At 46.7% G+C, this 57,504-nt stretch carries 61 protein-coding genes (2 of these 61 only partly in view); 46 read left to right on the top strand and 15 right to left on the bottom strand.

Going from position 1 to position 57,504, the window contains the following annotated elements:
• Positions 1-1,046, top strand: partial view of an MFS transporter gene (locus ACH3Y6_RS02090; RefSeq protein WP_490833911.1) — the 3' portion only. It extends 253 nt beyond the left edge of the window; 1,046 of the gene's 1,299 nt are visible here — the last part of the coding sequence; its start codon lies off the left edge, out of view; its stop codon occupies positions 1,044-1,046.
• 3 nt (positions 1,047-1,049) lie between these two features.
• Here ACH3Y6_RS02090 and feoB read toward each other — a convergent pair whose 3' ends face one another.
• A complete protein-coding gene (gene feoB / locus ACH3Y6_RS02085) occupies positions 1,050-3,164 on the bottom strand; it encodes a ferrous iron transport protein B (RefSeq protein ID WP_490833910.1) in 2,115 nt (704 codons plus the stop codon).
• Between the two features lie 139 nt (positions 3,165-3,303).
• On the opposite strand from feoB, the gene ACH3Y6_RS02080 reads away from it, so the two are divergent.
• The 3 genes from ACH3Y6_RS02080 (at position 3,304) to ACH3Y6_RS02070 (ending at position 5,755) form a co-directional block, all read left to right on the top strand.
• Positions 3,304-4,947, top strand: a complete 1,644-nt coding sequence (locus ACH3Y6_RS02080; protein ID WP_490833909.1) for a M28 family peptidase — start codon at positions 3,304-3,306, stop codon at positions 4,945-4,947.
• A gap of 106 nt (positions 4,948-5,053) precedes the next feature.
• On the top strand, positions 5,054-5,488 hold the full coding sequence (locus ACH3Y6_RS02075) for an IPExxxVDY family protein (protein ID WP_490833908.1): 435 nt from the start codon (positions 5,054-5,056) through the stop codon (positions 5,486-5,488).
• A 24-nt stretch (positions 5,489-5,512) separates the two neighbouring features.
• Positions 5,513-5,755, top strand: a complete 243-nt coding sequence (locus tag ACH3Y6_RS02070; RefSeq protein ID WP_490833907.1) for a 4a-hydroxytetrahydrobiopterin dehydratase — start codon at positions 5,513-5,515, stop codon at positions 5,753-5,755.
• 7 nt (positions 5,756-5,762) lie between these two features.
• Here the strand turns inward: ACH3Y6_RS02070 and selD are convergent, their stop codons facing one another.
• Positions 5,763-6,812, bottom strand: coding sequence for a selenide, water dikinase SelD (gene selD / locus ACH3Y6_RS02065; protein ID WP_490833906.1), 1,050 nt, complete (start codon positions 6,810-6,812; stop codon positions 5,763-5,765).
• 326 nt (positions 6,813-7,138) lie between these two features.
• On the opposite strand from selD, the gene ACH3Y6_RS02060 reads away from it, so the two are divergent.
• The 3 genes from ACH3Y6_RS02060 (at position 7,139) to ACH3Y6_RS02050 (ending at position 10,921) form a co-directional block, all read left to right on the top strand.
• Positions 7,139-8,737 carry a two-component regulator propeller domain-containing protein gene (locus ACH3Y6_RS02060; protein ID WP_490833905.1) on the top strand — a complete coding sequence of 533 codons (1,599 nt, stop codon included), beginning with the start codon at positions 7,139-7,141 and terminating at the stop codon, positions 8,735-8,737.
• 93 nt (positions 8,738-8,830) lie between these two features.
• Positions 8,831-10,081: a sensor histidine kinase gene (locus tag ACH3Y6_RS02055; RefSeq protein ID WP_490833904.1), complete on the top strand. Its 1,251-nt coding sequence runs from the start codon at positions 8,831-8,833 to the stop codon at positions 10,079-10,081.
• Positions 10,082-10,168: 87 nt separating this feature from the next.
• Positions 10,169-10,921, top strand: a complete 753-nt coding sequence (locus tag ACH3Y6_RS02050) for a LytR/AlgR family response regulator transcription factor (RefSeq protein WP_490833903.1) — start codon at positions 10,169-10,171, stop codon at positions 10,919-10,921.
• Here the strand turns inward: ACH3Y6_RS02050 and ACH3Y6_RS02045 are convergent.
• Complete coding sequence (locus tag ACH3Y6_RS02045) at positions 10,911-11,672, bottom strand: biotin--[acetyl-CoA-carboxylase] ligase (protein WP_490833902.1); 762 nt, start codon at positions 11,670-11,672, stop codon at positions 10,911-10,913. The genes ACH3Y6_RS02050 and ACH3Y6_RS02045 overlap by 11 nt on opposite strands.
• A 109-nt stretch (positions 11,673-11,781) precedes the next feature.
• Here ACH3Y6_RS02045 and rsfS point away from each other — a divergent pair, with 109 nt between their 5' ends.
• The 6 genes from rsfS (at position 11,782) to ACH3Y6_RS02015 (ending at position 17,265) form a co-directional block, all read left to right on the top strand.
• On the top strand, positions 11,782-12,186 hold the full coding sequence (rsfS, locus tag ACH3Y6_RS02040) for a ribosome silencing factor (RefSeq protein ID WP_490833901.1): 405 nt from the start codon (positions 11,782-11,784) through the stop codon (positions 12,184-12,186).
• Positions 12,187-12,254: 68 nt separating this feature from the next.
• Positions 12,255-14,312 (top strand): ATP-dependent zinc metalloprotease FtsH, encoded by a 2,058-nt coding sequence (ftsH, locus tag ACH3Y6_RS02035; RefSeq protein ID WP_490833900.1) that lies wholly within the window; start codon positions 12,255-12,257, stop codon positions 14,310-14,312.
• Complete coding sequence (locus ACH3Y6_RS02030; protein WP_490833899.1) at positions 14,312-14,944, top strand: LutC/YkgG family protein; 633 nt, start codon at positions 14,312-14,314, stop codon at positions 14,942-14,944. The genes ftsH and ACH3Y6_RS02030 overlap by 1 nt, the downstream gene beginning before the upstream one ends.
• Positions 14,945-14,953: 9 nt before the next feature.
• The gene (locus tag ACH3Y6_RS02025) at positions 14,954-15,394 is read left to right on the top strand and encodes a gamma-glutamylcyclotransferase family protein (protein WP_490833898.1); all 441 of its coding nucleotides are present in this window, start codon (positions 14,954-14,956) and stop codon (positions 15,392-15,394) included.
• Positions 15,391-16,149, top strand: coding sequence for a UDP-2,3-diacylglucosamine diphosphatase (locus ACH3Y6_RS02020; protein WP_490833897.1), 759 nt, complete (start codon positions 15,391-15,393; stop codon positions 16,147-16,149). The genes ACH3Y6_RS02025 and ACH3Y6_RS02020 overlap by 4 nt, the downstream gene beginning before the upstream one ends.
• Positions 16,150-16,176: 27 nt before the next feature.
• A complete protein-coding gene (locus tag ACH3Y6_RS02015) occupies positions 16,177-17,265 on the top strand; it encodes a mechanosensitive ion channel family protein (RefSeq protein ID WP_490833896.1) in 1,089 nt (362 codons plus the stop codon).
• Between the two features lie 14 nt (positions 17,266-17,279).
• On the opposite strand, the gene ACH3Y6_RS02010 is transcribed toward ACH3Y6_RS02015, so the two are convergent.
• A complete protein-coding gene (locus ACH3Y6_RS02010; RefSeq protein WP_490833895.1) occupies positions 17,280-17,924 on the bottom strand; it encodes a MerR family transcriptional regulator in 645 nt (214 codons plus the stop codon).
• Between the two features lie 128 nt (positions 17,925-18,052).
• Here ACH3Y6_RS02010 and ACH3Y6_RS02005 point away from each other — a divergent pair, with 128 nt between their 5' ends.
• From ACH3Y6_RS02005 to yidD, 18 genes are all read left to right on the top strand, one after another.
• Positions 18,053-18,943, top strand: a complete 891-nt coding sequence (locus ACH3Y6_RS02005; RefSeq protein WP_490833894.1) for a 3-hydroxyacyl-CoA dehydrogenase family protein — start codon at positions 18,053-18,055, stop codon at positions 18,941-18,943.
• A gap of 137 nt (positions 18,944-19,080) precedes the next feature.
• Entirely contained in the window at positions 19,081-20,211 is a 1,131-nt protein-coding gene (locus tag ACH3Y6_RS02000) for a glycosyltransferase family 4 protein (protein WP_490833893.1), read from the top strand.
• A gap of 67 nt (positions 20,212-20,278) precedes the next feature.
• Positions 20,279-20,623: a gliding motility protein GldC gene (gene gldC / locus ACH3Y6_RS01995; RefSeq protein ID WP_490833892.1), complete on the top strand. Its 345-nt coding sequence runs from the start codon at positions 20,279-20,281 to the stop codon at positions 20,621-20,623.
• Positions 20,624-20,633: 10 nt separating this feature from the next.
• Positions 20,634-21,086, top strand: a complete 453-nt coding sequence (locus ACH3Y6_RS01990) for a GatB/YqeY domain-containing protein (protein ID WP_490833891.1) — start codon at positions 20,634-20,636, stop codon at positions 21,084-21,086.
• A gap of 43 nt (positions 21,087-21,129) precedes the next feature.
• Positions 21,130-21,666 carry a CvpA family protein gene (locus ACH3Y6_RS01985; protein ID WP_490833890.1) on the top strand — a complete coding sequence of 179 codons (537 nt, stop codon included), beginning with the start codon at positions 21,130-21,132 and terminating at the stop codon, positions 21,664-21,666.
• A gap of 166 nt (positions 21,667-21,832) precedes the next feature.
• Entirely contained in the window at positions 21,833-22,594 is a 762-nt protein-coding gene (locus ACH3Y6_RS01980; RefSeq protein WP_490833889.1) for an alpha/beta fold hydrolase, read from the top strand.
• A gap of 46 nt (positions 22,595-22,640) precedes the next feature.
• Positions 22,641-23,300 (top strand): CBS domain-containing protein, encoded by a 660-nt coding sequence (locus tag ACH3Y6_RS01975; RefSeq protein WP_490833888.1) that lies wholly within the window; start codon positions 22,641-22,643, stop codon positions 23,298-23,300.
• 117 nt (positions 23,301-23,417) lie between these two features.
• Positions 23,418-24,854, top strand: coding sequence for a BamA/TamA family outer membrane protein (locus ACH3Y6_RS01970; protein ID WP_490833887.1), 1,437 nt, complete (start codon positions 23,418-23,420; stop codon positions 24,852-24,854).
• A 77-nt stretch (positions 24,855-24,931) separates the two neighbouring features.
• Positions 24,932-25,810: an NAD kinase gene (locus tag ACH3Y6_RS01965; RefSeq protein WP_490833886.1), complete on the top strand. Its 879-nt coding sequence runs from the start codon at positions 24,932-24,934 to the stop codon at positions 25,808-25,810.
• A gap of 60 nt (positions 25,811-25,870) precedes the next feature.
• Positions 25,871-26,725 (top strand): type IX secretion system protein PorG, encoded by an 855-nt coding sequence (porG, locus tag ACH3Y6_RS01960; protein ID WP_490833885.1) that lies wholly within the window; start codon positions 25,871-25,873, stop codon positions 26,723-26,725.
• A gap of 95 nt (positions 26,726-26,820) precedes the next feature.
• Complete coding sequence (gene uppS / locus ACH3Y6_RS01955) at positions 26,821-27,585, top strand: undecaprenyl pyrophosphate synthase (RefSeq protein WP_490833884.1); 765 nt, start codon at positions 26,821-26,823, stop codon at positions 27,583-27,585.
• Positions 27,586-27,758: 173 nt separating this feature from the next.
• Positions 27,759-30,467 carry a BamA/OMP85 family outer membrane protein gene (locus tag ACH3Y6_RS01950; RefSeq protein ID WP_490834585.1) on the top strand — a complete coding sequence of 903 codons (2,709 nt, stop codon included), beginning with the start codon at positions 27,759-27,761 and terminating at the stop codon, positions 30,465-30,467.
• 25 nt (positions 30,468-30,492) lie between these two features.
• Entirely contained in the window at positions 30,493-31,008 is a 516-nt protein-coding gene (locus ACH3Y6_RS01945) for an OmpH/Skp family outer membrane protein (RefSeq protein WP_490833883.1), read from the top strand.
• A gap of 31 nt (positions 31,009-31,039) precedes the next feature.
• A complete protein-coding gene (locus ACH3Y6_RS01940; protein WP_490833882.1) occupies positions 31,040-31,624 on the top strand; it encodes an OmpH/Skp family outer membrane protein in 585 nt (194 codons plus the stop codon).
• Positions 31,625-31,691: 67 nt separating this feature from the next.
• Positions 31,692-32,525, top strand: coding sequence for a glutamate racemase (murI, locus tag ACH3Y6_RS01935; protein WP_490833881.1), 834 nt, complete (start codon positions 31,692-31,694; stop codon positions 32,523-32,525).
• Positions 32,526-32,686: 161 nt separating this feature from the next.
• Complete coding sequence (gene rpmH, locus ACH3Y6_RS01930) at positions 32,687-32,842, top strand: 50S ribosomal protein L34 (protein ID WP_071790296.1); 156 nt, start codon at positions 32,687-32,689, stop codon at positions 32,840-32,842.
• A gap of 79 nt (positions 32,843-32,921) precedes the next feature.
• The gene (locus tag ACH3Y6_RS01925) at positions 32,922-33,314 is read left to right on the top strand and encodes a ribonuclease P protein component (RefSeq protein ID WP_490833880.1); all 393 of its coding nucleotides are present in this window, start codon (positions 32,922-32,924) and stop codon (positions 33,312-33,314) included.
• The gene (gene yidD / locus ACH3Y6_RS01920; RefSeq protein WP_490833879.1) at positions 33,304-33,579 is read left to right on the top strand and encodes a membrane protein insertion efficiency factor YidD; all 276 of its coding nucleotides are present in this window, start codon (positions 33,304-33,306) and stop codon (positions 33,577-33,579) included. The genes ACH3Y6_RS01925 and yidD overlap by 11 nt, the downstream gene beginning before the upstream one ends.
• 161 nt (positions 33,580-33,740) lie before the next feature.
• On the opposite strand, the gene ACH3Y6_RS01915 is transcribed toward yidD, so the two are convergent.
• From ACH3Y6_RS01915 to ACH3Y6_RS01885, 7 genes are all read right to left on the bottom strand, one after another.
• Entirely contained in the window at positions 33,741-34,334 is a 594-nt protein-coding gene (locus tag ACH3Y6_RS01915) for a hypothetical protein (protein ID WP_490833878.1), read from the bottom strand.
• Between the two features lie 73 nt (positions 34,335-34,407).
• Positions 34,408-35,025 (bottom strand): superoxide dismutase, encoded by a 618-nt coding sequence (locus ACH3Y6_RS01910; RefSeq protein WP_490833877.1) that lies wholly within the window; start codon positions 35,023-35,025, stop codon positions 34,408-34,410.
• Between the two features lie 134 nt (positions 35,026-35,159).
• Positions 35,160-35,609, bottom strand: coding sequence for a nucleoside deaminase (locus ACH3Y6_RS01905; protein WP_490833876.1), 450 nt, complete (start codon positions 35,607-35,609; stop codon positions 35,160-35,162).
• Positions 35,610-35,687: 78 nt separating this feature from the next.
• Entirely contained in the window at positions 35,688-36,416 is a 729-nt protein-coding gene (locus ACH3Y6_RS01900; RefSeq protein ID WP_490833875.1) for a 3-keto-disaccharide hydrolase, read from the bottom strand.
• A gap of 5 nt (positions 36,417-36,421) precedes the next feature.
• A complete protein-coding gene (locus ACH3Y6_RS01895) occupies positions 36,422-36,829 on the bottom strand; it encodes a c-type cytochrome (RefSeq protein WP_490833874.1) in 408 nt (135 codons plus the stop codon).
• Between the two features lie 85 nt (positions 36,830-36,914).
• A complete protein-coding gene (locus ACH3Y6_RS01890) occupies positions 36,915-37,970 on the bottom strand; it encodes a sugar phosphate isomerase/epimerase family protein (protein ID WP_490833873.1) in 1,056 nt (351 codons plus the stop codon).
• A 103-nt stretch (positions 37,971-38,073) separates the two neighbouring features.
• Positions 38,074-39,240: a Gfo/Idh/MocA family protein gene (locus tag ACH3Y6_RS01885; protein WP_490833872.1), complete on the bottom strand. Its 1,167-nt coding sequence runs from the start codon at positions 39,238-39,240 to the stop codon at positions 38,074-38,076.
• Positions 39,241-39,415: 175 nt separating this feature from the next.
• Between ACH3Y6_RS01885 and ACH3Y6_RS01880 the strand changes: the two genes are divergently transcribed.
• From ACH3Y6_RS01880 to ACH3Y6_RS01860, 5 genes are all read left to right on the top strand, one after another.
• Complete coding sequence (locus ACH3Y6_RS01880) at positions 39,416-40,657, top strand: MFS transporter (protein ID WP_490833871.1); 1,242 nt, start codon at positions 39,416-39,418, stop codon at positions 40,655-40,657.
• Between the two features lie 39 nt (positions 40,658-40,696).
• Positions 40,697-41,581, top strand: a complete 885-nt coding sequence (locus ACH3Y6_RS01875; RefSeq protein ID WP_490833870.1) for a hydroxypyruvate isomerase family protein — start codon at positions 40,697-40,699, stop codon at positions 41,579-41,581.
• 88 nt (positions 41,582-41,669) lie between these two features.
• Positions 41,670-43,349, top strand: coding sequence for a GMC oxidoreductase (locus ACH3Y6_RS01870; protein WP_490833869.1), 1,680 nt, complete (start codon positions 41,670-41,672; stop codon positions 43,347-43,349).
• An 81-nt stretch (positions 43,350-43,430) separates the two neighbouring features.
• Positions 43,431-43,994, top strand: a complete 564-nt coding sequence (locus ACH3Y6_RS01865) for a gluconate 2-dehydrogenase subunit 3 family protein (RefSeq protein ID WP_490833868.1) — start codon at positions 43,431-43,433, stop codon at positions 43,992-43,994.
• A 92-nt stretch (positions 43,995-44,086) separates the two neighbouring features.
• Positions 44,087-44,959: a sugar phosphate isomerase/epimerase family protein gene (locus ACH3Y6_RS01860; RefSeq protein WP_490833867.1), complete on the top strand. Its 873-nt coding sequence runs from the start codon at positions 44,087-44,089 to the stop codon at positions 44,957-44,959.
• Between the two features lie 235 nt (positions 44,960-45,194).
• On the opposite strand, the gene ACH3Y6_RS01855 is transcribed toward ACH3Y6_RS01860, so the two are convergent.
• Both ACH3Y6_RS01855 and ACH3Y6_RS01850 read right to left on the bottom strand, forming a co-directional pair.
• Positions 45,195-46,685 carry a Gfo/Idh/MocA family protein gene (locus ACH3Y6_RS01855; protein ID WP_490833866.1) on the bottom strand — a complete coding sequence of 497 codons (1,491 nt, stop codon included), beginning with the start codon at positions 46,683-46,685 and terminating at the stop codon, positions 45,195-45,197.
• Positions 46,686-46,978: 293 nt separating this feature from the next.
• A complete protein-coding gene (locus ACH3Y6_RS01850; RefSeq protein WP_490833865.1) occupies positions 46,979-47,353 on the bottom strand; it encodes a hypothetical protein in 375 nt (124 codons plus the stop codon).
• A gap of 430 nt (positions 47,354-47,783) precedes the next feature.
• Between ACH3Y6_RS01850 and ACH3Y6_RS01845 the strand changes: the two genes are divergently transcribed.
• Entirely contained in the window at positions 47,784-49,211 is a 1,428-nt protein-coding gene (locus ACH3Y6_RS01845) for an aldehyde dehydrogenase (RefSeq protein WP_490834584.1), read from the top strand.
• 57 nt (positions 49,212-49,268) lie between these two features.
• On the top strand, positions 49,269-49,922 hold the full coding sequence (locus ACH3Y6_RS01840; protein ID WP_490833864.1) for a glutathione peroxidase: 654 nt from the start codon (positions 49,269-49,271) through the stop codon (positions 49,920-49,922).
• Positions 49,923-50,007: 85 nt separating this feature from the next.
• On the opposite strand, the gene dusB is transcribed toward ACH3Y6_RS01840, so the two are convergent.
• On the bottom strand, positions 50,008-51,045 hold the full coding sequence (gene dusB / locus ACH3Y6_RS01835; RefSeq protein ID WP_490833863.1) for a tRNA dihydrouridine synthase DusB: 1,038 nt from the start codon (positions 51,043-51,045) through the stop codon (positions 50,008-50,010).
• Between the two features lie 102 nt (positions 51,046-51,147).
• Between dusB and ACH3Y6_RS01830 the strand changes: the two genes are divergently transcribed.
• The 5 genes from ACH3Y6_RS01830 (at position 51,148) to ACH3Y6_RS01810 (ending at position 54,275) form a co-directional block, all read left to right on the top strand.
• Entirely contained in the window at positions 51,148-52,086 is a 939-nt protein-coding gene (locus ACH3Y6_RS01830; protein WP_490833862.1) for a CPBP family intramembrane glutamic endopeptidase, read from the top strand.
• A complete protein-coding gene (locus ACH3Y6_RS01825; protein WP_490833861.1) occupies positions 52,086-52,292 on the top strand; it encodes a putative signal transducing protein in 207 nt (68 codons plus the stop codon). The genes ACH3Y6_RS01830 and ACH3Y6_RS01825 overlap by 1 nt, the downstream gene beginning before the upstream one ends.
• A gap of 99 nt (positions 52,293-52,391) precedes the next feature.
• Positions 52,392-53,255, top strand: coding sequence for a phosphatidate cytidylyltransferase (locus ACH3Y6_RS01820; protein ID WP_490833860.1), 864 nt, complete (start codon positions 52,392-52,394; stop codon positions 53,253-53,255).
• A gap of 66 nt (positions 53,256-53,321) precedes the next feature.
• Positions 53,322-53,978 carry a phosphatidylserine decarboxylase family protein gene (locus tag ACH3Y6_RS01815; RefSeq protein ID WP_490833859.1) on the top strand — a complete coding sequence of 219 codons (657 nt, stop codon included), beginning with the start codon at positions 53,322-53,324 and terminating at the stop codon, positions 53,976-53,978.
• 84 nt (positions 53,979-54,062) lie between these two features.
• Positions 54,063-54,275: a hypothetical protein gene (locus ACH3Y6_RS01810; protein WP_490833858.1), complete on the top strand. Its 213-nt coding sequence runs from the start codon at positions 54,063-54,065 to the stop codon at positions 54,273-54,275.
• Between the two features lie 98 nt (positions 54,276-54,373).
• Here ACH3Y6_RS01810 and ACH3Y6_RS01805 read toward each other — a convergent pair whose 3' ends face one another.
• Positions 54,374-55,069: a YjjG family noncanonical pyrimidine nucleotidase gene (locus ACH3Y6_RS01805; RefSeq protein WP_490833857.1), complete on the bottom strand. Its 696-nt coding sequence runs from the start codon at positions 55,067-55,069 to the stop codon at positions 54,374-54,376.
• 91 nt (positions 55,070-55,160) lie between these two features.
• Here ACH3Y6_RS01805 and ACH3Y6_RS01800 point away from each other — a divergent pair, with 91 nt between their 5' ends.
• The 3 genes from ACH3Y6_RS01800 to ACH3Y6_RS01790 form a co-directional block, all read left to right on the top strand.
• Positions 55,161-55,862, top strand: a complete 702-nt coding sequence (locus tag ACH3Y6_RS01800) for an SDR family oxidoreductase (RefSeq protein WP_490833856.1) — start codon at positions 55,161-55,163, stop codon at positions 55,860-55,862.
• 143 nt (positions 55,863-56,005) lie between these two features.
• Positions 56,006-56,863: a UDP-2,3-diacylglucosamine diphosphatase gene (locus ACH3Y6_RS01795; protein WP_490833855.1), complete on the top strand. Its 858-nt coding sequence runs from the start codon at positions 56,006-56,008 to the stop codon at positions 56,861-56,863.
• Positions 56,860-57,504, top strand: partial view of a glycosyltransferase family protein gene (locus ACH3Y6_RS01790; protein WP_490833854.1) — the 5' portion only. It continues 408 nt past the right edge of the window; only the first 645 of its 1,053 coding nucleotides appear in the window; it begins with the start codon at positions 56,860-56,862; its stop codon lies off the right edge, out of view. The genes ACH3Y6_RS01795 and ACH3Y6_RS01790 overlap by 4 nt, the downstream gene beginning before the upstream one ends.

Here is a 57,504-nt window from a genome sequence, read left to right as displayed (position 1 = left end):
AATGGGCGATGACTTTATCCGTGCTTATTATGTCGCTGGGTTCCCTGATGATTGCTTTAACGCCCTCTTACGAACAGATCGGTATCCTGGCGCCGGTATTGTTGTTGGTGGCCAGGTTGCTGCAAGGACTGAGCGTGGGTGGCGAATACGGTACTGCAGCCACTTACCTGAGTGAAATGGCTGGTAAAGGCAGACGGGGTTTTTATTCCAGCTTCCAATATGTGACACTGATCGGCGGGCAGCTGGTGGCTTTAGGAATACAATTGGTGCTGCAACATCTTTTTCTTACCAATGAACAGATGCATAGCTGGGGCTGGCGGATTCCCTTTTTTATCGGGGCTGCCCTTTCGCTGATCGCTTTTTACCTGCGGCGTACCATGGAAGAGACCGAGGCATTTGAAAAAAGTAAACATGCTTCCAACGAACAGAAGGGAACCCTGTGGGAATTGTTACACCATCCACATGCGGTAGCCACCGTTGTAGGATTGACCATGGGCGGTACGCTTGCCTTTTATACCTACACCACGTATATGCAGAAATTCCTGGTGAATACAGTACACCTGAGCAAAGCGGAATCTACGCAGTTAACGTTTTTGTCATTACTGATCTATGCAATGCTGCAACCGTTTTTTGGTGCCCTGTCTGATAAAATCGGCCGCAGGCCCCTGCTGATCGGTTTTGGTGTTCTGGGAACCGTGCTTACCGTACCCATACTTACCACGCTCAGTCATACCACCGATAAACTGGACATATTTCTGCTCATGCTATTACCATTGCTGATTGTGAGCGGGTATACATCTATTAATGCAGTGGTAAAAGCAGAGCTGTTCCCCGCAAAGATCCGTGCACTGGGAGTGGGTTTTCCGTATTCTGTTACGGTGGCCCTATTTGGGGGTACTGCAGAATACCTGGCGCTCTGGTTCAAGAATAATGGTAATGAAACGGGGTATTATTGGTATACTACGGCCTGCATCTTTGTTTCTTTGCTGGTATATATTTTTATGAAAGATACCCGGAATACCTCGTTGATAGAGAAAGGAGCGTAACGATTAACTGAACACCTGGTAAACGATCAGGCTTAATACATAAGCGAGTCCGGTCATATACACGAACTGGAACACTGGCCATTTCCAGGAGCGGGTCTCACGTTTTACCACGGCCAGCGTACTCATACACTGCATGGCAAATACATAGAAGATCATAAGCGAAAAAGCAGCGGGTAGCGTGTATACCTTGGTGCCGTCTGCATGACGGGCCGCATCCATTTTCTGACGCAGGGAGGTGTCGTCGGTCTCTTCCACACTGTATAAAGTGGCCATGGTTCCCACAAATACTTCCCTCGCAGCAAAAGAAGTGATCAGGGCGATGCCGATCTTCCAGTCGTAGCCCAACGGGGTGATCACAGGTTCGATGCTTTTACCCAGGATACCGGCATAGGAGTTCTGCAGTTTTTCAGAAGACAGATGTTTTTCAAGTGAGTCTTTCTGTGCAGGATACTGCTGTGCGAGTACGGCATATTTCTCCTCCACTTTCTGCATTCGGTCACCTGGTCCGTACGAACTCAGGAACCAGAGCAGCAGGCTGATGATCATGATGATTTTTCCTGCATCGAATACGAATATCCTGGCTTTCTCTACCATGGTAATGCCCACGTTTTTCCAGCGGGGTGCCCGGTAGATGGGCAGTTCCAGAATAAAAAAGCTTTTTTCCTTGATCTTGATGAACCATTTCATCACATAACTTACAATGAGAGCCATCACAGTTCCCATCAGGTATAAAGCCATCATCACAAGTCCCTGCACACTCAGGAAGCCGAAATAATACTTGTCGTCCACTACCAGGGATATCAAAATGGTATACACCGGCAAACGCGCGCTGCAGCTCATCAGCGGTGTGATTAATATGGTGAGCAGACGTTCTTTCTTATTTTCAATGTTACGGGCGCTCATGATGGCGGGTACGGCACAGGCAAAACCGCTGATCATGGGCATCACGCTTTTTCCGTTAAGTCCCACTTTGCGCATGAGCTTATCGCTGAGGAAACTGATACGGGCCATGTACCCTGTATCTTCCAGTATCGTGATCAGTCCGAACAGGATCATGATCTGGGGTATGAATACCACGATACCGCTTAACCCGGCTACCAGTCCATTAATGAACAGATCGCTCCACCAGGTTTGTGGTAAATGCTGGTTCAGCCAGCTGGAAGTTTGGGTAAACAGCCATTCAATCCCATCCATCGGGAACTGTGCCAGCCAGAAGATACTCTGGAACAGTAAAAACAATACAACGAGCAGGATCAGGTAACCCCAGGTCTGGTGCAGTAACAGGTTATCCAGTTTGTCGGAGAACATTTTTTTCTCCATAGGTCCCGGTTCCACCACATGTTTCTGCATGATCTGCCTGATCCGGGTATACCGCTGCATGATCTCTTCTGCCTGTGTTTTGGTGGGATTGAACCGGTTATCGATCTCTATTTGTTCCACAATTTCCTGCTCCTGGTCGGTCAAAGGAAAGTTCTCATGATTGATCAGGTAATGGATGCCGGCATAATCACTTAATTGGGGAAACAGTTGCTGTACACTTTCCACAGCGGCAGGGGCCAGCTTGCGAGTGTCCATGAAATCACGGTTCTGTGTACCCGGCGCCATTCGGGAAACCTGTACGAGCACTTTCTTTACTTCGTTGAGGCCTTTGTTCTTTCTTGGGTTTACAGCCACGATGGGAATGCCCAGTTCGGCCTGTAAGCCGTTGATGTCGATCACGATGTCCTTTTTGGCGGCGATATCGGTCATGGTCAGCACCATCACCACCGGTATCTTCAGGTCAATGATCTGTGAACAGAAGAGCAGGTTCCTTTTCAGATTACTGGCATCTGCCACCAGCAGCACGATGTCGGGCCTGATCTCGCTATCGGCGCCCATCAATACCTTGTAAGCAACCCACTCATCTCCCCGGCGGGGATACAGGCTATAGGTACCGGGCAGGTCGATCAGTTCGGCCTCCAGTCCTTCTTCCAGTGTAAGATGCCCGGTTTTTTTATCAACCGTAACCCCCGGAAAATTTCCTACTTTCTGGTTCAGACCAGTTAAAGCATTGAACAGCGAAGTTTTTCCGCTATTGGGGTTTCCTACGAGGGCAATATGTAAACCGGGTTTCGACAAATTCGCTAAATGCTTGCAAAAGTAGCCGCAAACGGCAGGGATAAGTTACGAGATTGGGAACAGAATCTTACTGATTTTATGATCTGCCGGCAGTAACACCATATCATCCACTTATTTTTGCGGCATAAATGAACTCTGTATGAAAAAATTACTGCTGGTACTGGTACTGCTACCTGTGTTTTCGTTGGCCCAAAGCAAAAGAAAAAAACGCCTTGCCGAGGAAAAAGCCAATGCAGAACTGGTGACCAACCTGTCGGCTCATGTACAATACCTGGCAGATGATAAACTGGAAGGCAGAAGGGCTGGATCTCCGGGAGAAGAACTGGCCATGCAATATATCATTGACCAGTATACCCGCCTGGGACTTGAACCCAAAGGAAACAAAGGATATATACAGGAGTTCCCGGTAGAAGAAGGCCGCCAGGTGGCAGCCGGTTCTTTCCTTACCGTGGAAGGTAAAACACTGGAACTGGCCAGAGAATACCAACCCCTCGCTTTCAGCGCATCCGCCAGCATCAAAGGGAGTCCTGCCATGGCGCTCAGCGAAGCCAAACAACCCTGGTTCAAAGACCTGAAAGACCTGCTGGAAGAAAATAAGAACAACCCGCATTTTGAGATCAACGAGGAGATCAAAAAATTGGCCGACAAAGTAGCGGCCAAGGGTGCTACGGCCCTGTTCCTGTATAACAGTTCAACGATCACTGATAATGTCCGTTATAATAAGAATGATAAAAGCCAGCCGGTTAAGATCCCGGTAATTTATATCACCAGGGAAGGGTATGAAAAACATTTCTCAGATCATTCGGCCACACTGGAAATGGAACTGGTGCTAAGTTTCACTGAAAAAACACGCACTGCCCGCAACCTCGTGGGTTTTATCAATAACCATGCGACCACTACGGTGATCCTGGGAGCCCATTATGATCACCTGGGTTATGGGGAAGATAAAACAGCACTTGACACAGGATATGTGATCCATAATGGCGCCGATGACAATGCCAGCGGCACTGCTGCCCTGATAGAACTGGCCAGTATGCTGAAGAAAAAAGCACCTGCAAATAACAATTATCTTATCCTCCATTTTTCAGGAGAAGAACTGGGCCTGCTTGGAAGTAAATACTGGCTGGAGAACCCGACCACCACGATCACACCTAATTATATGATCAACATGGATATGGTGGGACGGTACGACACCTCACACAAGCTGACAATTGGCGGATACGGCACTTCCCCGGTTTGGGGAGAGTTGCTGCCGACCATGCACCATAACCTGCTGGTAAAATTCGACAGTACCGGAAGCGGTCCCAGCGACCATGCTGCCTTTTACCGGAAAGACATGCCGGTGCTGTTCTTTTTCACCGGCAGTCACAGCGATTACCACAAAGCCACCGACGATTGGGACAAGATCAATTACACCACTCAGCGTGATATTGTGAAACTGGTATACCAGATCATCGAAACAGCCGACAGCAAAGGCAAACTGCCCTTTACCAAAACGCGTGATGCACAAACAGGCCGCAGCAGCGGCTTTAAAGTGAGCCTGGGGGTAATACCCGATTATGGTTTTACCGGAACCGGCATGCGGATTGATGGGGTTAGTCCGGGTAAACTGGCCGAGAAACTGGGCCTGCAGGCAGGAGATATACTTTTGCAGTTGGGAGAGTTTAGTTTTGTAGACGTGAACAGTTATATGCAATCTCTTGGTAAATTCAACAAGGGCGATAAAACCCGGCTGAAGATCAAAAGAGGCAACGAAGAAAAAACATTCGACATCGTATTTTAAATCACCTCTCTGCGTAACCTCTCCGCTCTCCCCGGCTCTGCGGTGAACAGTCTTCACGCATTGTTGGTGATAACGCTGAGCCACGCAAAGGACAATACAGTTTTATATGCGTCTTCGCCTGAATGTAGATGAACTGAATGATGACTTCTTTGAAGACACCCGTTTACTGGGCATAACCGCCCCGGTGAAGAACTACCAGTTCTGTCTGCAACTGAATAACCAGCTGGGATACGATTTCAGGCTGAATAACGATATCGAGATCCACCTGCGCAAAAAGGAGCGCAGTTATTATTTTTCCGTGTACCAGTCGATAGAACCCAACAGTTTCCTGGTACATTACCTGTACCACAACCAGTTCGACGGCGAGTACCTGTTACCCGAATTCAAACACATGGATTTTTTATGGCTGATGAAAGGAGATCTGGTGGATGATGAAAAATGCGACTGGATCAAACAATCCGTCAAGAACATCAACGGGGTACAATTGGTGGCCGAGCTTACCAACGAGCAGATCAGGAACAAGGGGAATATGGTATTTTAATGCGACACAGCTAAATCACTTCATATGTGGACAGAAGAGAACGATACGCTCTACAGAAAATTCGTGTTCAGCGATTTTTCTGAGGCATTTGCTTTCATGACCCGGGTGGCGATCGAAGCCGAAAAAGCCGATCATCATCCCCGCTGGACCAATGTATGGAACACGGTGGAGATCTGGCTCAACACCCATGATGCGGGCAATATCGTTACTGAAAAAGACCGCGCACTGGCCCGTAAAATAGATGGCCTGCTGCCACTCAATCATTAAAAGAGCCCTATTTTACGGTCACTGTTTTTTCGAATGCCTGGGTCATGATACCAATGGGCTCTGTGAAATCTGCCAGTCCTTGTTCTTTCAGCACTTCCTGCACTTCTGCCAGTGCTTCCGGGGCAACAGCGATCAGTAAACCGCCATTGGTTTGGGGATCGGGTAAAATGGTGAAAGCTTCCATTACATTCACACCAGGACCAAAACCCACTTTGCTGCTATAGCCGTTCCAGTTACGGTAAGTAGCATCCGGTACAATGCGTTGGGGCAGGTATTCTTTGGCTGCCGCCAGTATGGGGATCTGCTGGTATACCAGTTCGGCTCCCAGTTTGCTGCCTTCAGCCATTTCTATCAGGTGGCCCAGCAAACCAAAACCGGTCACATCGGTCATCGCGTGTACACCTTTTATTTTTCCGAGAGATTCGCCGGTTTTGTTCAATGTGCCCAGTTGTTTGATCATGAGGGGAAGATGTTCTTCTTTCAGTACATTCCTTTTCTGGGCGGTAGACAGGATGCCTACGCCCAGCGGTTTGGTAAGTAAAAGCAGGTCGCCTTCCCGGGCGGTGCTGTTTTGCTTCAGCTGGTCAATTCCTATGAGTCCGTTCACAGCCAGGCCAAAAATGGGTTCAGGACTGTCAATGCTGTGTCCGCCCGCCAGCGGGATACCGGCTTCTGCACAGATCTCACGGGCACCTTCCAGTACCTGTTGCGCCAGTTCAGCGGGTAATTTTTCTACGGGCCAGCCCAGGATGGCAATAGCCAGCAAAGGTTTGCCTCCCATGGCATATACATCACTGATGGCGTTGGCTCCGGCAATACGGCCAAAGGCAAAAGCATCATCAACGATCGGTGTAAAAAAGTCGGTAGTACTGATCAGTGCGGTACCGTTACCCAGGTCGTATACGGCAGCATCGTCTTTGCTGCTGTTACCTACCAACAGGTTCTTGTTATCGGAAAAAGACAGGCGGCTTTGCAGTATTGTATCCAGAACAGCGGGGGCAATTTTACAGCCACAGCCGGCACCATGAGAGAATTGCGTAAGTTTTATAGGGTCCATTGTCATTGTTGGTAAATGTAAAAGATAGTGCAAAGTACAATGGAAACCGAAAAAACCGCAGGATAGGCCAGAAATGAAGAAAGCTGCAGTTGATGCAGCTCTCTTACCCCCAATTATTACTGATTAAGTAACGGGTGTAAGTTGCAGCAATATATTTTTGATTTATGCTTTTTTTTGCCAATCACCACTTTTATCCCATGAAATAGGTAGGTTTATTTACCAAAGCAGTTTTTTGGTAAAAAACAGGGTAGAACCCTCAAAAAAGCCTGATTATCAATAACAGCAGTTAACTTTAAATCACTGTTTGTTTAGTAAAAACAGCCCAGATGCGGATTGTACCGGTCATTTTACTGCTTATGTTCTTTTCCCAGCTAAAGGGGCAGTTTCCGTATGCAAAAAAACTGAACTACCCCGAGCAGTTGCCCACCCAGGTGGTATATGATATGCTGACCGATAGCAAGGGGTATGTATGGCTGGGTACAGACAGGGGCTTATACCGGTTTAATGGCCGTACTTTCGTTGCCGTTCCATTCGATAATACCTCGTTTAAAGCGGTCAGTTACCTCCAGGAAGATGCGCAGGGCACTATCTGGTGTATGAACTTTTATAACCAGCTTTTCTTTTTTCAGAAAGATACGCTCCGCAGGTTTATAACCGATAAAGATGTCCATATCGGACCAGTTACCTTTCAGAATGTGGTGGTTGGTGCAAATGATATCAAATTCCAGTCGTTTAAAAATATTTACCGGGTTGATAAAAGCAATCACCGATTGCTTGATATAATTAATGCGCCATTATTGTTTGATCCCGTCATCAGTTCACTGCACTATAAAGGCCAATACTATGCTTTTTCTAACAGCGGATTCCTGTTTTCATCGTTGCAGAACAAATGGCTTAATCTGAAACAATCTTACCATGATTTCAGGCTGGTAGACGGGAAAAATAGATTACTGGGATTGGGAATTGGGTTTGAAAGAAAAGCGCCGATCGAGATCATAACAGGAGACAGTACAGTACAGTTGCCCAGGATAGATCTTCCCGCAGACGTGTATATTTTTCAGGCGATCTGTATCGATAGTAAAGATTTTTGGCTCTGTACACAAAGCGGAGCCTATAAATGGACACCGGAAACAGGAGAAGTAAAATGTTATTTTCCGAATGAAAGAGTTTCGGATGTGGTGAAGGATTACCAGGGCAATTACTGGTTCAGTACATTGGATAACGGTGTGTTTATGTGCGCCTCCCTGTATAACACCATGTTGAAGATCTATAATGACCCGCTGTTGGATAATTTTACCAAACTGGCAGGATTGCCCAATGGAGAAATTGTTACGGGGAACAGCCATGGACTGCTTACGAAAACAAATCTTGAAACAAAGGAGCACCTGCGCTACAACCTGATGCGGGAAAGGCAGACAGAATTTATCAGTTACGATTCACTGTCTAACATGATCATTTCTAACCGTGGCGTATTCAAGCGTGATTCGAAAGAGCCCGTAGAGATCATGGATTTTAATAAAGGAGTTACCCGTGACCGTTACGGAAACCTTGTGTATGCCGTATTTAACGGAGCCTATGTGATCAATGATAAATTCGGCTCAAAACACAGAAGACCCGAACCGAATTGCAAACTGTATCATAAATTCATCAAGGATACGATCCATTTCCAGGGCATTTTTGAATCGATCCTGCTGCGACCCAAAAGAGCCCTTTCTGTTCTGTCATCAAATAAAAAAGAATGCTTCTGGGTGGGATATGACGATGGGTTATATGAGTATCATTATGACCAGGATTCAATACGTATACTTAAAGATGAACGTGGAGATCCGGTTATTGCCAAATCGTTGTTACAGCTGCCCAATGGAGACCTGGTGGCGGGCACTTCCACCAGAGGGGTCATGTTTATTCGGAATGGTAAAGTTTAGAAAACCTATACAAGCCGGGACGGCCTCAGCAGCGACAATATCTGGAAACTGCTTCGGAAAGACCAATATATATGGGTACTGACGGATGGCGGATTGGATCGTATTGATACGGAAAAAGATATTGTCAGTAACTATCTGGAAGATTATGGTTTAACCAGTACCATCATTAACGATTTTATCATACAGAAAGGGAAGATTCTGTTCGCCACACCATCAGGTATACTGATCAGGTATAATTTACCTAAATATTTCAATTTCCAGATCAAATTCCCCCTGCTGAAGGCGAGCAGTAATGGCACAGCGTTAAACAACAATGATATTTTACCTGATAAAAACAGGGATATTGTATTCTATTTTGAGGCGCTGCACTATCTCTCATCCAATGCACTGACCTATCAATACCGCTTAAAAGGTATCGATACCATCTGGCGCTCAATAGGCAATTTCACCAACCAGTTAACGTTTAATCGTCTTTCACCGGGTAATTATGTTTTTGAGATCAAGGCCCTTGCAGGACACAATTATAAAAGTGAAACCAAAAGTTTTGCATTTACAGTATCTAAACCGTTCTGGCAGAAAGCCTGGTTTTTTCTGCTGCTTTTGGTGGTAATAAGTATATTGTCATGGTTGTTTTTACAGCAATGGAAAGTGAGTTTATTGAAACGGCAGGAAATAAAAGCGCAGTTATTGAAAAGCCAGCTGGTGGCCCTGCGGGCACAGATGAATCCGCACTTCCTCTATAATGTGTTGAATACGGTACAGGGACTGGTGTATGGCAACCGTAAAACCGAAGCCGGCGAACTGCTGGGTAATTTCAGCGACCTGATGCGGAAGACCCTGCAGGCCAGTGATAAACAATTATTGCCCTTGCAGGATGAAATAGACAACCTGCGCTTGTACCTGGAACTGGAGAAAGCCCGTTTTGACGGAGGGTTTGAATACCATATAAACCTGGTGAATCTGGACGATCTCTCTTTTGTATATGTGCCTTCGCTGATGTTGCAGCCATTTGCCGAGAACGCAGTAAAACATGGGCTCATGCATAAAAAGGGCTATAAGGAAGTGTTGATACAGTTCGAAAAAGAAGCCGGGGGGCTGAAAGTAATCATTGACGATAATGGTATCGGAAGAGCGAATTCTATGGAAATCAATAAACGAAGCAAGAACAAGCCCTTTAGCTTCGCTACGGTGGCGTTGAATGAAAGAATGGACCTGTTCAACAGTTTATACAAACAAAAGATCACTTGCAGGATCATCGATAAAGTAGATGAAATGCAACAGCCGTTGGGTACCCGCGTAGAGCTGTTGATACCCGATTACACCCACGATCCGGATGCTTTATGAAAAAAATATCGCCTGTCATATCATAACAGGGGCTGACAAAAAAATTGCGCCATGCCACATACTAAGCAAAGCTACCTTCGGAACTCAATGCAGAAGATTAGCGCTATTATTGTAGATGATGAACCCAACGCACGCCGGGCATTAAGGGGTTTACTGGAGGAGAATTTTAGCCAGGTGGAAATAGTGGGCGAATGTAAAAGTGTGCCGGAAGCAGTAAAAGCGATCAACCGGTTTAAGCCCGATGTGGTTTTTCTGGATATTGCCATGCCGGGGTATAGCGGTTTTGAACTGCTCGATTTTTTTGATGAACAACACCTCCGGTTCAGGATTATTTTCGTTACGGCATACAGCGAACACTCTTTACGGGCTTTTGAAACCTCTGCAGTAGACTATATCCTGAAGCCGGTACGGCTGGAACACCTGGCCCGTGCATTGAAAAAGATCAATATTGAAGAACCCTCTGTTGCCTCAGAGAGCCGGCAGTACCAGGTACTGAAAGAGAACTTTACCAACCAGCTGGATAAAAAAATTGTGCTGCAGACGGCAGAAACCATTTTCGTGGTGCGCATGGAAGATATTATTTACATGCAGGCAGAGGGAAGTTATACCCGGTTTTATACCACATCGCACGGGGTGCTGACCATTACCAAAAAACTGATTGACTTTGAATTCCTCGAAAGCAACGGTCCTTTTTTCAGAACACACAGAAGTTATATTGTTAACCTGAACCACATCAAAAAAGTAGATAAAAAAGAGTTTATCCTGATGATGAGTAATGATGCAGAAGTATACCTGGCGCAGGATAAAAAGAACCTGCTGTTGGAAAAGATCATTCAATGACCCACTCCAGCTCCCCAAAGCGGAACCGGTCTTTCCATCCGCCGCTTACCCGTAAATCGCCATCGGCTGTAACTTCCTGTATACGGCCATAAAAACCGACAGAGCCATATCTGAGTCTCACTTCCTCCTCCCGTTTGTAGAGGACCCGGTTGTATGCCTCCAGTAAACCCGCTTCATCCCCGTTTTTTAGCTGTACAAAACGTTTTTCCAGGCAACCGCAAAGTTCCCTGGCCATGGTTACAGGATCGGACTGTTTACCCGTGATCTGTTTCAGTGAAACGGGGTTACGCGCCAGTGGCGGGAAAACGGTCTGGTTAAGATTGATACCGATACCTACCACCGACCCCTGCCATTTATTGCCCCTGACCAGGTTTTCGATCAAAATACCCCCTGCCTTTCTGTCACGCCAGTAAAGGTCATTTGGCCATTTGATGCGTGTTTCATCACCTGCATAATTGCTAAAGAAATCATAAGATGCTACTGCTGCCATCGAACTTAAAGGGAACTGGTGGGTTATGGTAAGGAAAGAGGCATCTATGATCACGGATAAAGCGATGTTCTGGCCGGGCTCGGCTGTCCAACTGCGGCCCCGCTGGCCTTTTCCGGCAGTTTGGTGGTGGGCAAAGAACGCAGCGCCATGACCGGCCAAATTAGCCTGTAACAGCTCCATGGCATAGATGTTGGTACTTTCTACCGAAGCCAATTCCATGAAAGGTTGCCCGATGGTAGTTTTGGTATCTGAGGGTAACAAAGAATTAGTATTTTTGACGAAGTTAGTCCAGCCGGTCATACAGCCACAGAAAAAGCAGTAGAAGCCGTCCGGGCAGGAACCTAATTAACAACTTAAATCCGATCGATTATTGGAACCTCTTTCTGTTTTACAAAGCCGTGAAAAAAGCCAGATCACCCGGCTTACGCGCAATTCAAAGATCTTCAAAACGATTATCAAAGCCATCCAGGATAAAAAGGGAGAGCATATCATCAGTCTCGACCTCCGGAAAATACCGGAAGCTTCTGCAGATTTCTTTATCGTATGCGAAGCCTCCAGTACCACACAGGTAAAAGCTATCTGTGATTTTGTTGAGCATGAAGTGAAAGAAAAGTGCGGTGAAGCACCCTATAAACATGAGGGACGCCAGGCATTACAATGGGTTTTGATCGATTATGTGAACATAGTGGTTCATGTAATGCACCCCGAAGCAAGAAAATTCTACAAACTGGAAGAAATGTGGAGCGATGCGGCATCGCAGCTGCACGACCTGTAGGATTTAAAATATACCAAACAGTTATTCGTTTACCATAGAAACCGTAGTTATTACAGAGGGATTTTGATATGTCACAGGAAAACAAAAATGCAAGAATAGGTGGGCCTGATAAAGGCGATGGTTCACGAAAGGGACCCAAGTTTAATATATACTGGATCTATGCGATCATAGCAGTGGTGCTGTTATTTGCCCAGTTCATGAAATTTGCGCCTGAAACCACCCAGACCTGGGAACAGGAATTCAAACAAAAAATGCTGCTGCAGGGCGACGTAGAGAAGCTTGACCTGATTAAAAATAAGGACAGGGTACGCGTTTACATCAAACCGGACAGTATCTACAAAAAATTCTATTCCGAAAAACTGCCCAAAGCCATCCTCTCAAAAGAGAAGGTGAAAGGCGTTCCTTTGTTCGAATTCGAAGTGAACGATATCAAGAGTTTTCAGGAGAGGCTTACCGAGATCTATAAAAACAATCCCACACTGGAAGAAATTCCGGCAAGGGTAACTTCGGAAGGCGAATGGTTTGGTCCCGTAGCCAATACCGTCATTTCATTGTTGCTGATCATTGCCGTTTGGGTTCTGCTCATGCGTAAGATGGGCGGCCAGGGTGGTGCCGGAGGTCCGGGCGGTATTTTCAGTATTGGTAAATCCAAAGCCACTTTGTTCGATAAAGGCGCCAAAGTAAATATCACATTTGCCGATGTGGCCGGTCTGGATGAAGCCAAAGTGGAAGTGATGGAGATCGTGGATTTCCTGAAGAACCCTAAAAAATATACGGCACTGGGTGGTAAGATCCCCAAAGGTGCATTGCTGGTAGGTCCTCCCGGAACGGGTAAAACCCTGCTGGCAAAAGCCATGGCGGGTGAAGCGCAAGTGCCTTTCTTCAGTTTGAGCGGCAGTGATTTTGTGGAGATGTTCGTAGGTGTGGGCGCCAGCCGTGTGCGCGACCTCTTTAAACAGGCCCGCGAAAAAGCCCCCTGTATCATATTCATCGATGAGATCGATGCCATCGGTCGCGCCCGTGGCCGTAATGCCATCATGAGCAACGACGAGCGAGAGAACACCCTGAACCAGCTGCTGGTAGAGATGGACGGTTTTGGAGGCGATACCGGTATCATCATCCTGGCTGCTACCAACCGCCCCGACGTGTTGGATACGGCCCTGCTGCGTCCCGGACGTTTCGACCGCCAGATCTCTATCGACAAACCCGATGTGAAGGGAAGGGAGACCATCTTCAAAGTGCACCTGCTCCCCATCAAGATATCTGAATCGCTCGACCTGCATAAACTGGCTGAACAGACACCGGGTTTTGCCGGAGCCGATATCGCCAACGTATGTAACGAAGCGGCACTGATCGCGGCAAGAAAAGGGAAAGAATCTGTAGAAATGATTGATTTCCAGGATGCCATCGACCGTGTGATCGGGGGACTGGAGAAAAAGAACAAGATCATCGCTCCGCACGAGAAATCCATCATTGCTTATCACGAAGCAGGGCACGCAGTGTGCGGCTGGTTCCTGGAACATGCGTATCCACTGTTAAAAGTGACCATCGTACCAAGGGGAACCGCAGCACTGGGTTACGCACAGTATACGCCAACAGAACAGTACTTATATAATACAGATCAGCTGATGGACCAGATCTGTATGACCCTCGGCGGCCGTGCTGCCGAAGAGATCTTCTTTGGCAAGATATCTACCGGTGCGGCCAATGACCTGCAGCAGATCACCCGGATCGCATATAGTATGGTTACCGCTTACGGTATGAATAAGAAAATAGGAAATGTAAGTTTCTACGATCCTTCGCAGGAGAATACCTTTACCAAACCGTTCAGCGAAGAAACAGGTAAACTGATCGATGAGGAAGTAAGAGGTATTATCGATAATGCATACCAGCGTACACTGAAACTGCTGACCGAGCGTAAACAGGAAGTGGAAACACTGGCAAAGGAACTGCTTGACAAGGAAGTACTGCACAAAAGTGATGTGGAGACCCTGATCGGCAAGCGGCCCTTTGAAGAGAAAAAGCTGATAGAGATCGAAGAGGAACTCGATAACGGGCAACCTGTTGGTGAAAAGAAATTCGACGGAGAGCGGATTGATCATTCAGAAAACACGACGATCGGATAATGACAAACAATGCCAGAGAAAATATTCTGCGTAAAATAAAACAGGCACTGGGCAAACCAGTGCCTGTTCCTTTTCCCTCGGCAGGAGCGGACGGTTCTGTTTTTCTGCCCCAGCAACAGGAACTGGAAATAGAATTTGCAGAGAACTTCAGTAAACTGGAAGGCCGTTTTTCTTTCTGTGCCGATGAGCAGGAACTGGTGAACCAGTTGCGGGCACTGGCAGCTTCCCGGAAGTGGACAAAGATCTATTCCCGCGAAACCGCAATACAAGATCTGCTGGCCAAAGGCGGATGGGATCTTCCCTATACAGATGACCTCAATCATTGCGAAGCATCTATCACCGGCTGTGAATCGCTGGTGGCCCGTACGGGCAGTATTGTGATGAGCAGTGCACAGCAAAGCGGACGTACAGTAAGTGTATATGCCCCGGTGCATATCTGCATCGCGTACACCCGGCAACTGGTATACGATATCAACGACAGCCTGCAACAGCTTCGCGAAGGCTATGGTCAGCAGTTCCCTTCACTGGTAACACTGGCTACAGGACCCAGCCGCACCGCCGATATTGAAAAAACACTGGTGGTGGGAGTACATGGCCCGAAAGAAGTGTTTTGTTTTTTAGTAGACAATTAATACGATTGTATGACGGATCCCAATAATGGCCAGCTGTTTGTATATGGATCACTGCGAAGCGGGTTCCATCATCCTGCGTATGCGTATATCAGTCGCTATTTTACTTTTATCAGCGATGCCAAAGTGAAAGGGGCTCTGTTCGATATGGGTGATTATCCCGCAGCTATTCCCGTGGATGCCGAGCTGTTCATTATCGGCGAGTTATACCATATCACCAATCCTGATGAATTTTCCTGGGCCATGGGCCAGCTGGATGATTACGAAGGCTTGCATACAGAGAACAATGAGCCTGCCCTCTACAGGAGAGAACTTACGACCATCTATGTGGCCGACAAACAAACACAGGCCTGGGTATACTGGTTTAACGGAGATGTGACCGGCAAACCGCTGCTAGAAAGTGGGGATGTATTGCAGTACCTGCATGACAAGCAAAAAAGTGGAACCGTATGACGGCATCACCCGATAAAAAGATCTATTTCCTTTCCGATTTTCATTTAGGGGCACCAGATCATGACAGCAGTTTGGTACGGGAGAAAAAAGTGGTGGCTTTCCTGGAAAATATCCGGCACAGCGCTGCTGCCATTTTTATTGTGGGCGATATTTTTGATTTCTGGTACGAGTATAAAAAAGTAGTGCCCAGGGGGTACACACGCCTGCTGGGCAAACTGGCCGAGATCACCGACAGCGGTATCCCGGTGTATGTGTTTGTGGGTAACCACGATATGTGGATGAGCGGATATTTTGAACAGGAACTGAATATCCCGGTGTTTCATCATCCACAGGTATTTGAATGGAACGGTAAAAAATTCCTCATCGGTCATGGCGATGGATTGGGACCGGGAGATCATGGGTATAAGTTCATCAAAAAAATATTCCGCAACCCATTATGCCAGTGGCTGTTTGGTCAGCTGCATCCAACCTGGGGTATCGGGCTTGCCAATTATTTCAGCCGGAAAAGCCGTGAGAAGACGGGAAGCTCGGACGAAGTGTTCCTGGGCGAAGAGAACGAATGGCTGGTGATCTACTGTAAGGAAGTGCTGCAACAGGTACAGTATGACTATTTTATTTTTGGACACAGGCACTTGCCCCTGAACATTGCATTGCCGCAAAACAGCAGGTATATCAACCTGGGCGACTGGATCCGTAACTTTACGTATGCCAGTTTTGATGGCACAGAAGTGCAGCTGCACAAATGGGAAGGTTAATTTCCCGGGGCATTGTAACTTGCAGTTATGGAAAACCTATTACAGCACAAGGTTCTGGATAATACCATCGAGAGTTATCTCTATGTGTTGGGAACCATACTGCTGATACTGCTGGTCAAACGGCTTATCTCCAAATACCTGGCCAAGCTGTTGTATAAGATCGTGGCCAAAGCGGCAAAGAACATTGCGCGCCAGTCATTCCTTGATCTGGTAGTGCAGCCCCTGGATGTTTTTCTGGTCCTGATCATTTCCATCATTACACTGGATAAACTCAGGTTCCCCTCTGCCCTTGATTTTACCATCTACCACATCACTTTCAAGCAACTCATCGATTCGCTGGCCACTACTACGCTGATCATAGTTTTTATCTGGCTTTGTCTGCGTGTGATCGAATTCATTGCCATGATCCTGGAAGAAAAAGCCAATCTCACCAAGGACCAGACCGATAACCAGCTGATTGTATTTTTTAAGGACTTCTTCAAAGTGATCATGGTGATCATTGGCATTCTGCTGATCCTGCGGTTCTCTTTCAATAAGAACATCGGCAACCTGCTTACCGGTTTAAGTATCGTGGGTGCTGCCGTTGCACTGGCAACAAGGGAAAGTATGGAGAATCTCATTGCATCGTTCATCATCTTTTTCGATAAGCCCTTTATTACGGGCGACCTGGTGAAAGTGAACAACTTTACGGGTAATATTGAAAAGATCGGATTGCGCAGTACACGTATCCGTACAACAGACAAAACTTTTATCTCGGTGCCCAATAAACAGATGGTGGATACGATCGTGGACAATATCACCCTCCGTACCCAGCGGAAAGTGGAGTTGCGCCTGGAGATCAGTTTGTCTGCCACAGCACAGCAGCTGCGAACGTTGCTGCCTGTTGTTCGTACCGTACTGCAGAAACCGGATGTAGAGCATACCATCGTATATCTGATGGATACCGGTAAAACAGCACATATCATTGCAGTGGATTATTTCACTTCCATGCAGCAGTCCATAGAAGAGTTCAACAGCCTGCGCGAAGCAGTGAACCTGGAGCTGATTGAATTGTTGGAAAAATCAGGCATAGAACTGGCCGCTGCCAATACGGATGTGATCGTAAGGTCAAAATAAAGATTGCCGTGCTATTAAGCCTGCAGGTTGGTCTTTAATTCTAACAGGAAAGATTTGAACCTCGTCAGCGATTCCATCAGCCGTATCTGTGTATCCGCTTCCTTTTTATTGTTCTTGAGGTAGTTCTTAGCACCATCGATCGAAAACTTGCGCTGGCGCAGCAGGAAATAGATCAGCTGCAGGTTCTTGATGTCCTCAACACGGAACAAACGGTCTCCCTTACGGGTTTTACGGGGTTGCAGGATATCGAATTCGTTTTCCCAGTAGCGGAGCAGGGAAGTGTTTACCTTGAACCAGCTGGCCACTTCACTGATACTGTAATATAATTTCTGACGCAGCACATCTTCTTCGGGTACTTCTATCAGGTCGGCCTCATTGTCCATCTCTTTGAAAGATTTCCTGCCGCGTTTACCGGCAGTTTTGGATACCGTTATCTTTTTAGGCGCAGCGGTTCTGGTAAGCCTGATGGGCTCGTCTACCACGATGGCTACTTGCTCGGTTGCTTCCTGCACTTGCAGGGGCACCACTTCTTTTTCAGCAAGCACAGGTGCTTCCACAGGAGCTGTCACCGCTTTTACGGTCTTCTCTTTTTTCTTTGGCTGCACCGTTGTTTCAATGGGGAAACCAAAAAGATCGAGTTGCTGCAGTGTTTTTTGCATGAAGTAAAAATACAACAACCCATCTGCTCACTCAGCCCTGCTTGCTGGTAGGTGGAAAAGATGTAAGTATCTTATGAAAATAGCACTGTTTCACCCGCATCAGGTATCCTAACAGCTTACAAAAGGCATTGAAAAAGACAATACTGTACTTTTACGGCAAACAAAGAAGGATGCATACCATCAAGACGATCTGTGTTTGCGGTGCCGGTACCATGGGTAGCGGTATTGCGCAGCTAACGGCCCAGGCGGGCTATATCACCATACAGTTTGACTTAAGTGCAGCTATGCTCGAAAAAAGCCGTGAGGCTATCGAAAAAAACCTGCAGTGGCTAAGCGGGAAAGGAAAGATCGATGCTGCCACTGTAGCGGAAACCATGAGCCGTCTTGTATTTACCACAGCAATAACAGATTGTGTGGCCGATCTGGTGATCGAAGCCATTGTTGAAAAGCAGGATGCCAAGGTTGACCTGTTTAATCAGCTGGCAAAAGTGAACAGGCCCGATACCATTTTTGCCACCAATACTTCTTCCATTGCCGTTTCTTCTATTGCAGCATCTGTGCCGAATGCTGCGCGGGTGGTCGGTATGCATTTTTTCAATCCCGCGCCCCTGATGAAACTGGTGGAAGTGATCCATACCGAAAAGACAGATCCTGGTGTGATAGATACCATTACAAGTTTAGCCGTGACATTGGGTAAAACTGCCGTTGTTTGTAAAGATGCCCCAGGGTTTATTGTTAACAGGGTTGCCCGTCATTATTACCTTGAAGCTATGAAACTGGTGGAAGAGGGGCTTGCTGATATGCAAACGGTGGATACTGTCATGGAAGCATCAGGTTTTAAAATGGGCCCGTTTAGGCTGATGGATCTCATTGGCATGGATATCAATTATGGTGTCAGCCAGATTGTCTGGGAAGCCCTCGGTAAACCCGAACGCCTAACCCCTTCGCCCTTACAGCAACAAAAAGTAGCCGCGGGAGAACTGGGAAGAAAAACGGGCAAGGGATTCTATGAATATTGAATGATGAGCAAGGAATGATGAATGTTGAATGGAGCTCACTTGATCATTCAGTGTTCCTTTGGTGGCAAAAAGTGCACAGATAATTTCGCTTATGTATTTTAACCGTTTTGCGGCAGTGTCACCTACTTTTGCAGAAGATGCGGATCGCTGTTAACACTATATTCCTGCAGAATGGCCAACTGGAAGGCTACGGTCATTATGCCAATGAAATCCTGAGCCGGATGGTCAAACAACATCCTGAACATGAGTTCATTTTCCTGTTTGACAGGACATATGATCAAAAGTTTGTTTATGCAGAAAATATTACGCCACTGGTTGTGTCGCCTCAGGCACGTCATCCGCTTGCTTTCAAATACTGGTACGATGTGGCAGCACCGATGGTACTGCGGAGAAAAAAAGTGGATGTGTGGTTACAACCTTTTGGCTTTGCCAGCCTGACAACCTCTATCCCTCAGGTATTACTGGTACACGATCTGGCTTTCCGTCATCACCCGCAGTTCCTTCCCTGGTATCACCGGCGGTATTACCAGCTTTTTACCGCTGCTTTCCTGAAAAAAGCCAGGACAGTAGTTACGGTTTCGGATTTTACCAGGTCAGATATCCAGGGAAAATACCAGATACCGGCAGAGAAGATCAAACTGGTGAAAGGAGCGGCACGCAACATTTTTACCCCCATCTCCTGGCAGGAGAAAGAACAGGTGAAAGAAACTTACTCAGATGGGAAGGAGTATTTTCTGTTTACCGGAGGTATCCATCCCCGTAAGAACCTGCTGAACCTGCTGAAAGCTTTCTCGCTTTTTAAGAAATGGCAGCACAGTAATATGAAACTGCTGGTAGTGGGCAGACTTGCCTGGAGTTATGCTGAAGTGCTGGATAAACTAAAAACGTATAAATACCGGAACGATGTGGTGCTGCTCGATTACCAGCCTGATGAACAGCTGGCCCGTTTAACTGCTGCGGCCTATGCGATGGTATACCCGTCGTATTTTGAAGGTTTTGGTCTGCCCCTGCTGGAAGCTATGCAGAGCGGTGTGCCGGTGATCACCAGCAATACCAGTAGTATGCCCGAAGTAGGTGGTGATGCAGCCCTCTATGCTGATCCGGCTGATCCGGATACCATTGCCAAACATATGCTGCACCTATACCGCGATGAATCGCTGCGGAGCCGTTTGGTGGAAGCAGGTAAAGAACAGGCTGCCCGTTTCAGCTGGCATGACTCGGCGGAACAGTTATGGCAGGAGATTTGTCTTGCTGCGGCCAAATCATGACCCGGATACCCCGCAACCGATGTTTTGTTACTTTTGCAGTTCCGATTAACCGAAAATTACAAGAACCATGCATAAATCGAATATCTCGATAGAGATCGAATTAGATGAGAATAAAGTGCCGCAACAGATTCAATGGAATGCCAGCGACAGTACTGCTGACATGATGCAGCAAGCCAAATCAATGATGGTGGCATTTTGGGACGGGGCTGATAAAAGTGCCCTGCGCATCGATCTCTGGACCAAGGAAATGATGGTGGATGAGATGGCCGATTTTTACTACCAGACCTTCATGGGTATGGCCGACACGTATATGCGCGCCACCCAGCAAAAGGAATTGGTAGAAGATATGAAGGCTTTTGCCAGGGATTTCTACAAAAAATTCAGGGAAAGCCAAGTAAAAGAGAACAAATAAAACATTCGATATGAGTTTAGAAGAAAAAGTAATGGCACAGATGAAAGATGCCATGAAAGCCAAAGACGAAGCGTTGCTTCGTGGTTTACGTGCTATTAAAGCAGAGATCATCAAGGCCAAAACAGAACCGGGAGCCAATGGGCAGGTTACAGAAGATGGCGAGTTAAAACTGTTACAGAAGCTGGTGAAATCGCGTAAGGATTCACTGGAGATCTATACACAGCAGAACCGTGCAGACCTTGCTGCCAAAGAATCAGAAGAGATTGCAGTTATTGAAAAATTTCTGCCTGCACAATTAAGTGAGGCCGAATTACAACAAGCCGTTGCCGCCATCATAGCCGAACTGGGTGCTGCAGGTCCGCAGGATATGGGCAAAGTAATGGGCGTAGCTTCCAAACAGCTGGCCGGTAAGGCAGATGGCAAAGCAGTGGCGGCAACCGTGAAAGAATTATTAAACAAATAAAAGCGTATGGGGTGCCACTACCCGCGGGGTACCCCTTTTTGCCATGCTGATCGATGTGATTTTCCTGATACTCATGATCCTTGCCATGATCAAGGGCTTCCGCAATGGCTTTGTGGTAGCTGTCTTTTCATTCCTGGGCATCCTTATCGGACTGGCGGCGGCTATGAAATTCTCGACACTGGTGGCAGAATGGCTGAGGGAGAGTACACATATATCCGCTGCCTGGCTGCCATTCCTGTCGTTCATATTTGTAATGATCGCGGTGGTATTGCTGGTAAGACTGGGCGCCATGTTCATCCAGTCGGCTATGGAAATGGTATTGCTGGGTTGGCTGAATAAACTCAGTGGCGTACTTCTGTACGCTGTGCTGTATACAACCCTGTTCAGTGTAGTGCTTTTTTATGCGGAAAAGATTCACTGGATCAAACCGGAGACCTTTCAGACTTCTTATACCTACGCGTTCATACAACCCTGGGGTCCTAAAGCCATCAACCTGTTTGGAGCAGTAATTCCTTTTTTCAAGGGAATGTTCGAAGAACTGTCGGTATTCTTCGACGCTGTTCAGGCGAAGATTATATAATCGTTAAACCTATACCGGCCGGTATCCCTGTTTTTGCCGTAAAATCAGTACTTTAGCAAAGGTTACAAATGCCAGGTACAGAAGTGGTTTTTCATTTATTCGTATTTGAGTGATTTTCCTTTTATTTGTACCGATCCCAATCACTGCTTGTATAAGAAATTGACTAATGAATTACGAGATAAAACAACAGGATAAGTTTAAGTTCATTGAAGTAGGAGAAGGTGAGCCGCTGATGTTATTACATGGTCTGTTTGGCGCATTAAGTAATTTCAAGGATCTGATCGAATATTTCAAAGGAAACTACAAAGTGGTGGTTCCGCTGTTGCCATTGTTCGACCTGGATATTTTTCACACATCCGTGGGAGGGCTTGAAAAACACGTACAGAAATTCATCGAAACAAGGGACTATCGCAATATTCATCTCCTGGGTAACTCCCTGGGCGGACATGTGGCCCTGGTGCATATCCTCAAACACCCGGAACGCATCAAATCGCTGATTCTTACCGGAAGCAGTGGTTTGTTCGAAAACGGTATGGGTGATAGTTATCCCAAGCGGGGCGACTACGAATACATCAAAAAGAAAACACAGGTCACTTTTTATGATCCCGCTACGGCAACCAAGGAACTGGTGGACGAAGTGTTCGAGATCACCAATAACCGTTTAAAAGTGATCAAGATCATTGCGCTGGCCAAAAGCGCTATCCGAAATAACCTGGGTGAAGAATTGAACCAGATCAAACAGCCCACCTGCCTGATCTGGGGCAACAATGATACCATCACCCCGCCCTTTGTAGGCAGGGAATTCAACCGGCTGATACCGAACAGTGAATTGCATTTTGTAGACAAATGCGGTCACGCCCCAATGATGGAAGTACCTGATGAATTCAACAGGATACTGGAAGGTTTTTTAAACAAGCTGAAGTCATAGCCGGAAACCCTGGCCTGGCTGGCAGCGTATATGCAGAAAAGAACAGATGCTGGCATCACAACTCATTAATTCCGGTTTTCCCGCTATCAACCTGTTTGATAAGATATCCTTTGCGCTGCAGCTGATGGATGAGTACGACGTATTACACCTGCCGGTACTGAGCGAAGAAAAATACGCCGGCCTGATCAGTAAGGACGATCTGCTCGATGCTGATGAGAGTAGTCTGGTAGCCACCCTGGAATCATCGCTGCAAAAAGTTTCTGTAAAAAGCGATGAATATTTCCTGTCGGCCCTCCGGATCATTGCTGATCATGAATTATCCCTACTGCCTGTGATCACGGCGCAATCGGAACTGTCGGGTGTGATCACAGCCCGCGACCTGCTCAGAAGACTCTCTTCTTTTGTGGGTAATGACGATAAAGGCGGCATCATTGTACTGGAAACCGAGAAGCGGAATTTTTCTTTCGGTGAGGTGAACCGGCTGGTGGAGACCAACGACGCCTATATCACACAACTCAATACATACACAGAACCTGATACCGGCCTGGTAGTAATTACGCTGAAAGTGAACAAGATCGAAATATCAGATATTGTGGCCACCTTCCAGCGTTACGATTATGCGGTACGTTATTATTTCGGTGAAGAAACCTACACCAACGAACTCAAAGAGAATTATAACCACCTGCTTTCTTACCTGAATATGTAAAGCAAATGCAGGACTGGTGCGTTGGTTTGCATCAGCTTAAACAGATATACGCATATTCCTGGCCCCATATTCCCCAATCCACCTATTTTTACCGCAATTATCAATTGAATTCCGCAGATGAGGTTATCGTGTGTTATTGTTTTACTGGTGGTGTGTGTAGGATCTGTGTTACCCCTTACTGCCCAATACTTACCTGATTCTGCTGCTGCTGTGCCACAGGCCGATACCATTGCCCCGCAGAACCGGCCGGTTATGGTGGGCGATATCATTATCACCGGAAACAAACGTACCAAGATCTTCATTGTAACCCGCGAACTGCCTTTTGTTAAAGGCAGCCGTTTTACAGAGGGGGGTATGGAGGAGCAACTGATACTGGCCAAACAACAACTCATGAATACCAGCCTGTTCGTGGATGTGGACGTATACGTGGCTTCGCGTAAGGGTAATGTATTGCAGGTACAGGTGGATCTTAAGGAACGCTGGTATTTTTTTCCGCTTCCTTATTTCAGATTGGTAGACCGTAATTTCAACCAGTGGTGGGTGGAACAGAAGCGTAGCCTGGAAAGGGTGAACTACGGGATCAAATTCACCCAGAACAATATCACCGGCCGTAACGATAACCTGGATATCTGGGTGATCAATGGGTACACCCAACAGCTTACCTTGCGGTATAACCTCCCTTTTTTCGACCGGAAACTCAAACAGGGCTTTAATGTAGGTATCATTTCGGCCACACAGAAAGAGATCAACTATGCCACGGGCGATAACAAACAGCTTTTTTACAAACAGGAAGGCATTGCCAAAAAAGCGCTTCGTTTCGACTTTACCTATTCATTCCGGCCGGATGTAAAACAAAGGCATTATTTCAGGGTATCGTATAATGATGAACGGGTTGCGGATACCGTTCTCAAGATCAATCCCAATTATTTCCCTGATAACCGTACTCGCCTGCGTTTTGTGGATTTCAGTTACCAGTATAAGTACTATAACGTAGACTATATCCCTTACCCCACCAAAGGATTCCTGTTCGAGGGTAACCTGTATCGCCGCGGACTGGATAATACCGTCGGTTTCTGGCAGCTGGGAACAAGGGCCGTTTATACGTTACCGTTCACCAAAACCAGTTTCCTTCATCTGGAAGGACTGGCTATAGCCAAAGCACCTTTCCGGAATTATTTTGTGAATGAGCGGCTGCTTGGCTATGGTTTTTACCAGATGCGCGGTCTGGAGTACAATGTAGTGGACGGCATGCTGGGTGCAGCCTTAAAGACCACGGTTCACAAACAGGTTCTTTCATTTATCCTGCGCAACCCCTTCCCCAGCAAAACCCATGACAAGATCCCTTTCCGCATTTTCCTGAAAGCCTATGGCGATTTGGGTTATGCATATAGCCCTAATCCGAATATTAGTAACACGTTGAATAACAAGCTGCTACGAACATGGGGTTTGGGTATGGATATCGTTTCCATCTATGATTTTGTGTTTAAAATCGAGTACAGCTTTAACCAGCTGGGTAAGGATGGCTTATATTTACAGACGAGAAACGATTTTTAAATCGATTTGAAAATCAGTTGATTTGACAATGCCTGGCATTTGTCCATTCACAGATTTTCAAATTTTCAAATTCTTCAATGAAAGTAGCTATCTACAGCCGTGGTCTTGATTTTGAACAGGAGAACCCCTTGCTGGTATTGCTGGAAGAACTGACCCGCTACGAAATAAACATTCTGATCTATCACCAGTTACTGAACCAGTTCACCCTGCCTGCCCACTTGCAGGAAAAACTGACACCTTTCGCCAGTTCAGACGAGCTGGAAGAGCCTATCGACTGCCTCATCAGTCTTGGTGGGGATGGCACATTGCTCGATACGGTTACACTGGTAAAAAATAAGAATATTCCGATCCTGGGCATCAATTTTGGCAGGCTGGGTTTTTTGGCCAGCATCAGTAAAGAAGAATTGGCCAGTGCCGTAGATGCATTGGTGAACAGGACCTACCTGATCGATAAAAGGTCGCTGATACACCTGGAGTCGAACCTGCCCCTGTTTGGTGAAACTCCCTTTGCCCTGAACGAATTTGCCATTCATAAAAGAGACATTTCGCCGATGGTGAAGATCCATACCTATCTGAACGGTGAATTCCTGAATACCTACTGGGCAGACGGGCTGATCGTATCCACGCCCACCGGGTCAACCGGGTACAGTATGAGTTGTAATGGTCCCATCATGTTTCCCGAAACAGCTTGTTTTGTGATCACCCCCGTAGCGCCGCATAACCTGAATGTGCGCCCCATCATTGTGCCGGATACCAATGTCATCTCGTTTGAGGTGGAGAGCCGGGCCGACCAGGTGATCTGTGCCCTGGACGCACGCCGGGAGATCGTGAACAAGAGTATCCAGCTGGCCATCCGTCGAGAAAAATTCGGGGTGAACCTGATCAGGCTGAATGAGAATAGTTTTTTATCTACACTGCGTAGTAAACTTACCTGGGGACTGGATAAAAGAAATTAACTTTTATCGTATTAAAATTTGGTGCTATTTTACAATGAAATCGTGAATACCCGGATGACTATGTTTAGAAAAACCATCGCCCTTTTTTGTTTGATTGCAGGATTGGGAACAGCCCGTGCACAGATGCTGGAGCCTTATGTGCACCAGGGCGAAGTGGGTGTTTCCGTTGGACTGGCGCATTATTTCGGCGACCTGAATCCCAACACGGGTCTGAACCGTCCTAAGATCGCTGCGGGTATCTTTTTCAGAAAACAGATCAGCAATTATATTGGCATCCGCATTGCGGGTGATTATGCCTTGTTGGGTTATTCTGATGTATACAGTTCTAACCCGGTGCAACAAGCGCGCAACCTCAGTTTTAATTCCAATGTATGGGAGCTCAGTCTTGCCGGCGATTTTAATTTTTTCGAGTTTCACCCGGGTTTCGAGGGTTATGCCTTTACCCCCTATGTTGGTTTGGGTGTGGGCGTTTTCTCCTACGATCCCTATGCCTACCTGAATGGTGAGAAATACCTGCTTCGTACTCTGGGTACTGAAGGTCAGGGAAGTTCACTCTACCCGAACCTAAAACCATACAATCCTATTGCTATCAGCATACCGTTCACGCTGGGTGTTAAATATGCCCTGAGTGCCCGTACCAATGTATTTGCCGAACTAACCTACCGGATGACGAATACCGATTACCTGGATGATGTCAGCGGTCTGTATGCGCCGGATGCTTTCCCTCCCCTGCCGGACGGCTCGCCATCGCCTGCCTTCCTGCTGCAGGACAGGAGTTATGAAACGGGTACATCCATCGGCATCAAAGGCAAACAACGGGGAAACAGCCTGCAGAAAGATGCGTTCGCCACGCTGAAAGTGGGTGTCTCTTTCAACCTCTCTTCTTACCGCTGCCCCACTCCTCCGGGCAGGTAGGCGCTGTTTGTAAGGCTACTACCCATATTTAGGCAATTATATCCCGCTATAAGCGTTGGTTTTGTTAGATTTGCAGCCTAATTATAGTTACTCCTATGCAGGAAGGCCTGATCGATAAGATTGACCGGGAACGCTTACCCCGCCATATTGCCATCATTATGGATGGGAATGGACGTTGGGCCGAAGAAAAAGGCCAGGATCGTCTGTATGGTCATTTTCATGGGGTAGAGAGCGTTCGTAACATCGTTGAGGGAAGTGCCGAACTGGGTATTGAGTACCTTACGCTGTATGCATTTAGTACCGAAAACTGGGACAGACCACAGCAGGAAGTGGAAGGTTTGATGTCGCTGCTGGTAGAAACGATCCGCAAGGAAGTACCCACGCTGAATAAGAACAATATCCGCCTGCATGTGATCGGCGACCTGAATATGCTGCCGGCATTTGCACAGGCCGAACTGAAAGAAGCGCTGGAACTGACCAGTCAAAATACCGGTCTTAACCTCATTATGGCCCTCAGTTACAGCAGTCGCTGGGAACTGGTGAATGCCGTAAAGAATATCGGGCGCGATGTAAAAGCCGGTAAAATAGACCCTGAAACCATTTGCCAGGAAACCCTGCAGCAATACCTTACTACCAGCAAGTTCCCCGATCCGGAGCTGATGATCCGCACCAGCGGAGAATACCGGATCAGTAATTTCCTGTTGTACCAGTTAGCGTATGCCGAATTATATTTCACCAACACCCGTTGGCCCGATTTCCGCAAAGAGAACCTGTACGAAGCCATTATCGACTTCCAGGGTCGCGAGAGGCGGTTTGGCAAAACCGGGCAACAAATACAGGAGGAAACCCAATTGGCATAGCTATTTAACACCACACCTAATCATGCAGGGGTGATTTAACAAACAATTTTTAATTATTCCAGTTAATTTGCCCCGCCTAAAAACCTGAACCTATCGCTGACAGAGCCTGGAATGTTCTTTCAGTCGGCAACATCACAAACCGAAACCGGATGCAGAAAGTGTACAAAATTTTAGTGTTGGCTTTAGTAACATCGCTCGTGAGTCTCCCGGCCCGTTCGCAGCAAACCGATACTACCATAACCTCTATTGATGTTGACCTGCTCAATATTTTCACTCAGAAAACACCCCGCAAATACAAAGTAGCCGCCATCAGGGCAGTAGGTAACCGTTTTTTTGATGAGAATCTTTTGTTTTCTATTGCCAATATCAGTGTGGGTGATGAGATCATGATACCCGGTGGCGACAATTTCTCCAAAGCCATCACCAAACTCTGGGGCCAGAATTATTTTTCCAATGTTGAGATCTACCTGACCAAACTGGAAGGAAAAAATATAGATATCGAGATCGCCGTTACCGAAAGACCCCGTTTGTCGAGGTTCTTCTTCAAAGGCGTACGTAAAGGAGAAAGTGATGATCTTTCCGGTAAAACAGGACTGGTACCCAACCGGGTGGTCACCGAGAACATGAAGATCTCTGCGGTGGAAGCCATCAAAAAATACTATGCCGAAAAAGGGTACCTCGATGCAAGGGTAACCATTGATCAGAAAAATGACACTACTTTCAACAATACCCTGGCGCTCGATTTCCTGATCGACAAAGGGCCGAAAGTGAAGATCAACAATATCAACTTTGGCGGAAACACGGTTGATGCAGGTAAACTGAAGAAGCAGTTGAAAGATACCAAAGAGCGTTCGCGTTTTACCCTGTATCCCAGTTTCGATAAGGGTTACCTGGTCACTCCGCAGCGGTATAAGTTCCAGCAATACCTGCAAGAGCACGGGTACCTTACTTACAGCAAAACCAAAAAGTTGCTGGATCCCTATATCCGTTTGAAACTGACAGGTGCCAAGTTTGATGAGAAGAAGTTTGTAGACGATAAAGAAAGCCTGCTCGAATATTATAACTCGCTCGGTTTCCGCGATGCGATCATTGAAAAAGATACCGTATACCATGTACGCCGGGGCGGTTTGAACATTGATATCAAACTGAACGAAGGGCACCGGTACTACTTCGGTAATATTGCCTGGAGAGGTAATACCAAGTTCCCGGATTCCGTACTTACGGCCATTCTTGGTATCCGCAAAGGAGACATTTACAACCTGGAAGTGCTGAATAAGAAGCTCGGAAAATCAGCTTCACCCGATGGTGGCGATATCAGCGGCCTGTACCAGGATGATGGTTATCTATTCTTCCGCACAGACCCTGTTGAGACGGCCGTGTACAACGATACCATCGATTATGAGATCCGGATCATTGAGGGCCCGCAGGCTACCATCAAGAATATCCGCATCAGCGGTAATGATCGTACCAAAGAGTATGTGATCCGCCGGGAACTGCGTACCATACCCGGTGAAAAATTCAGTCGTACCGACCTGATCCGCTCCCAGCGTGAGATCGCACAGCTGAACTATTTCAACCAGGAAAAGATCAAGATCGACCCGGTACCCAATCCTGATGACGGAACCGTAGACATCAACTATGGTGTGGAAGAGAAATCGAGCGACCAGCTGGAATTGAGTGCCGGTTGGGGTGGTTATATCGGTTTGACCGGTACATTGGGCGTATCGTTCAATAACTTCTCTATCCGGAATATCTTTAAAAAATCGGCTTGGGATCCTTTGCCCATGGGTGATGGACAGAAACTGAGCCTGCGTGTACAGAGTAATGGTAAAGCGTTCCGCTCTTACAACTTCTCTTTCACCGAACCCTGGCTGGGTGGTAAAAAAAGGAATGCCCTGACCGTGAGCCTGTACAATACCAAGTACGGACAGACCTACGATCCGCTCACAGGCTTGTATGATCCGAATGTGGCCAATTCAAGGTATATCTCTACCACCGGTGCTACGGTGAGTCTTGCCCGCCAGCTGAAATGGCCGGATGATTATTTCTCTCTGTCAATGGGTCTGAACTATACCCGTTACAAACTGAGCAACTATGCCATTGACCCTACCAACCTGCCTGGTTTCGACAATGGGGTGGTGAACAATATCAACTTCCGTATTGCCCTGCAAAGGTCTTCGGTGGATGCACCGCTGTTCCCGCGTTCGGGTTCTACCTTCCTGCTGAGCCTGCAGGTGACGCCGCCGTATTCGCTGATAGATAAGAATATCAATTCTTCCGCCAACCCATACAGCTTCATCGAATACCATAAATGGAGGTTCAATGGCGAATGGTATGTGCCTTTGGGCAAACCACATGGCGAAGACAGGAACAAACAGTTCGTATTGAAGGCTTCGGCCAAATTCGGTTTCCTGGGAAGGTTTAACCCAGAACTGAAGATCTCTCCTTTTGAGAGGTTCCAGGTGGGTGATGCGGGTCTTAGTAACCAGTTCGCCTTATTGGGTTACGATATCATTGCACACAGGGGTTATCCTGTATATGATAATTCAAATCCGAAGATCAATCCCGACAGGCAAACAGCCAGCCAGTATTTTACCATCTTTAATAAGTACACGCTGGAAATGCGTTACCCGCTTAGTCTGAACCCAAGCAGTACCATTTACGCACTGGGCTTCTTTGAGGCGGCTAACGGCTGGTATGAATTCAAGGACTATAATCCATTTAAACTGAGACGTTCGGTAGGTCTGGGCATGCGCTTCTTCCTGCCCATGTTCGGTTTGCTTGGGTTTGATTATGGCATAGGATTGGATAGGTTTACGCCGGGAGGCGCGATGAAAGACGCAGCAAGGTTTACCTTTATGCTGGGCTTTGAGCCGGAATAACCCAAAACCTAAACTAACTACCGTTATGAAAAAAAACGTATTGCTCCTCATTGCTTTTGTGGCACTGGCCATTGCCGGTAACGCACAGCGTTATGCCATCATCGACACCAAATACATCCTGGGTAAGATCCCTGAATATAGGGATGCCGATAAAAAACTGCAACTCATAGGCGAGCAGTGGCAGAAAGAGATCGACGACAAACAGGCGCAGCTGGACAAGATGTACAAGAATTATGAGGCCGAACAGTTCATGCTGACCGATGAACTGAAGAAAAAGCGGGAAGACGAGCTTTTCCAGCGCGAGAAGGAAGTACGTGACCTTCAGAAACGCCGTTTCGGTTACGAGGGCGACCTCTTCAAAGAACGCCAGAAACTGGTAAAACCGGTTCAGGATAAAGTGTACAATGCCGTACAGAAGATGGCGATCTCCAAAGCCTATGATTTTGTACTCGATAAAAGTGAAGGAATTACCATTATATTTGCCGACCCCAAGCTGGATAAAAGTGAAGACGTACTGAGAGAGCTGGGCATTAAAAACTAGTGTAAACCAAACAATCATAAATTTCACTACAATGAAGAAATCATTATTTGTGTGCATGGCTTTTGCTGCGATGCTATTGTTCTCAAACACAACCAGCGCACAGCAGAAAATAGGATATTTTGACGAACAGCTGACCCTGTCTCTGTTCCCTGGTATCGGTAAAGTAGACACTTTGTTGTCCAGCTATCAGAACGACTCTCTCCGACTGGAATACGAAGCACGCGTTTACGAATTCAACCGTGCCGACAGTATCTATAAAAAAGATTCAGCTTCTATGCCTGCCAAAGCACGCGAACTGGCCCAAAAAGATTTGGCACAGAAACGTTACATGCTGATTAACTGGCAGCAGATCGGACAGCAGATGTATGAGCAGAAAATGGAGCAGTTGCTGAATCCTTACAAACAGAGAATGTTTGATGCACTGAAGCTGGTGATTGCAGAACAGAAATATACGTATGTACTGAATTCAAACTCACTGTCTCCTTACGCACAGCCACCGCTGCTCGATAACTTATCTATCCGTGTGGCCATGAAGCTGAAACTGCCGCTGACCAAAGAGATCGAAGATGCCTGGAAAGCAGCATCCGGTGCAGGCGCAGCAGCTCCTAAGAAATAAGTTGACTTATCAATAATAATATTTGGTCTGAACCCCGTCCTTGCGATGGGGTTCTTACTTTTGTCATATGCAGCCCGTCAAACCCATTGGTGTATTCGACAGCGGGTATGGTGGTTTAACCATACTGAAAGAGATCGTGCAGGAATTACCGCAATACGATTATCTCTACATGGGCGATAATGCGCGTGCCCCTTATGGTCCGCGTTCATTTGCCACTGTGTACCATTATACGCTGGAATGCGTGCAGTGGTTTTTTGCACAGGGATGTGAGCTGGTGATCCTGGCCTGCAATACGGCTTCCGCTAAGGCACTGCGGACCATTCAGCAGAAAGACCTGCCCGGTATCGACCTGGACAAACGCGTACTGGGGGTGATCAGGCCTACGACAGAAGTGATAGGTCATTACTCCAAAACCGGGAGAGTGGGGGTGCTGGGAACATTGGGAACCGTACAGAGCGAGAGTTATCCCATTGAGATCGCTAAATTCTTTCCCCAAGTAGCAGTGTACCAGGAAGCCTGCCCCATGTGGGTGCCCTTGATCGAGAACAATGAATATGATACCCCCGGTGCAGATTATTTTGTGCAGCAGCACCTGCAACACCTCCTGAACCAGGCGGAAGGGATCGATACAATACTGCTCGCATGTACGCACTACCCTTTGCTGATCAATAAGATCCGTCAGTTCCTGCCGGCGGGTATCACGGTGGTGTCGCAGGGTGAGATCGTGGCCCAAAGCCTCAAACAATACCTGGAAAAACATCCCGACCTGGCCCGGAAATGCAGTCGTAATGGCCGGATCAGCTTTTATACCACCGATTCTACCACGGATTTCGATACCCATGCCACCCGCTTTTTTGGGCAACCGATCGCTTCAAAACACCTGGATCTGGGCCGGAAATAGGGTAAAAAGGGCAAACCGGGGTAGTTTTTCGCAAAAAAACAGCATCCGGCCTTCCTTCGTATGGCTGATTTCCCTACCTTTGCCGTCCTTTCACAAGCAGCAGTATGGTGACTGCAGGCATGAAACGAAATCATATTACCGGGTTAGTAAAAAACTAGAACATGAAACGTACATTCCAACCACACAAGCGCCGTCGTAAAACCGTTCACGGTTTCCGCAAGCGTATGGAAACTGCCAATGGCCGCAAAGTACTGGCGAGCCGCAGAGCGAAAGGTCGTAAGAAACTCACTGTTTCCAGCGAAAAAGGATTAAAATAATACACCAGGCCTTCGGGCTTTGCCGTGTAAAAAATATAGCCTCATCTTTGTGATGAGGCTTTTTTAGTTTAGCAGAACCATGTCAGCAGGCAACCACACATATTCCCGGTCAGAAAAACTGAAAAGCCGAAAGGTATTGAGTACCCTGTTTACGGGTGGCAAAACCATTTCTGTATTTCCGGTGAAACTGTTCTGGATGCCTGCCGGTAATAGCGCCGAACAACCTGTTCAGGCCGGCGTAGGCGTTAGCGCCAGGCATTTTTCAAAAGCGGTGGACAGAAACCGCATCAAACGTTTACTGCGTGAAGGTTACCGGCTGAACAAACAACCGCTGCTGACTAAGCTTAAGACCCATCAAAAACAGATAGCTGTGTTTTTCTTATATATTGGGAAAGAACTGCCCGATCATGGTATGCTGACCGAAAAAATGCAGCAGGCCCTCACCAAACTGGAAGAACAGATTGTGCGCTGAAAAGAACATACCACCCCAACAACCGCGTTCATGGATCACCTGGTTAGCCGTGGTGATCAGTTATCCGTTCATTTTGCTGATCAGGATCTACCAGTACGTGATCTCTCCGGCCATTGGTCCTAAATGCCGTTTTACACCCACCTGCTCACAGTATGCCGTACAGGCACTGCAAAAACACGGGCTGATCAAAGGAGGCTGGCTGGCGGTAAAACGTATCAGCAGATGCAGGCCGGGTGGCGGACATGGATACGACCCGGTTCCCTGATAATTTGAAAATTCGGGAATTTGAGAATTTGGAAAGGTAGTGGAAGGAATGACTTATTGCTGGCAAGAGCATTTACCATGAGTACCCTTTCTGTGGAACTTATAGATCTCTATCCTGACCGAAAATCCATTCTCAAATTTTCAAATTGCCGAATTCTCAAATTATTCTTTCGGTGCCACAGTCAAAGCCTGCAGTTTGCCGATGATCTCCCGGACCTCCTTGATACTGTAGAACCGGTATACTTCCGGGGCTTTCCCGTCTACTTTTTCGGCAGAGCGCATACGGTGGTAGGGACCAACGATCATGGCAGCCGTATTATCGGTGACCTTAACGGCCTGGTTGGGCAGGATAAAGAAATTTCGATTGGCGGCACTCACATTTTTTCCTTCGGATAATAACTGCAGTGAATCGATCTGCTGCTTCAGTTTCTCCTGGGTAATCACCTGCTGCGATACGGAGGGATCACTGTATTGCTGGTAACCGCCAATAATGGTATCGTTCTTTACGTTCACCACATACAGACCGTTTTCTTTCAGCTCTACGGTGGCTTCCCCGGCAGGTGTGTTCAGTTTAAATACAATGGATCCACCGCCCAGAGTCACAGCTGTTTCTTCATGACCCGCACCATCCTTGGCCTTGATGGTCTTGGCTGCCACATCAATGTCGGCAGCGCCTTTACTCATTACCACCAGGGTCTTGCTTTTGCAGGAAGCGAACAATGCAATGGCGCAACAGAAGAAAAGTATTTTTTTCATAAGTATAGTTTCAATAAAAAAGTCCCGCTGCTTCACGGCGGGACTGTAAAATAATATTATTTACTGACAGCGATTATTTTGCTGCGTTAAAACGTTCCGCAACCTTGTTCCAGTTTACCACGTTCCAGAATGCGCCCAGGTAGTCAGCACGGCGATTCTGGTATTTCAGGTAGTAGGCGTGTTCCCAGACGTCCACACCCAGGATCGGAGTGCCTTTCACTTCGGCAACATCCATCAGAGGATTGTCCTGGTTGGGAGTGGAAGATACTTCCAGTTTACCGTCTTTGACCAGTAACCAGGCCCATCCGCTGCCGAAACGGGTCATACCGGCATTGGCGAATTTTTCCTTGAAAGCATCAAACGAACCGAATGCGGCAGTGATGGCATCGGCCAAAGCGCCGGTTGGAGCCCCACCTGTCCCGCTTTGGGCAGGAGATGCCAGGCTTTCCCAGAAAAAGGTATGGTTCCAGTGGCCGCCACCGTTGTTACGTACCGCAGGACTGATAGAGCCGGCCGCAGCAACCAGTTCTGCCAGTGATTTGCCTTCGTTGGGTGTTCCGGCAATGGCTTTATTCAGGTTATCTACATAAGCCTGGTGGTGTTTACCATGGTGAATCTGCATGGTAGTGGTATCGATATGTGGCTCCAGTGCATCATGTGCATAAGGTAAAGGGGCGAGTGTAAATGACATAGTTTATAAGTTTTTGAATGAAAAGAAGGTTATTGGATGAATAACAAATTTACTGATGTTCGGTTGATAAAGGAAGCCGGTAATCAATTCTTTCTTAATTCGAAAAACATCCTTATCAACAGGGATCGTAATGATTACTGCCGTTTGGCTTTAAAGAAAGATCGCATCAGTTGTGCGCATTCGTCTTCCAGCACACCTTTCACCAGTTCTGTTTTGGGGTGGAAGGGCCAGTTTTCTTTGGTAATGTGTTTAAAGCCGTTTTTCTCATCGGAAGCCCCATAAACAATGCGTCCGATCTTACTCCAGTACAGGGCTCCGCAGCACATGAGGCAGGGCTCTACGGTTACATAGAGGGTGGCATCGGGCAAATATTTAGCCCCAAGGTAATGGTAGGCAGAGGTGAGGGCCAGGATCTCGGCATGCGCGGTGGAATCGGTCAGCAGTTCCACCTGGTTATGCCCGCGGGCAATGATCTTGTTGTTAATGACCACCACCGCACCTACCGGAACCTCATCGGCCTCATAGGCCAGTACGGCTTCTTTCAGCGCCTGCTGCATGAAATAGGTATCATCAAACTCAATCATGCAGCGAAAGTAGGCTTTTGCAGGGAGCAAATAAAAAAGCCACCTCATTTTGAGATGGCTTTACTAAAATGGGCTTTTTTATAAATTCCGGATCATGATATTCCGGTACCAGACTTCATTACCATGGTCCTGCAGAGCAAAACGGCCTTTGAAAACTGTTCCGAAATCGGGCCACTGTTTGAATTTACTTGCGGCGATCATTTGTTTCCAGCTGTCATCTCCATAAGTGGTAGACAAAACCGTTTCTCCATTCAGGATAAAATCCATTTTGCCTTTGTTACAGATGATCTCTGCTGTATTCCATTCGCCAACAGGTTTTACCACGCCTTCTTTTCCGGCGATCAGATCGTACAGGTTGCCCGCACGGTGTTTATTGATCTTACCATCCGGGTGGCCATCATTGTCCAGCACCTGCATTTCGGGACCGGTATGATAGGTCTGTTTGTATTTGGCAGTGTCTTCCTGTACCCAGAAGATCAGGCCGCTGTTACCGTTTTTGGCGATCTTCCAATCGTATTTGAAGTGGAAGTTCTCGAATTCCTTATCGGTTACCAGGTCGTTCGATCCTCTTTGTCCGGGAACCCTTTTGGAGGGGTTGTAAAAAATAGCTCCGTCTTCAACGGTCCAGGCGGGACTTGTGGTTGTTTTACCATAGTTATGCCAGCCGTTCAGTGTCTTTCCATCGAATAAAGCTATCCAGCCTTTTTCTTTTTTCTGCGTTGCAGAAGGAAGTTCTGTTGTTTTGGCAACAGGGCCACCCAACAGTAAGGACAATGCCAATACGGTGATCGCTGTGAATGATTGCATGTGGATTATTTATTTCTCAGTAAGAGGATATATTTTACCATTTGTTTGGCATCGTCTTCACTCAAAGTTGGGTGAGGTGTCATTGGGATGGTACCCCATACGCCCTGACCGCCTTTGATGATCTTGGATGCTAACATATTGATGTTTTCATCAGTGCTCTCGTATTTCGCAGCCACGTCTTTATAAGCAGGACCGGTTAATTTCTCACTTACTTTGTGACAGGTAAGACAATCTGATTTGGCAACCAGTGACAATCCTTTTTCATAGTCAGGATTGCTGGCCAGGTCATTGGCAGGTGCTGCTGCAGGAGCGGCTGCTGCGTCGGCTGGTTTTTCTTCTTTTTTCTCAGAACTGTTACTGCCACAGGCAACTGCAAATGTTAACAGGGTGATGGCTACAAGATACTTTTTCACGTCAAATGTTTTTAGTGTTACAAAAATTGAGACAGATCTTTCAGCGATCTATCTCAATACATCGCTGAAAGACGCTATGAAGGTATTAATCAATTCCCAAAATGCGGCGATTAAAGTTTTCATCTGAACCTGTTCCGGCAAAATCATCAAAGGCTTTTTCGGTTACTTTAATAATATGGTCTTTGATGAAGGGCGCACCTTCTGCTGCACCGGTAGCGGCGTCCTTAATGGCACATTCCCATTCCATTACAGCCCATCCTGTATAGTTATATGCGGCGAGTTTGCTGAAGATGGATTTGAAATCAACCTGCCCATCACCCAGTGAACGGAAACGACCGGCACGGTCAACCCAGTTCTGGAATCCGCCATATACTCCTTGTTTACCTGATGCGTTGAACTCGGCATCTTTTACATGGAACATCCGGATGCGCTCATGGTAATGATCGATATAAGAAAGATAGTCAAGGCATTGCAAAACAAAATGTGAAGGATCGTAGAGCAGGCAGGCCCGGCTATGGTTGTTCACTTTTTCTAGGAACATCTCGTAGGTGATGCCATCATGCAGGTCTTCGCCGGGATGTATTTCATAGCATAAGTCAACCCCCGCTTCATCAAAAGCATTCAGGATGGGCAACCAGCGTTTGGCCAGTTCGGTGAAACCGGTTTCCACCAATCCTGCCGGACGCTGCGGCCAGGGATATACGGTATGCCATAACAGGGCGCCACTGAAAGTGGCATGTGCATTCAGCCCTAAATTCTGTGAAGCTTTAGCGGCATATTTTAGTTGTTGAACTGCCCATTCCGTTCTGGCTTTGGGTTTGTTACGCAGGTTCTCGGGCGCAAAGCCGTCGAACAGGGCATCATAAGCAGGGTTAACCGCTACGAGTTGTCCCTGCAGGTGCGTTGACAGTTCTGTGATCTGCAGGCCGGCAGCCTGTACAATTCCTTTGATCTCATCGGCATAGGTCTTGCTTTCGGCAGCTTTCTGAAGATCGATGCAGCGGCTGTCCCAGGTAGGGATCTGTACACCGGTAAAACCCAGCGAAGCAGCCCATTTACAGATCGTATCGAGTGAATTATACGGAGCGGCATCTCCCATGAACTGGGCAAGAAAGATACCGGGTCCTTTGATGGTAGTCATGTTATCAATGATTGAATGAGTGATTGAGTGAATGAGTGAATGGTGTGAGTAGTGAGTGGGCTATAATGATTTTCCTTACTCCCTGCTCACTACTCACCACTCACTACAGTTCATATTTTGTCCACTTGACATCGCTCTTGGCAGATGCTACAACGTTGTCGATGAACGCCATACCGCGGATACCGTCATCGCAGGAGGGGAAGTCGAGCATTTCGGGTGTAGGGGTATTGCCATCTATTTTAGCGCTTAGGGTTAAAGCGAAGTTGCGGTAGATATTACCGAATGCTTCCAGGTAACCTTCGGGGTGACCGCCCGGAGTGCGGCAGTTATGAGTGGCAAAACCTGACAGGCGGTCGCCGTAATTGCCGCCGGCGCGAAGGATCTGCGTCGGCTGGTCGAGCCATTTTACCAGCAAGGTATTGGGTTCATGCTGGAACCATTCAATACCGCCTTTTTCGCCATAGATACGGATCTTCAATGCGTTCTCTTCGCCGGCGGCTACCTGCGATGCCATCAGTACGCCGGCTGCACCGTTATCGTACTTTAATAATACGGCACCGTCATCATCCAGTGCACGGCCTTCCACCATCACGTTCAGGTCGGCACAGAGGTGGGTGATCTTGGCACCGGTGATGTATTCAGACAGGTGTGCGGCGTGGGTACCGATATCGCCCATACATCCGCTTTTACCCGATTTTTTGGGATCGGTCCTCCAGGCAGCCTGTGCATTGCCTTCGCGTTCGCTCAGTTTGCTGAGCCAGCCCTGTGGATACTCCACCCAAACCTTACGGATCTTGCCTAGTACGCCTTCCTGTACCATGGCTTTGGCCTGTTTTACCATGGGGTAACCAGAGTAGGTGTGCGTGAGACAGAGGGTCAATCCTGTTTCTTCTACTTTCTTTTTCAGCAGCTTGGCTTCGTCAAGCGTGAATGTCATCGGTTTTTCGATGACCACGTGGAAACCATGGTCCAGCGCCATCATGGCTGGTGCAAAGTGTGCGAAGTTGGGCGTAACAATCGTTACAAAATCCATCCGCTTGTCGGCGGGCAACTGGCTTTCTTTGGTAATCATCTCTTCGAACGTCAGGTAGGTCCTGTCGGCAGGAAGGAATAACATTTCACCCGATGCCTTCGCAATTTCGGGGTTGATGCTGAGTGCACCACAAACGACTTCGATGAGGCCATCCATATTGGCGGCCAAACGATGGATGGCACCGATAAAGGCATCTTTGCCTCCGCCTACCATTCCCATTCTGAGTTTACGATTCATGTTTTGATACTTTTTTATGAAATGCTGATATTATTTTAATATGTCAGGTTAAAAACAGCTGTTAACTGTAAAGCTTATAAAAAAAATTGATGTTCGACCGATTTTATCAATCCAGTTTTAAAAATAAAAAATTACATTTAACCACAGATTGTTTTTCCATATTAATTCTAACGACATGCAGACTACCCCTCAACGTAGCCAATTATTCGTGGCCAGTTGCCTGGCTTTATTAGTGACCTCTCTCTCTTTTGGAATCCGTGCCGGTATATTAGGTCGCCTGGGCGTTCAGTTCGAACTGAATGCAGGACAGTTGGGAACCATTGCTGCCACTGCATTCTGGGGTTTTCCGCTGGCAGTGATCATTGGTGGTTTTGTGGTGGATGTGATCGGTATGAAGCGTTTGCTTATTGTGGCATTTGTTTTTCACCTGGCGGGCATTCTGTTAACCATATTTGCAGGCGGTTACTGGAGCCTGTTCATTTCAACACTCTGTATCGGTATTGCCAATGGTACGGTAGAAGCTGCCTGTAATCCGTTGGTGGCCACCATTTATGCAGACAATAAAACCACCAAGCTGAACCACTTCCACTTGTGGTTCCCGGGTGGTATTGTGATTGGTACATTACTTGTATACTTTCTTGACAAAGCAGGTATTGGCTGGCAGGTTCAGGTGGGTCTGATGGCCATCCCTACCCTGATCTATGGTTTTCTGTTCAGCAAACTGGAATTCCCGGTTACAGAAAGGGTGGCCAGTGGTGTATCTGCAGGTGAAATGTATAAGGCCCTGCTGAGTCCGCTGTTCATTGTCATGATCATCCTGATGTTTGGAACAGCGATCACCGAACTGTTTACAGGTCAGTGGATCGATGTATTATTAAAGAATGTATCTGATAATGCTATCCTGCTGCTGACCATTGAAACGGGTATCATGGTGATTGGCCGGGGTTTTGCAGGTCCGGTGGTGCACAGGTTCTCACCAACGGGCGTATTACTGATCTCTGCTATTCTTTCTGCGGCGGGTCTGTACCTGCTTGGTCATAGTTCAGGTAATATGCTTTTTGTGGGTGCCATCATATTTGGTATGGGGGTTTGTTATTTCTGGCCTACCATGCTGGGTTTTGTTTCGGAGAACCTGCCCAAAACGGGCGCTGTGGGTATGAACCTGATGGGAGGTGCCGGTATGTTTGCCGTTTCAGTGTACACGGTTTTTATGGGCGAATATTATGACGAGCTGGTCAATGCCAAACTGCCTGCCGGCGACACTTCAGAAGCTGCGATGAATGAAGCCAAAAAGCTGGCCGGTCCGGAAGTGCTGAACGCCACACTGATTATACCAGTGGTTCTTTCGGTAGCTTTTGCCATACTGCTTTTGTATATGCGTGGAAGAAAGCAGGCATCAAAATTATCAGCAGCCTAAAAGAAGATAGCTGAGTATATTTAAGTCCCCGATTATTATATGCCTCCATATTCAAACAGAAGAAAAGCGATCAAAAACATACTCGCAGGTTCTGCGGCGCTGGCTGCAGGTACTGCCGCCGTACCCGCTTTTGCTGCCGGCGAAAAAAAAACAGCTATGCTTAAAGGGAATATCCAGCACTCGGTATGCCGCTGGTGTTTTGGTAACATAAGTCTTGATGAACTCTGTGTGGCGGCTAACCAGATCGGTTTAAAAGGGATTGACCTGGTGGGACCCAAAGACTGGGCTACGCTCAAAAAATACAACCTGGTATCAACCATGTGTAACGGGGCCGAGATCGGGTTGACCAAGGGCTGGAATGACAAGCAGTATCATGCCACTTTGATCAAAAGTTACACCGAACATATCGATCTGGTTGCTGATGCCGGTTTCACCAATCTCTTCTGTGCCAGTGGCAACCGTAATGGTATGGATGATGAGACGGGCCTGAAGAACTGTGTGGAAGGGCTGAAGCAGATTGTAGGCCAGGCTGAGAAAAAGGGTGTGGTGCTGACGATGGAATTGCTGAACAGCAAAATCGATCACAAGGATTATATGTGCGACCATACAGCATGGGGTGTAGAACTCTGTAAACGTATCGGCTCACCCAACTTCAGATTATTATACGATATCTACCATATGCAGATTGATGAAGGAGATGTGATACGGACTATCCGCGATTACCATACTTATATCGGTCATTACCATACGGCCGGTGTACCGGGCAGACATGAGATCGATGAAACGCAGGAGCTGAATTATCCGGCTATCATGAAAGCGATCCTTGCTACCGGGTTCACGGGGTATGTGGCGCAGGAATTCATTCCCACGGCCGCCGATGCACTGGGATCGTTGAAGAATGCAGTGATGATATGTGATGTGTAATAAAGAGGAATGAGCTGGATAATTCGCCACATTTCATTCTCATTTTTATAGAGAACAAGTAACCATAAACCAATAAACAAACAGAATCATGTCCGATCAAACATTTGATGCCATTGTTGTCGGCTCCGGAATCAGCGGTGGCTGGGCAGCCAAAGAGTTAACTGAAAAAGGACTCAAAGTGTTGCTGCTGGAGCGTGGGCGTAACATTGAGCACATCAAAGACTATGTAAATGCCAACAAGGAAGCCTGGGATTTTCCGCACCGTGGAAGAAGAACCCAACAGATGATCAAGGATTATCCTGTGCTGAAAAGGGACTATCCGCTGAATGAGACCAACCTGGATTACTGGGTGAATGAAAAAGAAAGTCCGTACACAGAAGTAAAACGTTACGACTGGTTCCGTGGCTATCATGTAGGAGGACGCTCCCTGATGTGGGGCAGACAAAGTTACCGTTGGAGCGATTTCGATTTTGAAGCCAATGCGAAAGATGGTATCGCTGTTGACTGGCCGGTACGTTATAAAGACATTGCACCCTGGTATGATTATGTAGAAAAATTTGCAGGTATCAGTGGTAACCGCGATGGACTGGCACAATTACCTGACGGACAGTTTCTGCCACCAATGGATATGAACTGTGTTGAAAAAGATGTAGCTGCCAGGATGAAGGAATATTACAAAGGTGCGCGTTCCATGATTATCGGACGTACTGCCAACCTAACGGTTGCTCACGAAGGAAGGACCAATTGCCAGTTCCGTAATAAGTGCTGGCTGGGTTGCCCGTTCGGCGCTTATTTCAGTACACAGTCGTCTACTTTGCCCGCAGCCATGAAGACAGGAAAACTTACCCTGCGTCCATGGTCTATCGTAACCAAAGTGTTATATGATAAGGATAAAAAAAGAGCAACGGGTGTGGAGGTGCTGGATGCAGAAACCAACAAGACCTACACGTTCAATTCAAAGATCGTTTTCCTGAATGCATCTACGTTTAATACTGCCTGGATTCTGATGAACTCTGCTACTGATATATGGCCCGGAGGTTTGGGCAGCAGCAGCGGAGAGCTGGGTCACAATATTATGGACCATCACCTGGGTGTGGGTGCCAGTGGAAGAGTGGAGGGTTATGAAGACAAATATTATTTCGGACGTCGTGCCAACGGTATCTATATACCACGTTACCAGAACCTGTTTGGCGATAAGCGTGAATACCTGCGTGGCTTCGGTTATCAGGGGGGCGCCAGCCGCCAGAGCTGGGGTCGCGATGTGGCTGAACTGAGCATTGGAGGTGAATTCAAAGATGCGTTGACAGAGCCCGGTGGCTGGACCATGGGTATGGGTGGTTTTGGAGAGATCCTGCCAGATCATTCCAATAAGGTGACACTGGATAAAAATGTGAAGGATAAATGGGGACTGAATGTATTGTCGTTCGATGCAGAGTTGAAAGAAAATGAGCTCAAAATGCGTAAAGACATGCAAAAAGATGCCATCGAAATGCTGGAAGCAGCCGGTGTGAAAGATGTAAAAGGCTGGGATGCCAATGGTTACCAGGGTCGCGGTATTCACGAAATGGGTGCTGCCCGTATGGGAGCCGATCCAAAAACATCGGTAGTGAATAAATACAACCAGGTATGGGATGCACCGAACGTATTTGTTACCGATGGTGCTTTCATGACATCGGCTGCCTGCGTAAACCCGTCGCTGACCTATATGGCATTTACAGCAAGAGCAGTGGATTATGCAGTAAACGAATTGAAAAAACAAAATTTATAAAGTGAATGGTGAGTGGTGAGTAGGCAGTAAAATCTCACTCATCACTCACTACTGACTACTCACCCTTAAAAAATCAATCTCATGAATAGAAGAGAAGCCTTATCCAGTGTAGCATTGCTCCTGGGTGGTACTATTTTGGGCGCCGAAGCATTTCTCTCCGGCTGCAAAACCAAAACAGATGCAGGCGTAAGTTTCTCCGCGTCTGATATTTCTTTCCTGGATGAAGTGGCAGAAACCATTTTACCCGCTACCAGCACACCCGGCGCTAAAGCCGCTAAAGTGGGCGAGTTTATGACGGTAATGGTAAGAGACTGCTACGAAGAAAAAGACCAGAAGATCTTTATGGAAGGAATTTCAAAACTGGACGAGGCCAGCAAAAAGAAAAATGGCAAGTCGTTCATGGAAAGTACTGCCGAGCAGCGCCATAACCTGCTGGTAGAGCTTGACAAGGAGCAGAAAGAATACCAGAAGACTAAAAAAGAAGATCAACCTACCCACTATTTCCGCATGATGAAAGAATTAACCCTCACCGGTTTCTTTACTTCTGAAGTAGGTGCTACACAGGCGTTGCGTTATGTGGCGGTTCCGGGTAAATATGAAGGTTGCATTCCTTATAAAAAAGGAGATAAAGCATGGGCAACCTAGTAATTAGGAAGTAATAATTAGCAATTAGTAATTATTGAGCATGTCCTACTCAGGGTATGGATAGTTTTTTATCATCATATAAAGATTATTGTATGTCTACTAACAGGCGCGACTTTTTACGGAACAGTACTTTTGCCGCTTTGGGTTTATCACTGCCCTTTGCTGGTAAATCGTCTTTGCTGAATATGGCACCGTATAAAAATATTCCCGCATTTGGTATCCAGTTATGGACGGTGAAGGAAGACATGGCTTTGAATGCCAAAGAAACCTTACGGAAGATCTCCAGTTATGGATACCGCATGATTGAAAGTTTTGAAGGATCCAAGGGTATGTTCTGGGGTATGAAAAATACCGAGTTCAAAAAATACATGGATGAGCTGAACCTGAACATTGTTTCAGCACATTGCAATATTGAGAATGATTTTGAACGGAAAGCGGCAGAAGCTGCTGCTATCGGAATGAAATACCTGATCTGTCCGTACATTGGCCCACAGAAAAGCATTGATGATTTCAAACGCTATTCTGATAAGTTCAATAAAGCCGGCGACATCTGTAAAAAGAACGGTATCCGTTTTGCGTATCATAACCACGATTACTCGTTCAAACCGGTTAACGGACAGGTACCTCAGGAGGTAATGATGGCATCTACCAATAAAGACACAGTAGATTTTGAAATGGATATCTATTGGGTAGTAGCGGCAGGTGAAGATCCCAAAGCCTGGTTCAGCAAACATCCGGGCCGTTTCAGGTTGTGTCATGTGAAAGACATGGCGAAAACCAATTCAAAAGAAGGACATGAGTCTGTACAGATTGGGAAAGGAACAATCAATTTTGCCTCTATCCTGAAGACAGGTGCAGAAAAAGGACTGAAATACCATATTGTAGAACAGGAAGCTTTTACCGGCAGTACTCCGTTATTGAGTGCTGAAGCGGATGCTAAGTATATGAAGTCTTTTAGCTATTAAACGGAAGCTACTTACTCACTGAGGTAAGGCAAAAGATAGAAATGAAAACTGCGGTTATTGGTAAACCGCAGTTTTTTTATGCAAGGTGTTGTTCCCCGCAGAACCGCAACGGACGCGGAGTCATCGCAGAGAAAACGCAGCGCGATCTCTGTCTCTCTGCGGTGAAAAGATATCTCAACAAAAAGCGGCTCATATCATATGAGCCGCTTTTTGTTTATGGTAACTAGCTTCATTTTTACACACCCAGGCTCCAACCTTCTCTATAGGTTCTCTTCACATACTGGTTGGCTTCGTCAAAGTTGGTGATGCGCATGTTGGGGCCATCCCACATGAGCTTGATGTTGCGTCCGGGATAAACAGTGGTTTCTCTGCCTCTGCCATCTTTACCCGGTCTGCCGATATTGTAACTGCGGATGGCCAGGTTGCCCATCAACACACTTTCGGTCAGAGGTCCGGCAATATCGAAGTTGGAGCTGAGGTTTTTGGCCTGTTCAGAACCATATCCGGCAATGGCTGCTTCTACCCATGCGGCATAGTGTCCTGCATCACCTTTCGGAACGCGTTTAACTGTTTGCGGAACCGAAGTTTCTTTGGTTCGTGTGGTAGGTAACAGGTTAGGATACATACCATAAGTGCCACACATCATTTTTCCTTTGGTGCCGATAAAGATGGCGCCATTACCGCCGTCTCCCATCATTTCATTAGGACCCAGTTCATCAGGCCGTTCAGGTTGTATACCGCCATCCATCCAATGGAGTTTAATGGCTTTGCCATTAGCACCCCTGAAGGATAACGTGATAGAGGAAGAAACCGGACCGGAATCGGGGTAATTACCACGTGTCCAGTTTTCGATATAAGGAGTGGCTACACTGCACTCAGCAGACTCCGGATATCCCAGGCCGAGTACGGCAAAAGCGGGTGCCATGATATGACAGGCCATATCGCCCAATGCGCCGGTACCGTAATCCCACCAGCCGCGCCAGTTAAAAGGAACCAGCTTTTCTACATAATCGCGGTAAGGAGCGGTACCCAGCCATAAGTTCCAGTCGAGTTCGGCAGGAATCGGTGGTTTATTGCTGCTCCAGGGAATGCCCTGGGGCCAAACGGGCCGGTCGGTATAACAGTAGATAGTGTGTACATCGCCGATCAGGCCGGCGTTGTACCAATCCTGCAGTTGCCGCACACCATCGCCGGAAGCACCCTGGTTACCCATTTGCGTAACCACTTTATGATCGTGGGCTGCTTTGGTTAACATGCGTGCTTCATAAATATCGTGGGTAAGGGGTTTTTGAATATACACGTGTTTACCCAGTTGCATGGCGGCCATACCAATAACGGCGTGCATATGATCCGGGGTGGAAACTGATACGGCATCAATACTCTTATGCTCTTTCTCCAGCATTTCGCGGTAGTCTGTATAGAGTTTGGCTTTGGGGTAACGTTCACGGCTTTTACGTGTTTGACGTGCATCCACATCGCAGAGAAAACCGATCTCGGCTTTGCCACTTTGGTAAAAATTCCAGAGATCGCTTTCGCCTTTACCACCGGCACCTACGCCGGCAACCACCAGCTTATCACTGGGTGCGGTAAAACCGCGGCCCAATACATGGCGCGGAACAATGTAGAATCCGGCCGCAGCCAATGCCGCATTCCGGATAAAGGAACGGCGTGAATCCTGGTTTTGGGTGTTTTGAGTCTTGTTACCTGAACTGGGTTTGTTTTTCATACTGAACAATCGTTGGGTGTTTTGATAAAAATAGGAGACATGAATTTATCGAAATATCAGATGGCTTGGACATAAAAACCGAGAAATAATATGAGAACTGCCACAACCCAATCAGATTCTATAATATGGAACAGTCTTTGGGGTCTGTTGGGAAGTGTTTTGCAGAATGACCCTCCTCTGCACAATAAAAGGGGGGCATAGGTAGTTATAAAAGCATAGTTGAAATCCAATATGCAACTGCCTGTTCTCAAAAGAACAGGCAGTGTTGTGTATATCGATGACAGATGATTGATTTACAGGGACGGCGGACGGCGGTTCTCACTGTAAATATCGATGCCGGTAAATCTTCCATCCACTTTTTTCAGTACGTTGGTATCTACATAACCGTATTTTCTCTGAATGCTGAGCGAGTCGGCACTGGTATAATTCAGAATGATCCATCTTTCGGTGTCCAGTGAAACCGGTTTTGTCACAACCAGGGTTCTGTTTGCTGTTTCCGCCGTAACCGAATAGGCACCTTTGGCAAAGCTGCCTACTTCAAGTTCCTGTAAACCAGGTTGTATGGTATGGAGTATGACTTTATGCGGATTGTTTTTGTTGTTTTTTGTAATGGATAAGCGGATGGGAGCCTCTTTATCAGAATTGTTATAGAAGATCAGGTGAGCCACTGCGCGGGAACTAACACAAGATTGTAGTAACCAAAGACTTAAACAAGCAATCAGCAAAAATGAACATTTCTGTGTCATGTGAATATTGGATTTATGTTTCAACGAATCGGCGCAAAAATAGAAGCCATAATCATATAGCCAAAAAACTATTATGTGTCCATCACTGATATTGACACCGATAGTAAGCTATTCGTTGCCTGATTTGTTGTCCTGCCGAAAAACTATTTTTCTCTGTAAAGGTTGACTATAAAAGAACTACAGCGAAACATTGGATTATACTAGTCACTGCGCATGTGAACAGGCGAACTGTCTTTTGCTAAAAAAGGGTATTCGGATTATTTTATAAACGGTTGGGATGTGAGAAGAGCGGTTACAAAGATGATTTCGTGTATGAGCATAATGTAATGTCAGGAACGCCGATGCTTATTGTATTAATGATAAATTCCGCTATTTATCTATCTTACAGGTAACAATTCTGTCTGCCATGACGATTCTTTCACAGCTGGCCGCTATGCGGTCGTATTTTGAAACAGGAGTTACCAAACCGTATGCATTCCGCAAACAGCAATTGCTGTTGCTGAAGCAGGCCGTGATTGCACATGAGGAAGAGATCTATGCAGCTTTGTATGCCGATCTTAAAAAGAGCAAGGAAGAGTGCTGGGTAACCGAGAACGGTTTTTTCCTGGCCGAACTGAACGATACGATCAATCACCTGCGACAGTGGATGTCGCAGGAATCGGTACGTACGAACCTGCTTAATCTTCCGTCGAACAGTTATATACTTCGTGAACCACTTGGGATTGCATTGATCATTGGTCCCTGGAACTATCCTTTCCAGTTATTGTTTACGCCATTGATCGGGGCAATTGCGGCAGGTAATTGTGCTGTGCTGAAACCCAGTGAATTTGCACCGTCCACTTCGGCGGTGATGCAGAAAATCATCGAAACCACTTTCCCAAAAGAATATGTTCTTTATGTGCCAGGAGACGGCGCAGCTGTGATCCCTGGCATGATGAATCATTTCACTTTTGACCATGTTTTTTATACCGGAAGTACAGCGGTCGGAAAACTTATTTATAAAATGGCCGCCGAACGCCTGGTTCCTGTAACGCTTGAACTGGGCGGTAAAAGTCCCTGCCTGGTAGAGAGCGATGCCAATATCAACATCGCTGCCAAACGTATTGTGATGACCAAGTTCTCCAACGCAGGCCAGATGTGTGTAGCACCGGATTATGTATTGGTGCATGTTTCACAGAAAGAGGCACTGGTAAAAGCCATGAAGGAGAAGATCACTGAGTTCTTTGGGGAGCATGCGGAAGAATGTGAGCATTATGGCAGGCTGGTGAATACCAAACAGTTCGACAGGGTAGCTGCTTACCTGGCACAGGGCAACCTGCTGCACGGAGGCAGGCAGAACCGGTCCGACCTGTTTATTGAACCCACTTTACTGGATCAGGTAAACCTGGAAACGGCTGTGATGAAAGAGGAGATTTTTGGTCCCGTATTACCCATACTCGCGTTCCATACAACGGAAGAAGCCAAAGCGATCATTGCACAAAATCCTAATCCGCTGGCGTTTTATGTATTCACATCTTCTTCTGCCAAAGAAACTTTCTGGCTGAATGCCATACCTGCCGGAGGTACCTGCGTGAACAATGCCAGCTGGCATCTCACCAATCCCTATCTGCCTTTTGGGGGAAGGGGTTTTAGTGGTACCGGGGCTTATCATGGCCGTTATTCCTTCGATACATTCAGCCATAAAAAAGCAGTGATGAAAACCCCTACCTGGTTTGATCCTTCAATCAAATACCCGCCGCTGAAAGGGAAGCTGAAGTTGTTTAAGTGGATTATTCGGTAACCCTTTCCGACACCTTTGTCACTTCTGAGAACTGCCGGTGTCAGGTAAATACTTTTTATGCGAAAACTATTCTTCTTTCTTGCTGTTATCCTTATCGTATCATTCCTCATCAAACGTAAAGACATGACCTGGCGGCAATCGGTTCTCAAAGCGGTATACCCGCTCATTATGCTCAAGGGGAAATTAATGCCCGGCAGTAAAGACATACAGGAGAACAGAAACCAGTCATTGCCACCTGTTTCTTTTTATTCTCTGATGGCTGTCAGTAACCAGGGCGATACGGTTGATTTTGGCCGTTTCAAAGGGAAAAAAGTGCTTATTGTGAATACTGCCAGCGACTGCGGCTTCACCGCACAGTATGAGGAACTGGAAAAATTGTACCGGCAATATCAAGACAAACTGGTGATCCTCGCTTTTCCGGCCAATGATTTCAAGGAACAGGAAAAAAAGGATGACGCAGCCATTGCAGCTTTCTGTAAGCTGAATTATGGAGTAACCTTTCCTATCATGCAGAAAAGCCAGGTGGTGAAAGGCCCGGGGCAGCATGCAGTATTTCAATGGTTAAGTAATCCCGCGGCGAATGGCTGGTGCAGTCGGCAACCGATGTGGAACTTCAGTAAATATATCATTGATGAGCGCGGCGTTTTAACCCATTTCTATTCGCAGCACATTTCGCCCCTGAGTAAACAGGTAATCACAGCTATCCAATGATCTCCCATATAGAAACAGAAACGCTATCAGTCCCCCTCCATAAAACATTCACTCATTCACTCATTCTATCATTCTATCATTAATCCTACACCGGGCATTTCTCATGATAATTGATGAGTTCTATCGGTGCCCTTTCAAAAACATATCCTTTATAATGTTGCAGGATATCATCCAGAACGGATTCCACTTCCTCACCGGTTTTGTAAGTGACCAGTTTGTAACGGTATTCTTTGATATTGGGTAAACCCTTCAGGTAATTGGTATAATGCCTGCGCATTTCGTTGATACCGGCAATGGGGCCTTTCCATTCGATGGATTTGCGGAGGTGTTTGCGGGCAACTTCCACACGTTCCTCCAGTGTAGGTGATGGCAGTATCTCACCGGTGGCGATATAGTGTTTCACTTCGCGGAAGATCCAGGGATATCCGATGGCGGCGCGGCCGATCATGATACCATCTACTCCATAGCGGTTCTTGTATTCGAGGGCTTTCTGCGGACTGTCAATATCTCCATTGCCAAAGATGGGGATCTGGATGCGCGGGTTGTTCTTTACCTTGGCGATCAGGCTCCAGTCGGCCTGGCCCTTGTATAGTTGGGAACGTGTACGGCCATGGATCGCGAGTGCTTTGATACCCACATCCTGCAAACGTTCGGCCACTTCTTCAATGTTTTTGCTGTTATCGTCCCAGCCCAGCCTTGTTTTAACGGTAACAGGCAGGCTGGTGCTTTTTACCACCGCTTCGGTCAAACGTACCATCAGGTCCACATCTTTCAATACACCGGCCCCGGCTCCTTTGGAGACCACTTTTTTTACCGGACAGCCAAAATTGATATCAAGCAGGTCGGGATTAACGGTCTCTACGATTTTGGCACTGATGGATAGGGCTTCTTCATCACCTCCAAAGATCTGGATACCTACCGGGCGTTCATATTCGAAAATGTCCAGTTTCTGGCGGCTTTTGATCGCATCCCGGATCAAACCTTCGCTGCTGATGAATTCGGTGTACATCAGGTCGGCGCCGTTATCTTTGCAAACGGCGCGGAAGGGCGGATCACTCACGTCTTCCATGGGAGCGAGTAAAAGCGGGAAATCGGGTAGTACTATCTGATCTATTTTCACCATATTGTGCGGGCAAGGTTGGGAAAGGGGTTGTAGGCCACTAATCCTTTCGATGCTTGCTTTTTGTTACGGAATTTGCAAATTTACAACCTTATTCTTTAGCCGATGAATCAAAAGCCGGTGATCAACTATCCATCACAATTTGCCTTCCTGATGGGCCTTATGGGCGTGTTTGTGGTGCTGGGCTCTTTTTTGCTGCCCTTGGTAGGCAGCCTGGTGCTGAAAGTACCTTTCATGCAGGTAATCAGCCAGTTAAACCGGCCGGAAAATGCCAATCTTTCGAGGTTACTGAATACTATGGCTTCTTTCTTTGCCTTTTTACTACCGGCACTCGTTCTGGCAAGGATCTTAAGTAAACAACCCTTTGCACAGTTGGGCTTTCATGGTTATGTCAGTTCCAGACAACTGGCGTTGGTATTGGCGATCACTGTCTGCAGTATCATGCTGAGTGGTGCACTGGGCCAGCTGAACGAGTGGATCCCGTTACCAGCTAAATGGTATGCCAAAGCCAAAGCCATGGAAGATGCCTATAAAGCTACGATGATGGCCATGGCGAATATGAAATCGATGACCGATTACCTCCTGGCCCTGCTGGTATTGGCGGCGGCCCCGGCTTTGTTTGAAGAAGTCCTGTTCCGGGGAGGTTTTCAGCAGGTGTTTGTGGGTTGGACCAATCATAAGTGGGCAGGTATCCTGATCACCAGCATCCTGTTCAGCGCCATTCATTTTTCGTATTTCGGCTTTTTGCCCAGGATGGCATTGGGTGTGGTGTTGGGATTACTCTTTTATTACAGTAAAAATATCTGGTTGTCCATATTACTGCATTTTATGAATAATGCACTGGTGGTAACGCAGCTGTATGTTACTTCACGACAGGGAAAACCAATCGAAAAGACCATGGACGAAAATGTGCCGATATGGTGGGGTGCTATTGCGGTTATTTTGCTGGTAATGCTGTTCCGCTCTTTCCGGAAGGAAAGCGAACGTTTACTGGTAGTCAAAGAGAAAGCGGTACATTCATCCCCCGAAAATATTCTTTCCTGATGCAGACCTGGCAAAAAATCTATGCTACCCGAAATCCTGCAGAAGCCAGTATTATACAAGGCATGCTGGAAGAGAACCATATTGCTGTGCAAATCATGAATAAACAGGACAGCAGCTACCTGAATTTTGGTGATATTGAACTGTATGTGCCTGCAGTTCTTGCAGAGACCGCCAAACAGCTGGTGGCCAAGAACCTGCTGAACTGATTGACCAGCCATAGGCTGAAAACCAGTTATCGCGGGTGGTTGTATTTGGATATCTCCCACATACATTCGTACTTCGTGGTTCATCAATCATGCTTAGCAATGGCTTTTAACCTGCAAACATTCAAAACACGCGCAGTAACGGCAGTGGTATTTGTGGTGATTATGCTGGCCGGCTTATTGTGGAACCAGTGGAGTTTCCTGGTTCTGTTCTCTGTGATTCATTTTGGCTGTTGGGTAGAGTACCAGAAACTGCTGGGACTGATTGATCCGGAATACAAAGATATCAGTCCCCTGCACCGCTATGGTGTGATGCTGATTGGTTTTGGAATGATGTTATGGATGACAGATGCGGGCTTTTATATAGGAACCTTACGGCTTGCACTGATTGGCTGGAGCCTGTTCTGGGTGGGACTGATCGGCTTTATCCTGAGTGAATTCCTGCTGGCAAAAAAACTGAATCCTAAAATCTGGGCCCATTCGGTTTTGGGTCTGTTATATATATCGCTCAGCTGGGGGCTGATGATGCAACTTTTTGGTAATCTCAATGGCAGTATTCTTGTAGGCCATACCTGGATCTTACCCGTGATCCTGATCGCTTCTATCTGGATCAATGACACCATGGCCTATCTCGTAGGGTCTTTCATTGGTAAAACGCCCTTGTCTCCCGTATCGCCCAAAAAGACCTGGGAAGGAACCATTGGCGGGGCCATACTGGCTGTATTGATTGTTACACTTGCCGGGGTATATCTTTTTGATTTTTCATGGAAAGCGATGCTGCTGGTATCGGTCACCGCTTCCATCACAGGAACGTTGGGCGATCTGTTCGAAAGCAAACTGAAACGACTGGCAGGTGTAAAAGACAGCGGCCAGATCATGCCAGGACATGGTGGTTTTTTAGACAGGTTCGATTCTCTGCTGGTGGCTACTACGGCCGTTTGGGTGGTCCTGTATTGCTTTTACTAAACTCTGTTACGCTCCGTTGCTGCAATCTCAACAATCCGTTTTACATTTGCAGTTCAATCATTTCAGATGACCATTCACAGAGAAGGATATAAAACCATTGCTATCACTGCATTGCTGTTTGGGTTGTTTAACCTGGCATCTTTTACATTTTTAAGTGCATCGCTGCCCTGGCTGGCTATGCTGTTGTTTGTGGTGACCCTTTTCCTGTTTCTGTTCATCATTTCTTTTTTCAGGATACCTAACCGCGTACTTACCATCAATGATAACCAGGTGGTCTGCCCGGCAGACGGTAAAGTAGTGGTGATTGAGGAGATCACTGATGAAGAATATTTCAAAGACCGCCGTATACAGGTAAGCATCTTTATGAGTCCCGCCAATGTACATGTGAACCGTAATCCCATGAGCGGCGAAGTGGTGTACAACCAGTACCACAAGGGTAAATACCTGGTGGCATGGCACCCAAAATCTTCCACCGAAAACGAACGATGGAGTGTGGTAACGCGTAATGAACATGGTGAGATCCTGTACAAGCAGATAGCAGGCGCTTTAGCCAAACGCATCTGTAATTATACCGCTGTAGGCCAGCAGGTAAAGCAGGGAGATGAATATGGGTTTATCAAATTCGGAAGCCGGGTAGATGTGTTATTGCCCCTGAACGCCAAAGTTAACGTGGAACTGAACCAGGTAGTAAAAGGCGGGGTGACCGTATTGGCCAGCTGGTAGCCGATTTTAACAAATTGGAACAGGCAATCCCATACAAATTGCCTATTTTCAATGCAGCATTTATTTACACTTAAATAGCCAAGTATGAAAAAATTATTCGTATTAGCCACTACTGCTTTCCTGGTTACCGGTATCGCTTTTGCACACGAAGGTGATGGCAAAAAATGCGCAATGGGAAAAGAGTGCTGCAAAGACAAAAAAGAATGCAGCAAAGACATGAAAGACTGCAAGGACATGAAAAAAGACAGCAAGAAAGATGCTAAGGAAGCAAAACCTGTTGCTAAAACAAAAGCATAGTTTTCTTTTCTGATCGAAATAAAAAAACCGCTATCAGCGGTTTTTTTATTTGGGTACCTATCTGTATCCAGGATTGTAAAGCGAATATGCTATCATGATCAGAGAATATTCTCCAGCTCTTTCAGATGGTGTATCACATAAGTGGGCTGGCTGTAGGGCTCTACATTCAGGTGGTTCACAAAAACGGTGTCCATACCGGCATTTTTACCACCTACAATATCAGCATCCTGGTTATCGCCTATCATAATACTTTCTTCCGCCACGGCGCCGGTTTTTGAAAAAGCATAGTCAAATATTTCCCGGTTGGGTTTCAGGCTGTTGCTGGCTTCAGAGGTAATTACCTGGTCAAAGAAACCATCCAGTCCTGATAGTTTGATCTTACCGTACTGCACTTTTTCAAACCCGTTGGTTACCAAGTGCATTTGATAGTTCTTCTGCTGCAGGTATTGCAGTATTTCGATTGTATAGGGAAACAGTGAATTCTTTGTTGGCAGCAACTCCAGGAATGCTGCCGCCATCTGGCGTGAAAGGGGCTCATCGGCCAGTTTAAAATCCAGCAGTGCCAGCCACATCCTTTTCCAGCGCAGTTCTTCCTGTTTGATATGTCCTTTGGTGTATCGGTCCCATAGCCGGTGATTATGGTAACTGTACCGGTCATAGAATCCATCGAAATCCGGGATGCCTTTTTCGTGCAAGGACAGGCTATTGAACAGATCGGCCATGGCCAGTTTGGCATTGGTTTCGAAATCCCACAAGGTATGGTCCAGATCAAAAAAGAGGTGACGGTATTGCATGCCGCAAGATAAAGCAAACTCCGGGCTGGTGAATGCGAAGTGTACACTGTTAACAAAAATGTTCGTACTTCGTGTTTCTAACCTATTATGTATGCAGGTGATCATTACAGGCGCTTCCAAGGGTATCGGTAAAGCCATTGCAGAACAGTTTGCTGCCGCAGGTCATACCCTGCTTATTTGCAGCAGGGGCGAAAAGGGTTTGTATGATACGGTGGCCGATCTGCAGAACAGGTACCCGCAAAGCACCATCAAAGCCAGACCCGTAGACATGGGTATAGCGGAAGAAGTGAAAGCTTTCGCCACCTGGTGCCTGGGTTTCGGTATTCCGGATGTGGTGGTGAATAATGCGGGACAGTTCATGCCCGGCAGTGTATATAATGAACCCGATGGTACACTGGAACAGATGATCGAAGTAAACCTGTATAGCGCATATCATCTGACCCGTGCCCTTCTGCCAGCCATGATGGAGGCAAGAAAGGGACATGTTTTCAATATCTGCTCCATTGCATCCCTCCATGCATACCCCAATGGCGGCAGCTATAGTATCAGCAAGTTTGCGTTACTGGGATTCAGTAAAAATCTGCGCGAAGAAATGAAACCATATGGTATCAAAGTTACCGAAGTTAGTCCCGGCGCTACTATGAGCGCCAGCTGGGATGGATTTGAGATCGACCCACAGCGCATTATGGAAGCTGCGGATATAGCTAAAATGGTGTATGCTGCTTCGTTGTTATCTCCGATGGCTGTGGTAGAAGATATTGTTCTGCGCCCGCAACTGGGAGATCTGGATTAATGATAGTGAGTGAATGAGTGAATGAGTGGATGAGTGAATGGATAACTGGGAGGTAACAATTCGTTCATATACATATCATATTAGCGTAACATAGCTGTAACATTCTATTCATCTGCCTGATGGAGTTTTGCTAAACCTCCTGTATGGAAAGACGTTCGGTAGATGTAGTTGTTATGAGTGATCTTCACCTTGGCACCTACGGCTGTCACGCCAAAGAGCTTGTTAATTACCTCAAAAGTATACAGCCGCAGATCCTCGTCCTGAATGGCGATGTGATCGATATCTGGCAGTTCAATAAACGATATTTTCCTGTTTCGCACATGCAGGTCTTCAAAGAGATCATGAACCTGCTGAGCAAGGGTACACGCGTGATCTATATCACCGGTAACCATGATGAAGTGTTACGCCGCTTCAGCGATATTGAAATGGGTAATTTCCAGCTTACAGATAAGGTTGTGATGGAGATCGACGGCAAAATGACCTGGATCTTTCATGGCGATGTGTTTGATGCCACCACCAAAGGCAGCGCTAAACTGCTGGCCAAACTGGGCGGACACGGATACGATCTGCTCATTCACCTGAACAGTTTTATCAACTGGTGGCTGAAGCTGATGGGCAGGGAGAAAATGAGCTTCAGTAAAAAAGTAAAGAATAGTGTAAAAAAAGCCGTAGCCTGGATCGGCGACTTTGAACAGACTGCAGCTGAACTGGCTATCGAAAAAAAATATGATTATGTGATCTGCGGGCATATTCATCAGCCACAAAAAAGAGAAGTCACTACTAAAGAAGGTTCAGTAATGTATCTCAACAGTGGCGACTGGATAGAGAACCTCACCGCACTTGAATACAAGGATAATGACTGGAGCATTTATCAATATGATGAAAAACAGTTTGCCTCGTTAACCGCACCGATCGTTACCATGGAGCGAAAATTACCTCAACTGAATGTGGTTACAGATGAGATCGCTTTATTCCTTCATTCTTTAGCAAAGACATCATGAAAATTTTATATTCAGTACAAGCCACGGGCAATGGCCATATCAGCCGGGCTATGGAGCTGATGCCTTATCTGCAGCAATATGGCTCTGTAGATGTTTTTTTGAGCGGAAGTAATAGCCACCTGCAACCCAATCTGCCGGTAAAATACAGAAGTAATGGGGTGAGCCTGTTTTATGGAAACACCGGGGGACTTGATTACCTGCGCATGTGGAAGGAGTTTAACCTGAAACGCATCTGGAAAGAAGCCAGGGAATTGCCTGTTGAAAAATACGATCTGGTGCTGAATGATTTCGAAAGTATTACTTCGCTGGCCTGTAAGCTGAAAAAAATACCCAGCATTGGTTTTGGCCACCAGGCAAGTTTCCGTAGTAAACATACTCCCCGTAGCAGTAAGAAGGATATAGCCGGAGAACTTGTACTGAAACAATATGCCACGGCTACAGATTATGTGGGACTGCATTTTAAACAGTATGATGATTTTATTTATGCTCCCGTTATAAAAGAAGAGATCCTGCAGGCAGACAGAAAGGATGAAGGGCATATAACCGTATACCTGTCGCATTACAGCGATGATGTGGTGGTAAAAGCCTTGCAGCAGTTAAGTTTGATCCGGTTTGAAGTTTTTTCGAAAAAAGTAACGGAG

The sequence above is a fragment of the Sediminibacterium sp. FW305-C-269 genome (genome assembly GCF_058231045.1).
The sequence above is the reverse complement of the archived record's forward strand: the minus strand, read 5'-3'. Positions and strand labels throughout refer to the sequence as shown.

Bases quoted from the DNA above. Each gene is read 5' to 3' on its own strand.
- ACH3Y6_RS02080 (WP_490833909.1), top strand. From the start codon at position 3,304: ATGAAAAAATTACTGCTGGTACTGGTACTGCTACCTGTGTTTTCGTTG.
- ACH3Y6_RS02075 (WP_490833908.1), top strand. From the start codon at position 5,054: ATGCGTCTTCGCCTGAATGTAGATGAACTGAATGATGACTTCTTTGAA.
- ACH3Y6_RS02070 (WP_490833907.1), top strand. From the start codon at position 5,513: ATGTGGACAGAAGAGAACGATACGCTCTACAGAAAATTCGTGTTCAGC.
- selD (WP_490833906.1), bottom strand. From the start codon at position 6,812: ATGGACCCTATAAAACTTACGCAATTCTCTCATGGTGCCGGCTGTGGC.
- ACH3Y6_RS02060 (WP_490833905.1), top strand. From the start codon at position 7,139: ATGCGGATTGTACCGGTCATTTTACTGCTTATGTTCTTTTCCCAGCTA.
- ACH3Y6_RS02050 (WP_490833903.1), top strand. From the start codon at position 10,169: ATGCAGAAGATTAGCGCTATTATTGTAGATGATGAACCCAACGCACGC.
- ftsH (WP_490833900.1), top strand. From the start codon at position 12,255: ATGTCACAGGAAAACAAAAATGCAAGAATAGGTGGGCCTGATAAAGGC.
- ACH3Y6_RS02030 (WP_490833899.1), top strand. From the start codon at position 14,312: ATGACAAACAATGCCAGAGAAAATATTCTGCGTAAAATAAAACAGGCA.
- ACH3Y6_RS02025 (WP_490833898.1), top strand. From the start codon at position 14,954: ATGACGGATCCCAATAATGGCCAGCTGTTTGTATATGGATCACTGCGA.
- ACH3Y6_RS02020 (WP_490833897.1), top strand. From the start codon at position 15,391: ATGACGGCATCACCCGATAAAAAGATCTATTTCCTTTCCGATTTTCAT.
- ACH3Y6_RS02015 (WP_490833896.1), top strand. From the start codon at position 16,177: ATGGAAAACCTATTACAGCACAAGGTTCTGGATAATACCATCGAGAGT.
- ACH3Y6_RS02010 (WP_490833895.1), bottom strand. From the start codon at position 17,924: ATGCAAAAAACACTGCAGCAACTCGATCTTTTTGGTTTCCCCATTGAA.
- ACH3Y6_RS02000 (WP_490833893.1), top strand. From the start codon at position 19,081: ATGCGGATCGCTGTTAACACTATATTCCTGCAGAATGGCCAACTGGAA.
- gldC (WP_490833892.1), top strand. From the start codon at position 20,279: ATGCATAAATCGAATATCTCGATAGAGATCGAATTAGATGAGAATAAA.
- ACH3Y6_RS01990 (WP_490833891.1), top strand. From the start codon at position 20,634: ATGAGTTTAGAAGAAAAAGTAATGGCACAGATGAAAGATGCCATGAAA.
- ACH3Y6_RS01985 (WP_490833890.1), top strand. From the start codon at position 21,130: ATGCTGATCGATGTGATTTTCCTGATACTCATGATCCTTGCCATGATC.
- ACH3Y6_RS01980 (WP_490833889.1), top strand. From the start codon at position 21,833: ATGAATTACGAGATAAAACAACAGGATAAGTTTAAGTTCATTGAAGTA.
- ACH3Y6_RS01975 (WP_490833888.1), top strand. From the start codon at position 22,641: ATGCTGGCATCACAACTCATTAATTCCGGTTTTCCCGCTATCAACCTG.
- ACH3Y6_RS01970 (WP_490833887.1), top strand. From the start codon at position 23,418: ATGAGGTTATCGTGTGTTATTGTTTTACTGGTGGTGTGTGTAGGATCT.
- ACH3Y6_RS01965 (WP_490833886.1), top strand. From the start codon at position 24,932: ATGAAAGTAGCTATCTACAGCCGTGGTCTTGATTTTGAACAGGAGAAC.
- porG (WP_490833885.1), top strand. From the start codon at position 25,871: ATGTTTAGAAAAACCATCGCCCTTTTTTGTTTGATTGCAGGATTGGGA.
- uppS (WP_490833884.1), top strand. From the start codon at position 26,821: ATGCAGGAAGGCCTGATCGATAAGATTGACCGGGAACGCTTACCCCGC.
- ACH3Y6_RS01945 (WP_490833883.1), top strand. From the start codon at position 30,493: ATGAAAAAAAACGTATTGCTCCTCATTGCTTTTGTGGCACTGGCCATT.
- ACH3Y6_RS01940 (WP_490833882.1), top strand. From the start codon at position 31,040: ATGAAGAAATCATTATTTGTGTGCATGGCTTTTGCTGCGATGCTATTG.
- murI (WP_490833881.1), top strand. From the start codon at position 31,692: ATGCAGCCCGTCAAACCCATTGGTGTATTCGACAGCGGGTATGGTGGT.
- rpmH (WP_071790296.1), top strand. From the start codon at position 32,687: ATGAAACGTACATTCCAACCACACAAGCGCCGTCGTAAAACCGTTCAC.
- ACH3Y6_RS01925 (WP_490833880.1), top strand. From the start codon at position 32,922: ATGTCAGCAGGCAACCACACATATTCCCGGTCAGAAAAACTGAAAAGC.
- ACH3Y6_RS01915 (WP_490833878.1), bottom strand. From the start codon at position 34,334: ATGAAAAAAATACTTTTCTTCTGTTGCGCCATTGCATTGTTCGCTTCC.
- ACH3Y6_RS01910 (WP_490833877.1), bottom strand. From the start codon at position 35,025: ATGTCATTTACACTCGCCCCTTTACCTTATGCACATGATGCACTGGAG.
- ACH3Y6_RS01905 (WP_490833876.1), bottom strand. From the start codon at position 35,609: ATGATTGAGTTTGATGATACCTATTTCATGCAGCAGGCGCTGAAAGAA.
- ACH3Y6_RS01900 (WP_490833875.1), bottom strand. From the start codon at position 36,416: ATGCAATCATTCACAGCGATCACCGTATTGGCATTGTCCTTACTGTTG.
- ACH3Y6_RS01890 (WP_490833873.1), bottom strand. From the start codon at position 37,970: ATGACTACCATCAAAGGACCCGGTATCTTTCTTGCCCAGTTCATGGGA.
- ACH3Y6_RS01885 (WP_490833872.1), bottom strand. From the start codon at position 39,240: ATGAATCGTAAACTCAGAATGGGAATGGTAGGCGGAGGCAAAGATGCC.
- ACH3Y6_RS01880 (WP_490833871.1), top strand. From the start codon at position 39,416: ATGCAGACTACCCCTCAACGTAGCCAATTATTCGTGGCCAGTTGCCTG.
- ACH3Y6_RS01875 (WP_490833870.1), top strand. From the start codon at position 40,697: ATGCCTCCATATTCAAACAGAAGAAAAGCGATCAAAAACATACTCGCA.
- ACH3Y6_RS01870 (WP_490833869.1), top strand. From the start codon at position 41,670: ATGTCCGATCAAACATTTGATGCCATTGTTGTCGGCTCCGGAATCAGC.
- ACH3Y6_RS01865 (WP_490833868.1), top strand. From the start codon at position 43,431: ATGAATAGAAGAGAAGCCTTATCCAGTGTAGCATTGCTCCTGGGTGGT.
- ACH3Y6_RS01860 (WP_490833867.1), top strand. From the start codon at position 44,087: ATGTCTACTAACAGGCGCGACTTTTTACGGAACAGTACTTTTGCCGCT.
- ACH3Y6_RS01855 (WP_490833866.1), bottom strand. From the start codon at position 46,685: ATGAAAAACAAACCCAGTTCAGGTAACAAGACTCAAAACACCCAAAAC.
- ACH3Y6_RS01840 (WP_490833864.1), top strand. From the start codon at position 49,269: ATGCGAAAACTATTCTTCTTTCTTGCTGTTATCCTTATCGTATCATTC.
- dusB (WP_490833863.1), bottom strand. From the start codon at position 51,045: ATGGTGAAAATAGATCAGATAGTACTACCCGATTTCCCGCTTTTACTC.
- ACH3Y6_RS01830 (WP_490833862.1), top strand. From the start codon at position 51,148: ATGAATCAAAAGCCGGTGATCAACTATCCATCACAATTTGCCTTCCTG.
- ACH3Y6_RS01825 (WP_490833861.1), top strand. From the start codon at position 52,086: ATGCAGACCTGGCAAAAAATCTATGCTACCCGAAATCCTGCAGAAGCC.
- ACH3Y6_RS01820 (WP_490833860.1), top strand. From the start codon at position 52,392: ATGGCTTTTAACCTGCAAACATTCAAAACACGCGCAGTAACGGCAGTG.
- ACH3Y6_RS01815 (WP_490833859.1), top strand. From the start codon at position 53,322: ATGACCATTCACAGAGAAGGATATAAAACCATTGCTATCACTGCATTG.
- ACH3Y6_RS01810 (WP_490833858.1), top strand. From the start codon at position 54,063: ATGAAAAAATTATTCGTATTAGCCACTACTGCTTTCCTGGTTACCGGT.
- ACH3Y6_RS01805 (WP_490833857.1), bottom strand. From the start codon at position 55,069: ATGCAATACCGTCACCTCTTTTTTGATCTGGACCATACCTTGTGGGAT.
- ACH3Y6_RS01800 (WP_490833856.1), top strand. From the start codon at position 55,161: ATGCAGGTGATCATTACAGGCGCTTCCAAGGGTATCGGTAAAGCCATT.
- ACH3Y6_RS01795 (WP_490833855.1), top strand. From the start codon at position 56,006: ATGGAAAGACGTTCGGTAGATGTAGTTGTTATGAGTGATCTTCACCTT.